52 protein-coding genes and 1 pseudogene (1 of these 53 only partly in view) are annotated in these 57,063 nt (G+C 57.7%); 24 read left to right on the forward strand and 29 right to left on the reverse strand.

Going from position 1 to position 57,063, the window contains the following annotated elements:
* The 5 genes and pseudogenes from VHB22_RS04560 to VHB22_RS04580 form a co-directional block, all read left to right on the forward strand.
* Positions 1-297 (forward strand): annotated as a pseudogene (locus VHB22_RS04560) (squalene synthase HpnC); the annotation flags it as partial.
* Entirely contained in the window at positions 294-1,136 is an 843-nt protein-coding gene (hpnD, locus tag VHB22_RS04565; protein ID WP_325455777.1) for a presqualene diphosphate synthase HpnD, read from the forward strand. The pseudogene VHB22_RS04560 and the gene hpnD, both read left to right, overlap by 4 nt.
* Entirely contained in the window at positions 1,136-2,389 is a 1,254-nt protein-coding gene (gene hpnE / locus VHB22_RS04570) for a hydroxysqualene dehydroxylase HpnE (RefSeq protein ID WP_325455778.1), read from the forward strand. Before hpnD ends, hpnE begins: the two co-directional genes overlap by 1 nt.
* 29 nt (positions 2,390-2,418) lie before the next feature.
* Positions 2,419-4,407 (forward strand): squalene--hopene cyclase, encoded by a 1,989-nt coding sequence (shc, locus tag VHB22_RS04575; protein ID WP_325455779.1) that lies wholly within the window; start codon positions 2,419-2,421, stop codon positions 4,405-4,407.
* A gap of 3 nt (positions 4,408-4,410) precedes the next feature.
* Positions 4,411-5,100 (forward strand): phosphorylase, encoded by a 690-nt coding sequence (locus VHB22_RS04580; RefSeq protein WP_325455780.1) that lies wholly within the window; start codon positions 4,411-4,413, stop codon positions 5,098-5,100.
* Here the strand turns inward: VHB22_RS04580 and hpnH are convergent.
* Positions 5,038-6,192 carry an adenosyl-hopene transferase HpnH gene (gene hpnH, locus VHB22_RS04585; protein WP_325455781.1) on the reverse strand — a complete coding sequence of 385 codons (1,155 nt, stop codon included), beginning with the start codon at positions 6,190-6,192 and terminating at the stop codon, positions 5,038-5,040. The two genes, VHB22_RS04580 and hpnH, sit on opposite strands and share 63 nt — an antisense overlap.
* Before the next feature lie 43 nt (positions 6,193-6,235).
* Entirely contained in the window at positions 6,236-7,165 is a 930-nt protein-coding gene (gene ispH, locus VHB22_RS04590) for a 4-hydroxy-3-methylbut-2-enyl diphosphate reductase (RefSeq protein WP_325455782.1), read from the reverse strand.
* 291 nt (positions 7,166-7,456) lie between these two features.
* On the opposite strand from ispH, the gene VHB22_RS04595 reads away from it, so the two are divergent.
* Entirely contained in the window at positions 7,457-10,081 is a 2,625-nt protein-coding gene (locus tag VHB22_RS04595; RefSeq protein WP_325455783.1) for an MMPL family transporter, read from the forward strand.
* Positions 10,082-10,085: 4 nt separating this feature from the next.
* Here the strand turns inward: VHB22_RS04595 and hpnJ are convergent, their stop codons facing one another.
* Both hpnJ and hpnI (VHB22_RS04605) read right to left on the reverse strand, forming a co-directional pair.
* Positions 10,086-11,504 (reverse strand): hopanoid biosynthesis associated radical SAM protein HpnJ, encoded by a 1,419-nt coding sequence (gene hpnJ / locus VHB22_RS04600; RefSeq protein ID WP_325455784.1) that lies wholly within the window; start codon positions 11,502-11,504, stop codon positions 10,086-10,088.
* Positions 11,505-11,515: 11 nt separating this feature from the next.
* Positions 11,516-12,649 carry a bacteriohopanetetrol glucosamine biosynthesis glycosyltransferase HpnI gene (gene hpnI / locus VHB22_RS04605; protein WP_325455785.1) on the reverse strand — a complete coding sequence of 378 codons (1,134 nt, stop codon included), beginning with the start codon at positions 12,647-12,649 and terminating at the stop codon, positions 11,516-11,518.
* Positions 12,650-12,776: 127 nt separating this feature from the next.
* On the opposite strand from hpnI (VHB22_RS04605), the gene VHB22_RS04610 reads away from it, so the two are divergent.
* Positions 12,777-13,754: a VacJ family lipoprotein gene (locus VHB22_RS04610; protein WP_325455786.1), complete on the forward strand. Its 978-nt coding sequence runs from the start codon at positions 12,777-12,779 to the stop codon at positions 13,752-13,754.
* A gap of 149 nt (positions 13,755-13,903) precedes the next feature.
* On the opposite strand, the gene VHB22_RS04615 is transcribed toward VHB22_RS04610, so the two are convergent.
* Positions 13,904-14,533, reverse strand: a complete 630-nt coding sequence (locus tag VHB22_RS04615) for an ABC transporter substrate-binding protein (RefSeq protein ID WP_325455787.1) — start codon at positions 14,531-14,533, stop codon at positions 13,904-13,906.
* A 240-nt stretch (positions 14,534-14,773) separates the two neighbouring features.
* Here VHB22_RS04615 and dxs point away from each other — a divergent pair, with 240 nt between their 5' ends.
* On the forward strand, positions 14,774-16,714 hold the full coding sequence (gene dxs / locus VHB22_RS04620) for a 1-deoxy-D-xylulose-5-phosphate synthase (protein WP_325455788.1): 1,941 nt from the start codon (positions 14,774-14,776) through the stop codon (positions 16,712-16,714).
* Here dxs and VHB22_RS04625 read toward each other — a convergent pair.
* The 8 genes from VHB22_RS04625 to VHB22_RS04660 all read right to left on the reverse strand — a co-directional run bounded on the left by VHB22_RS04625 (position 16,711) and on the right by VHB22_RS04660 (position 22,834).
* Entirely contained in the window at positions 16,711-17,700 is a 990-nt protein-coding gene (locus tag VHB22_RS04625) for a lysylphosphatidylglycerol synthase domain-containing protein (RefSeq protein WP_325455789.1), read from the reverse strand. The two genes, dxs and VHB22_RS04625, sit on opposite strands and share 4 nt — an antisense overlap.
* A gap of 34 nt (positions 17,701-17,734) precedes the next feature.
* Complete coding sequence (hpnI, locus tag VHB22_RS04630; protein ID WP_325455790.1) at positions 17,735-18,940, reverse strand: bacteriohopanetetrol glucosamine biosynthesis glycosyltransferase HpnI; 1,206 nt, start codon at positions 18,938-18,940, stop codon at positions 17,735-17,737.
* Between the two features lie 80 nt (positions 18,941-19,020).
* Positions 19,021-19,899, reverse strand: coding sequence for a hopanoid biosynthesis-associated protein HpnK (gene hpnK, locus VHB22_RS04635; protein ID WP_325455791.1), 879 nt, complete (start codon positions 19,897-19,899; stop codon positions 19,021-19,023).
* Between the two features lie 89 nt (positions 19,900-19,988).
* Complete coding sequence (locus tag VHB22_RS04640; RefSeq protein ID WP_325455792.1) at positions 19,989-20,267, reverse strand: hypothetical protein; 279 nt, start codon at positions 20,265-20,267, stop codon at positions 19,989-19,991.
* A 165-nt stretch (positions 20,268-20,432) separates the two neighbouring features.
* Positions 20,433-20,792: a hypothetical protein gene (locus VHB22_RS04645; RefSeq protein ID WP_325455793.1), complete on the reverse strand. Its 360-nt coding sequence runs from the start codon at positions 20,790-20,792 to the stop codon at positions 20,433-20,435.
* A 125-nt stretch (positions 20,793-20,917) separates the two neighbouring features.
* Entirely contained in the window at positions 20,918-21,793 is an 876-nt protein-coding gene (locus VHB22_RS04650) for a DUF1289 domain-containing protein (RefSeq protein ID WP_325455794.1), read from the reverse strand.
* 90 nt (positions 21,794-21,883) lie between these two features.
* Positions 21,884-22,600, reverse strand: coding sequence for a CbtA family protein (locus VHB22_RS04655; RefSeq protein ID WP_325455795.1), 717 nt, complete (start codon positions 22,598-22,600; stop codon positions 21,884-21,886).
* A 21-nt stretch (positions 22,601-22,621) separates the two neighbouring features.
* Positions 22,622-22,834, reverse strand: a complete 213-nt coding sequence (locus VHB22_RS04660; protein WP_325455796.1) for a CbtB domain-containing protein — start codon at positions 22,832-22,834, stop codon at positions 22,622-22,624.
* 197 nt (positions 22,835-23,031) lie between these two features.
* Here VHB22_RS04660 and VHB22_RS04665 point away from each other — a divergent pair, with 197 nt between their 5' ends.
* Entirely contained in the window at positions 23,032-23,592 is a 561-nt protein-coding gene (locus VHB22_RS04665; RefSeq protein ID WP_325455797.1) for a histidine phosphatase family protein, read from the forward strand.
* Between the two features lie 18 nt (positions 23,593-23,610).
* Here VHB22_RS04665 and VHB22_RS04670 read toward each other — a convergent pair whose 3' ends face one another.
* The 3 genes from VHB22_RS04670 to VHB22_RS04680 form a co-directional block, all read right to left on the reverse strand.
* Complete coding sequence (locus tag VHB22_RS04670; RefSeq protein ID WP_325455798.1) at positions 23,611-26,775, reverse strand: multidrug efflux RND transporter permease subunit; 3,165 nt, start codon at positions 26,773-26,775, stop codon at positions 23,611-23,613.
* Positions 26,776-27,978: an efflux RND transporter periplasmic adaptor subunit gene (locus VHB22_RS04675; protein ID WP_325455799.1), complete on the reverse strand. Its 1,203-nt coding sequence runs from the start codon at positions 27,976-27,978 to the stop codon at positions 26,776-26,778.
* A gap of 287 nt (positions 27,979-28,265) precedes the next feature.
* On the reverse strand, positions 28,266-30,089 hold the full coding sequence (locus tag VHB22_RS04680; protein ID WP_325455800.1) for a methanol/ethanol family PQQ-dependent dehydrogenase: 1,824 nt from the start codon (positions 30,087-30,089) through the stop codon (positions 28,266-28,268).
* A gap of 295 nt (positions 30,090-30,384) precedes the next feature.
* Here VHB22_RS04680 and VHB22_RS04685 point away from each other — a divergent pair, with 295 nt between their 5' ends.
* On the forward strand, positions 30,385-30,729 hold the full coding sequence (locus VHB22_RS04685) for a cupin domain-containing protein (RefSeq protein ID WP_325455801.1): 345 nt from the start codon (positions 30,385-30,387) through the stop codon (positions 30,727-30,729).
* A 60-nt stretch (positions 30,730-30,789) separates the two neighbouring features.
* Here VHB22_RS04685 and VHB22_RS04690 read toward each other — a convergent pair whose 3' ends face one another.
* From VHB22_RS04690 to VHB22_RS04700, 3 genes are all read right to left on the reverse strand, one after another.
* Positions 30,790-31,203, reverse strand: coding sequence for a VOC family protein (locus tag VHB22_RS04690; RefSeq protein WP_325455802.1), 414 nt, complete (start codon positions 31,201-31,203; stop codon positions 30,790-30,792).
* A 91-nt stretch (positions 31,204-31,294) separates the two neighbouring features.
* Complete coding sequence (locus tag VHB22_RS04695; protein ID WP_325455803.1) at positions 31,295-31,495, reverse strand: hypothetical protein; 201 nt, start codon at positions 31,493-31,495, stop codon at positions 31,295-31,297.
* 14 nt (positions 31,496-31,509) lie between these two features.
* The gene (locus VHB22_RS04700) at positions 31,510-31,716 is read right to left on the reverse strand and encodes a hypothetical protein (protein WP_325455804.1); all 207 of its coding nucleotides are present in this window, start codon (positions 31,714-31,716) and stop codon (positions 31,510-31,512) included.
* 306 nt (positions 31,717-32,022) lie between these two features.
* Between VHB22_RS04700 and VHB22_RS04705 the strand changes: the two genes are divergently transcribed.
* From VHB22_RS04705 to VHB22_RS04730, 6 genes are all read left to right on the forward strand, one after another.
* Complete coding sequence (locus tag VHB22_RS04705; RefSeq protein ID WP_325455805.1) at positions 32,023-32,631, forward strand: ANTAR domain-containing response regulator; 609 nt, start codon at positions 32,023-32,025, stop codon at positions 32,629-32,631.
* Between the two features lie 2 nt (positions 32,632-32,633).
* Positions 32,634-33,857, forward strand: coding sequence for a CmpA/NrtA family ABC transporter substrate-binding protein (locus VHB22_RS04710; protein WP_325455806.1), 1,224 nt, complete (start codon positions 32,634-32,636; stop codon positions 33,855-33,857).
* Between the two features lie 315 nt (positions 33,858-34,172).
* A complete protein-coding gene (locus VHB22_RS04715; RefSeq protein ID WP_325455807.1) occupies positions 34,173-35,471 on the forward strand; it encodes a nitrate/nitrite transporter in 1,299 nt (432 codons plus the stop codon).
* Positions 35,472-35,490: 19 nt separating this feature from the next.
* Positions 35,491-37,941: a nitrite reductase large subunit NirB gene (nirB, locus tag VHB22_RS04720; RefSeq protein ID WP_325455808.1), complete on the forward strand. Its 2,451-nt coding sequence runs from the start codon at positions 35,491-35,493 to the stop codon at positions 37,939-37,941.
* A 5-nt stretch (positions 37,942-37,946) separates the two neighbouring features.
* Positions 37,947-38,276 carry a nitrite reductase small subunit NirD gene (nirD, locus tag VHB22_RS04725; RefSeq protein WP_325455809.1) on the forward strand — a complete coding sequence of 110 codons (330 nt, stop codon included), beginning with the start codon at positions 37,947-37,949 and terminating at the stop codon, positions 38,274-38,276.
* Between the two features lie 5 nt (positions 38,277-38,281).
* Positions 38,282-40,942, forward strand: a complete 2,661-nt coding sequence (locus tag VHB22_RS04730) for a molybdopterin-dependent oxidoreductase (protein WP_325455810.1) — start codon at positions 38,282-38,284, stop codon at positions 40,940-40,942.
* Between the two features lie 58 nt (positions 40,943-41,000).
* Here the strand turns inward: VHB22_RS04730 and VHB22_RS04735 are convergent, their stop codons facing one another.
* On the reverse strand, positions 41,001-41,246 hold the full coding sequence (locus tag VHB22_RS04735; protein WP_325455811.1) for a hypothetical protein: 246 nt from the start codon (positions 41,244-41,246) through the stop codon (positions 41,001-41,003).
* Positions 41,247-41,570: 324 nt separating this feature from the next.
* On the opposite strand from VHB22_RS04735, the gene VHB22_RS04740 reads away from it, so the two are divergent.
* Together VHB22_RS04740 and VHB22_RS04745 are read left to right on the forward strand one after the other, a co-directional pair.
* Positions 41,571-41,750, forward strand: a complete 180-nt coding sequence (locus tag VHB22_RS04740; protein ID WP_325455812.1) for a peptide ABC transporter permease — start codon at positions 41,571-41,573, stop codon at positions 41,748-41,750.
* Between the two features lie 143 nt (positions 41,751-41,893).
* Entirely contained in the window at positions 41,894-43,099 is a 1,206-nt protein-coding gene (locus VHB22_RS04745) for an MFS transporter (protein ID WP_325455813.1), read from the forward strand.
* Between the two features lie 14 nt (positions 43,100-43,113).
* On the opposite strand, the gene VHB22_RS04750 is transcribed toward VHB22_RS04745, so the two are convergent.
* Positions 43,114-44,898 carry an ABC transporter ATP-binding protein gene (locus VHB22_RS04750; RefSeq protein WP_325455814.1) on the reverse strand — a complete coding sequence of 595 codons (1,785 nt, stop codon included), beginning with the start codon at positions 44,896-44,898 and terminating at the stop codon, positions 43,114-43,116.
* A gap of 494 nt (positions 44,899-45,392) precedes the next feature.
* Between VHB22_RS04750 and VHB22_RS04755 the strand changes: the two genes are divergently transcribed.
* The 4 genes from VHB22_RS04755 to VHB22_RS04770 all read left to right on the forward strand — a co-directional run bounded on the left by VHB22_RS04755 (position 45,393) and on the right by VHB22_RS04770 (position 48,508).
* Positions 45,393-47,225 carry an AI-2E family transporter gene (locus VHB22_RS04755; protein WP_325455815.1) on the forward strand — a complete coding sequence of 611 codons (1,833 nt, stop codon included), beginning with the start codon at positions 45,393-45,395 and terminating at the stop codon, positions 47,223-47,225.
* Positions 47,226-47,316: 91 nt separating this feature from the next.
* Positions 47,317-47,607 carry a hypothetical protein gene (locus tag VHB22_RS04760; protein WP_325455816.1) on the forward strand — a complete coding sequence of 97 codons (291 nt, stop codon included), beginning with the start codon at positions 47,317-47,319 and terminating at the stop codon, positions 47,605-47,607.
* A 16-nt stretch (positions 47,608-47,623) separates the two neighbouring features.
* Positions 47,624-48,127 carry a hypothetical protein gene (locus VHB22_RS04765; RefSeq protein ID WP_325455817.1) on the forward strand — a complete coding sequence of 168 codons (504 nt, stop codon included), beginning with the start codon at positions 47,624-47,626 and terminating at the stop codon, positions 48,125-48,127.
* A gap of 9 nt (positions 48,128-48,136) precedes the next feature.
* Complete coding sequence (locus VHB22_RS04770) at positions 48,137-48,508, forward strand: hypothetical protein (protein WP_325455818.1); 372 nt, start codon at positions 48,137-48,139, stop codon at positions 48,506-48,508.
* 8 nt (positions 48,509-48,516) lie between these two features.
* Here the strand turns inward: VHB22_RS04770 and VHB22_RS04775 are convergent, their stop codons facing one another.
* From VHB22_RS04775 to VHB22_RS04785, 3 genes are all read right to left on the reverse strand, one after another.
* Positions 48,517-48,846 carry a cupin domain-containing protein gene (locus VHB22_RS04775; RefSeq protein WP_325455819.1) on the reverse strand — a complete coding sequence of 110 codons (330 nt, stop codon included), beginning with the start codon at positions 48,844-48,846 and terminating at the stop codon, positions 48,517-48,519.
* A 21-nt stretch (positions 48,847-48,867) separates the two neighbouring features.
* Positions 48,868-49,230, reverse strand: a complete 363-nt coding sequence (locus VHB22_RS04780; RefSeq protein WP_325455820.1) for an SPW repeat protein — start codon at positions 49,228-49,230, stop codon at positions 48,868-48,870.
* Positions 49,231-49,300: 70 nt separating this feature from the next.
* On the reverse strand, positions 49,301-49,750 hold the full coding sequence (locus VHB22_RS04785; RefSeq protein ID WP_325455821.1) for a DUF2267 domain-containing protein: 450 nt from the start codon (positions 49,748-49,750) through the stop codon (positions 49,301-49,303).
* 485 nt (positions 49,751-50,235) lie between these two features.
* Between VHB22_RS04785 and VHB22_RS04790 the strand changes: the two genes are divergently transcribed.
* Positions 50,236-51,492 (forward strand): porin, encoded by a 1,257-nt coding sequence (locus VHB22_RS04790; RefSeq protein ID WP_325455822.1) that lies wholly within the window; start codon positions 50,236-50,238, stop codon positions 51,490-51,492.
* Positions 51,493-51,507: 15 nt separating this feature from the next.
* On the opposite strand, the gene VHB22_RS04795 is transcribed toward VHB22_RS04790, so the two are convergent.
* The gene (locus VHB22_RS04795) at positions 51,508-52,281 is read right to left on the reverse strand and encodes a ferredoxin--NADP reductase (RefSeq protein WP_325455823.1); all 774 of its coding nucleotides are present in this window, start codon (positions 52,279-52,281) and stop codon (positions 51,508-51,510) included.
* 215 nt (positions 52,282-52,496) lie between these two features.
* Between VHB22_RS04795 and VHB22_RS04800 the strand changes: the two genes are divergently transcribed.
* Entirely contained in the window at positions 52,497-52,772 is a 276-nt protein-coding gene (locus VHB22_RS04800) for a PepSY domain-containing protein (RefSeq protein WP_325455824.1), read from the forward strand.
* A gap of 7 nt (positions 52,773-52,779) precedes the next feature.
* Here VHB22_RS04800 and VHB22_RS04805 read toward each other — a convergent pair whose 3' ends face one another.
* The 4 genes from VHB22_RS04805 to VHB22_RS04820 form a co-directional block, all read right to left on the reverse strand.
* Entirely contained in the window at positions 52,780-53,697 is a 918-nt protein-coding gene (locus VHB22_RS04805; RefSeq protein ID WP_325455825.1) for a PfkB family carbohydrate kinase, read from the reverse strand.
* Between the two features lie 13 nt (positions 53,698-53,710).
* Positions 53,711-53,908, reverse strand: coding sequence for a hypothetical protein (locus VHB22_RS04810; protein ID WP_325455826.1), 198 nt, complete (start codon positions 53,906-53,908; stop codon positions 53,711-53,713).
* Between the two features lie 162 nt (positions 53,909-54,070).
* Positions 54,071-55,723 carry a carboxylesterase/lipase family protein gene (locus tag VHB22_RS04815; RefSeq protein ID WP_325455827.1) on the reverse strand — a complete coding sequence of 551 codons (1,653 nt, stop codon included), beginning with the start codon at positions 55,721-55,723 and terminating at the stop codon, positions 54,071-54,073.
* 314 nt (positions 55,724-56,037) lie between these two features.
* Positions 56,038-57,063, reverse strand: the 3' portion of a protein-coding gene (locus VHB22_RS04820) for a hypothetical protein (RefSeq protein ID WP_325455828.1). The gene runs 78 nt beyond the window's last position; the window shows 1,026 of its 1,104 coding nt (coding positions 79-1,104); its start codon lies beyond the right edge, outside the window; it ends in the stop codon at positions 56,038-56,040.

Below are 57,063 nucleotides of genomic sequence, written 5' to 3' on the forward strand. Positions count from 1 at the left end.
TCGCTGCTTGCCTGCATCCGGCATTGCGCAAAGCGGACTGAGGAGCTCTTACCGGAAGCGTCGCGGCTGCCGGGATCCGTTTCCGACTTGCGCCTTGGCGTCGAGACGTCAGTCATCGTCGCGCTTGCCCGCGATCTGGTCAGTCTTTTGGATAGGCGCGATCCGTTGTCGGAGCGCGTACACTTCTCTAAGCCGTATGTGGCCCTCGTTGCGGGGCGTGCCGCTGTTTCGGCGCTCCTGGCGCGAGCCGTGGGCAGGCACGGGAGTTATCAAGCCGTCAGGGATGATGCCGCATGACGTCCGTAGCACACACGTCAGTCTCGGAAGAGACACCCGTCGCGTCGCGCAGCTCGTTCTATGCGGCTATGCGCGTGCTGCCGCTGGAGCAGCGCGAGGCGATGTATCACGTCTATGCGTTCTGCCGTGCCGTCGACGATGTCGCTGATAATGGCGGCTCGCGCGAGTCTCGCATGGGGGAACTTGCCCGTTACCGATCAGATATCGAAGATCTTTACGCAACCGGCCGGACAACTTCCCGGACTGCCGATCTCGCATATCCGATCAGCAAACACGGCCTGCGGAAGAGCGACTTCATTGCTGTCATCGACGGCATGGAGATGGACATCGTCCGTGATATTCATGCGCCCGACTGGAAGACGCTCGATCTTTATTGCGATCGAGCTGCGTCGGCCGTGGGGCGTCTGTCGGTCCCAATTTTCGGAATTGAAGGCGATCTCGGTATTGAGCTGGCGCATCACCTTGGCCGGGCGCTGCAGTTGACGAATATCTTGCGTGATATCGACGAAGACGCCGCGATGGGGCGCCTTTATCTGCCGAAGGAAGCGCTTCGCGATGCCGGGATAACGGAGACCGGTATTGACGCCATTCTGGTGCATCCCGCGCTTGACCGAGTTTGTCGCGGGATCGCGCAGAAGACGCGAAACTACTACTATCGGTCGGAAGAGATCATGGCACGCTGTCCGCGCCGCGCCGCCCGATCGCCGCGGATGATGGCAACCGTCTATCGCGGCATTCTCGAAAAACTCATTGCGCGCGGCTGGCGTTTTCCACGGGCCGACGTGCGCCGCTCGAAGCGTTACGTTCTGTGGGCGGTGCTTCGCGACGGCATCTTCTAATGTCTTCCGGGACGACCCACATCGTCGGGGCCGGTCTTGCCGGCCTTTCGGCGGCGGTTCAGCTCGTGCGTCAAGGCCGCAAGGTCGTCGTGTACGAGCTGGCGCGCCATGCAGGCGGCCGATGCCGATCCTATTTCGAGCCGGCGCTGGGGCTGACGATCGATAACGGCAATCACCTGCTGTTATCCGGGAATACAAGCGCTATCGCGTTTCTTGACGCGATTGGAGGGCGGCATCTGCTTTCGAGTCCGGAGCGCGCCGAGTTCACATTTTACGATTTCGCGGCTGACAGGCGATGGGTCCTTCGGCCCAATGACGGCCTGCCTGCGTGGTGGATATTTTCGAAGTCTCGTCGTGTGCCAGGTACACGTGCCAGCGACTACATCAGCTTAGCCAAGCTTTTGGCTGGACCCGAAACCCACACGGTTGCGCAACGGATCGATACCGAAAACAGCGTCTACCGCAATCTCATCTATCCCGTTTTGCTCGCGGCACTAAATTGCGATCCGGCGGAAGGCTCGGCGAAGCTTGCGAGTGCGGTCGTGCGTGAGACGTTAGCGCGCGGAGGACGTGCGTGCCGCCCATTGTTTGCCGCGAACGGGCTCGGGCCTGCGCTCGTCGACCCGGCCGTCAATTTCATTCGAATGAATGGCGGCGATGTCCGGTTCGATACGCCGGTGCGGGGAATAAATTTTGCAAACGGGCGCGTCGCGGTGCTGAGGCTTGCCGATGGCTCAGCCGATATCGTGCGGGAAGACAGCGTGATCGTCGCCGTGCCGGGGTGGGTGGCGCGGACGCTGATTCCCGACCTCACCGTGCCGACCGAATATCGCGCCATCTTTAACGCGCATTTCAAGATCGCGCCGCCTGCGGGCATGGCGAAGATCACAGGCGTCGTCAACGCGACGACGGAGTGGCTGTTCGCCTTCGATGACCGTCTTTCGGTGACGGTGAGTGCGGCGGATCGTTTCAATGATGCGGATCGCGAACCGCTCGCGCGGCAAATCTGGTCGGAAGTTTCGAAAATTGCTGGTTTGAAGGATGACTTGCCGCCGTGGCAGATCGTCAAGGAACGCCGCGCAACGTTTGCCGCGACCCCGCAGCAAAACCGTTTGCGACCGCCCGCTGCGACGGCGTGGCCAAACCTGTTTCTCGCAGGAGACTGGACGGCGACGGGGCTTCCGGCAACGATCGAAGGCGCGATCCGGTCCGGCAACACGGCTGCCAAACTGGCGACGGCCGCGAGTATCTGATACGACGCTAGCTTTCTGGGAGAGCCGCAATGGAATTCGACTCGGCTGCCAAATTTGCCCGCGCTGAAGATGCGGAAATTCCGCGCGCGAAGCTCGATGCTGCAATTTCTTTGGCGCAGCGTTCGCTGCTTGCACTGCAACGCGACGACGGACATTTCGTGTTCGAGCTTGAGGCAGACGCAACGATTCCTGCCGAATACGTCCTAATGCGGCACTATCTGGCCGAGCCCGTCGATGCGGTTCTCGAAGGCAAGATCGCGAATTATCTTCGGCGCATCCAATCTAAGGACGGTGGCTGGCCTCTGTTCCACGACGGCGTCTCAGACATCAGCGCGTCGGTCAAGGCATACTATGCTTTGAAGATGATCGGCGACTCGGCGGAGGCGCCGCATATGAGAAAGGCACGCCTCTGGATTTTGTCGCGCGGCGGTGCTTCGCACAGCAATGTGTTCACACGGAATCTGCTTGCATTATTTGGAGCGATCCCGTGGTCGGGTGTGCCGGTTATTCCGGTCGAGATTATGCTGCTTCCGCGCTGGTTTCCGTTCCATATCGACAAAATTTCCTATTGGGCGCGCACGGTTCTTATTCCGCTTACCGTTCTCAATGCGCTGAAACCCAGGGCGAGAAATCCTAACGGGATAGGTATTCCAGAACTTTTCTCGATGCCGCCGGAGCAGGTCAGGACATGGCCGAAAGGGCCGCATCAAAAGTTTCCGTGGTCGCAGGTTTTTGGCGGGATCGACCGGGTGCTGCGTTTTAGCGAGCCAGCGTTTCCAAAATCACTCCGGAAAAAATCGATCGACAAGGCGGTCGCTTTTGTCACCGAACGTCTTAACGGGGAGGATGGTCTTGGGGCCATCTTTCCGGCGATGGTCAACTCATTGCTCGTTTACGATGCGCTGGGGTACGGCCGCGATCATCCGGACTATGTGACGGCGCGCGGGTCGATAGAAAAATTGCTGATCGTCAAGGATGACGAGGCATATTGTCAGCCATGCCTCTCGCCAGTTTGGGATACGGCGCTCGCGACGCATGCTTTGATGGAGGCGGGAGGAGCGGAGGCCGAGACGGCGGTCGATCAGGCTTTGGCTTGGCTGAAGCCGCTGCAAATTCTTGATGTGGTCGGGGATTGGGCGGAGTCGCGGCCGGGCGTGCGTCCGGGAGGCTGGGCATTTCAATACGCCAACCCGTATTATCCTGACACGGACGATACCGCCGTCGTCGCGATGGCGATGGATCGTGCCAGCGGAAGGTTGCGGGATCACGGACAGTCCTATCGCGAGCCGATCTCGCGTGCGAAAGAGTGGATCGTCGGCATGCAGAGCAAGAACGGCGGTTGGGGCGCCTTCGATGCCGATAACAACTACGAATATTTGAATCAGATTCCATTTTCCGATCATGGTGCGCTTCTTGATCCGCCGACGGCCGATGTGTCGGCGCGATGTGTTTCCATGTTGGCGCAGCTCGGCGAACGGCGTGGCCAGAGCGCGGTGCTCGATCGAGCAATCACTTATCTGGAAAAAAATCAGGAGAAAGACGGTAGCTGGTACGGCCGCTGGGGAATGAACTACATCTACGGTACGTGGTCGGTACTATGCGCTTTGAACGCGGTTGGCGTTCAGCCGTCATCGGCGACGGTGCGAAAGGCCGTAGCCTGGTTGCTGTCCATTCAAAACGAGGACGGTGGATGGGGCGAGGATGGCGAAAGCTACCGTCTCGACTATAAAGGATATGAACCGGCGCCGAGCACGGCGTCGCAAACGGCGTGGGCTTTAATGGGGCTGATGGCTGCAGGTGAGGTCGATCATCCTGCGGTCAAAAAGGGTGTCGAATATCTCGCGTCTCACCAAGGAAAAGACGGTTTCTGGGGCGAAGAACGGTTTACAGCCACCGGCTTTCCACGTGTCTTCTATCTTCGCTACCACGGCTATTCGAAGTTCTTTCCGCTATGGGCTTTAGCGCGCTATCGAAATCTCAAAGCGGCCAATACTAAAACCGTTCTTGCCGGGATGTGATGGGTGCGGCCTAGTCAGTGCGTGGTAGCTGCGACCGGTCTTAAAGCAGAGGCCTCGATCGCGGAGCGCTCCGAGGGCGTCATCGCCGTTGCAGGCGGCGGGAACGAAGCCCGGCTTGGATCATTGCTGGACGCGGAAATCTCCGAGGGGGTCGAAGGTCTTGTCAGCTTCGGCATTGCCGGGGCATTGCGGCCGGGGCTTGTTCCGGGATCATGCGTCGTCGGCGTAGCCGTGATCGGCGAAGGACGATGGTATCCTGCCAACGAGGCGTGGTCCGATCGCTTAATTAACTCAATCCCGGGAGCTGCGCGCGGTGCCGTGGTTGGTATCTCAAAGCCTGTCAGCAGCGTTCAAGACAAAGCGGCGATGTATGATACCTGGGGAGCAGTGGCCGTCGATATGGAAAGCCATATCGTTGCGCGTCTGGCGCAGAACCATTCGTTGCCTTTCGCCGTACTGCGCGTGATTGCCGATACGGCGAGCCAGCGATTACCGCCGGCGGCGGTCAATGGTTTGAAGGCGGATGGTACTCCGGATCTTGCTGCAGTACTCAAGTCTCTTGCGTCGCAGCCAACTCAACTCCCGGATCTGATCCGCACGGCTTTGGCTACCCGGCGGGCGATGAGCGGATTACTCCGCTGCCACCGGCTTCTTGGAGCGGGCCTCGGCTTCGGCTTTGTCGATCTCCGCTAATTTCGTTTCGACGTGCCGCGAGAAAACAAACTCGGCCGGGCGTTGGTTATGGAGCGGAATGTCCGGCGCCATTGGTCCGTCGGTTTTCACACCTTTTAATGTCACCGCAGCAATCTTCCATGGCCGCTTGACCGCGTCGACGACGGCGGTCGCTTCGAAGCCCGAATGGACCATGCAGTCGGCGCACTTTTCGTAATTGCCGGTGCCGTACTTGTCCCAATCCGTGCCTTCCATCAGCTCCTTGAAGGTTTTGGCGTAGCCTTCACCAAGTAGATAGCAGGGGCGCTGCCAGCCGAACACCGTGCGCGTCGGGTTGCCCCACGGCGTGCACTGATAGGTCTGGTTGCCCGCAAGGAAGTCGAGGAACAGCGCAGACTGGAAGAACGGCCACGCTCGTCCGCCGCGACCGCGCTTCAAGATATCCCGGAAGATCTGCTTCGTTTTTGTCCGGTTGAGGAAGTGCTGCTGGTCGGGTGCGCGCTCATAGGCGTAGCCCGGCGATATGGTGATGCCGCCGATGCCGAGGGTCTTCACATCGTCGAGGAATTTGGCGACGCGCTCGGGTTCAGCGTCGCTGAAGAGCGTGCAGTTGATGTTGACACGAAAACCCTTCGCCTTTGCGACCTTGATGGCTTCAACGGCGCGATCATAGACGCCCTGCTTGCACACCGATTTGTCGTGCATCTCCTTATCGCCATCGAGATGGATCGACCAGTTGAAGCGGCTGTGCGGTTTGTAAAGATCGATCTTCTTTTCGAGTAATAGGGCGTTGGTGCAGACCGTAACGAACTTGCCTTTCGCAAGCGCGCCGTTGACAATTTCGGGCAGTTCCTTGTGCAGTAAAGGCTCGCCGCCCGCCATGACGACGACGGGGGCCCCGCACTCGTCCATCGCATGGAGCGCGTCAGCGACTGAAATGCGCTGGTTCAGGATCTTGTCGGGATAGTCGATCTTGCCGCAACCGGCGCAGGCAAGATTGCAGCGGAACAGCGGTTCCAGCATCAGGACGAGGGGATAGCGCTTCCGGCCCATAAGATGCTGCTTCAGCACGTAGGCGCCGATCGACAATGCTTGATTTATCGGAATTCCCACCCCTTGGGGCTCCTTCTTGCAATATATGGACTTCGGTTTGCGCTTACGAAGCCTCTAGCAGTTCGCGTGGTAGGCGGAACGTTATCTTTTCTTCGACGCCTTGCAGCGCCTGAATCTCAACCGGACCCAGTTTAGCTAGCGCGCCGACTACGTCATCGACAAGGACATCCGGGGCCGAAGCCCCTGCAGTTATGCCGATCGTTTCCTTTCCGACAAGCCATGCCGGATCTACTTGGCGGCCATCTGCGACGAGATAGCTCGGGATGCCGAGTTCCTCGCCGATTTCCCGGAGACGATTGGAATTTGAACTGTTGGCGGAACCGACGACGAGGAGCACGTCGATATGGCGGCAGAGGTTGCGCACGGCAGTCTGGCGGTTCTGCGTGGCATAGCAGATGTCGCGCGTTTCGGGGCCAATGACGTCGCTAAAGCGCTTTTGGATGGCCTCGATCGTCTGGCGGGTATCATCGACGCTCAGTGTGGTCTGGGTGATGTAGGCAACGGGCGTGTCGTCGGGAATTGGCAGGCCGAGCACGTCTTCGCGGGATTCGACCAGGTGAACGGTGCCCGTGATTCGCCCAAGCGTGCCTTCGACCTCGGGATGCCCGGCGTGTCCGATGAAAAGCACGGTGCGCCCTAAAGAGGCGTAACGCTGGCCCTGATTATGGACCTTGGTGACGAGCGGACAGGTTGCGTCGATGACGCGAAGTTTGCGGTCAGCAGCCTCGGATTCGACCGCTCGCGAAACGCCGTGGGCACTGAAGATCGCGACAGCGTCGCCCGGAATCTCGTCAAGTTCTTCGACGAAACGGGCGCCCCGCGCCTTTAATCCGTCAACGACATGGCGATTGTGGACGATCTCATGGCGCACGTAGACCGGCGCGTCGCACGTTGCCAGTGCGCGCTCGACAATATCAATTGCTCGGACGACACCCGCGCAGAATCCGCGCGGCTGCGCCAGGATAACTTTCATGCAGAACCCCCCTTCTGTGAGGTGTCAGCACGCGCCGCTCCCGAAGCGCTCCGACGTTCTCAAGATCAACTTTACGCGCTAAACGTGCTGATATGGACTCAAGGCACGGTCGCGTCCGGATGGGCCGGTGTAGTCGTGTCTCAAAAGCAACACAGTCGACGACTGGGGTGCGAACGCAGGGCGCATCTGGTAAGCAGCGCCCTCATCCACTGAAATAGTCGAAATTCGGCACGCCATGCGTTCTCCCGACATTGATTTGCCGCCCAAATTCCAGCGTGGGCCAAGACCAGCATGATCGAGCGCGCCGTTGCTTCGATTGTGCGAGCTGCTTTGCGTTTCCCGTGGCTGAGCATTGTGCTCGCGGCGGCTCTTACGGCGGGCGCAGTCCATTACATCATTTCGCATTTCGCCATCACCACCGATACCGGCCAACTCATTTCGGCCGATCTCGACTGGCGTCAGCGTGAGCGAGAATTTGACGCCGCGTTTCCTCAGCACTCAGACACAATAGAAATTGTCATCGATGGCGCTACGCCGGAACTGGCGGAGAACGCGGCTCGGAAGCTGTTTACGGCGTTGTCGGCTCAGATGCCGAATCCGTTCGAGGCGGTTCGGCGTCGGGAAGGCGGACCGTTCTTCGAGAAGAACGGTTTGCTGTACCTCTCACTGGACGAGGTCAAGCAGACAACGGAAAGCCTGATCAAGGCTCAGCCGGTGCTGGCGACACTGGCTGCAGACCCGACGCTCAACGGCTTGGCGAAAGCGCTTTCACTTTTGCCGAAAGGTGTCGCGGAAGGCCGTGCGCAATGGCCGGACTACGAGAAGCCGCTCGGCGTACTGGCAAAGTCGGTCGAGCACATTCTAGCGGGAAAGCCATCGACATTCTCATGGGACCAGCTTCTCGCGAACGAAAAGCCGGCGACTTCGGATTTGCGGCGCTTTCTGGAAGTGAAGCCTGTCCTCGATTTCGGGGAACTGCAACCGGGCGCCGAAGCCTCCGAGGACATCCGGCAAACGGCGCGTGAGCTGCATTTGACACCTGATGACGGCGTGCGCGTCCGCTTAACGGGCTCGGTGCCGATGGCGGACGAGGAATTCGGGACGGTCGCCGAGGGTGCGGTGCTCAATACAAGTCTGACAATTGCCGCCGTTCTGATTATTCTGTGGCTCGCATTACGATCGGCTAAAATCATCATCGCGGTTGTCGTTTCGCTTTTTGTCGGGTTGGCGCTGACAGCGGCTGCCGGATTGGCGATGGTCGGTGCGCTCAATCTGATCTCCGTGGCGTTTGCCGTGCTGTTCGTCGGGATCGGCGTGGATTTCGGCATTCAGTATTCGGTGCGTTACAGGCAGGAGCGCCACGAACAGCATGGCCTGCGCGAAGCTTTAATCTCGGCGGGCCGCAAAGCAGGAAAGCCGTTAGCCTTGGCGGCGGCGGCGACGACCGCAGGCTTCTACGCTTTTTTGCCGACGGCATATCGCGGCGTTTCCGAGCTTGGCTTGATCGCGGGCAGCGGGATGCTGATAGCGTTCCTGACGAGCATCACTTTGCTTCCCGCGCTATTGAGCTTGCTTAATCCTCCGGGCGAGCCGCGTGAAGTCGGCTATCGCGCGCTCGCACCTGTCGATCGCTTCATGGCGCGCCACCGCGTTGCCATTCTGACGCTTACGGCTCTTTGCGTCGCCGCAGGATTGCCGCTGCTGCAACGACTGACATTCGACTTCAATCCGATCAACTTGCGTAGCGACAAGGTCGAATCGGTCGCGACGTTCAACGATCTCATGAAGGACCCGGCAACGGCTCCCAACACGATCGATATTCTCACGCCCTCCTTAAACGAGGCAAAAGCGCTGGGCGCTAAGCTCGAAGATCTTCCCGAGGTTGCGCGGGTCGTGACGCTCGCAAGTTTCGTCCCGGACCAGCAGAAGGAAAAGCTTGCTGTCATCCAGGACGCGGCGAGCCTCTTGGGGCCGTCGCTTGATGCGCCCGAGACCCCGGCGCAGCCTACGGATGCCGAGACGGTGGCGAGTCTCAAGGAGACGGCTTCGGCGTTTATCGATGCGGAGAAGAAGACCGGCGCTGCGATCGCAAAGCGCATGGGCGATGTGCTCAGCCGACTGGCGAACGCGACGCAGCGACAGCGGACGACAGTTGAACGCGCGCTGATGCAGGGTTTCAAACTGCGGCTTTCTCAAATCCGGGCCGCGCTGGGTGCAGAAGAAATTACTTTTGCGAACTTGCCAAAAGACGTCGTTTCCGATTGGACAACCCGTGACGGTCGTGCGCGTATCCAGGTTGCGCCAAGCGGCAACGGTAACGATAATGCGAATTTGCGGCGTTTTGCGGCGGCGGTGCTGGCGGTTGCTCCGGACGCCACGGGCGTTCCGATCCTCATTCAACAGTCGGCAAAAACTGTCGTCCGGGCCTTTATCGAAGCCGGGGCGTTGGCGCTGGTATCGATCACGCTTATTCTTTTCGTGGCGCTGCGTCGCGTCAGCGACGTTCTGCTGACGCTTGTACCCCTGCTGTTGGCCGGGATCGTGACGCTTGAGCTTTGCGTGCTGATCGGACTACCGCTCAATTTCGCGAACATCATTGCCTTGCCGGTGCTGCTCGGGGTCGGCGTTGCCTTTAAAATCTACTACGTACTGGCTTGGCGCGCGGGTGAGACGAGCTTGCTGGCATCGTCGCTGACGCGGGCAGTCGTCTTCAGCGCGATGACGACGGCGATTGCGTTCGGCAGTTTGTTCTTTTCAAGTCATCCGGGAACGTCGAGCATGGGCGAACTTCTGGCGCTGTCGCTTTGCACGACGCTTGCTGCGGCCGTGCTCTTTCAGCCGATCCTGATGGGGCCGCCAAGACAAGAAGAAAAGCCGGACGAAGATGGCCCGGCTTTGTTGGATCCCTCTGGCTGAAGCCTCAGGCTTCTTCGCGGTTGCGCAGGAACTGGAAAAATTCGACGCCCTCGCGCAGGCGCCGCTTCATCATCTCGGGCGACGTAATCATTTCGCCGACGATCGAGGCGATCTTGGATGGGCGGAAATAGAACTTCTTGTAGAAGTCTTCCACCGAGTCGAAGATCTCTGTGTGCCCGAGATGGGGATAGTTGAGCGGTGCGATCTGCGTTCCGTCTTCGGTCAGAAGATCGGTATCTTCGGCGAACCAGCCGTTTTCCTTTGCCTGCTTATAAAGGAAGGTCCCGGGATAGGGCGCAGCTAAGGAAACCTGGATCGTATGCGGGTTTACTTCCTTCGCGAACTCCAACGTTTCCTGGATCGTTTCGCGTGTCTCGCCAGGCAGTCCCAGAATGAAGGTGCCGTGGATGACGATGCCGAGCTCACGGCAGTCCTTCGAGAAACGCTTCGCAACATCGACGAGCAGGCCCTTTTTGATGTTGTGAAGAATCTTCTGGTTGCCGGATTCGTAACCGACGAGCAAAAGCCGCAGGCCGTTGTCCTTCAGGACTTCAAGCGTTTTGCGGGGGACATTTGCCTTGGCATTGCAGGACCAGACGACGCCAAGTTTACCGAGTTCTTTTGCCAGCGCTTCTACGCGTGGAAGGTTGTCGGTCAGCGTGTCGTCATCGAAGAAGATTTCCTTGACCTGCGGAAGTTCCTTCTGGACGTACTTTACTTCCTCGATGACGTGCTCAATCGAGCGGACACGATAGTTGTGTCCGCCGACTGTCTGCGGCCAAAGGCAGAATGTGCAGCGCGATTTGCAGCCACGTCCGGTATAGAACGAAATATATGGATGTTTGAGATAGCCGCCAAAATACTTCGTGATATCGAGATCGCGTTTGTAGATTGGCGAGACGAAAGGCAGAAGGTCCATGTTGTGCAGGACCTCGCGATCGTCATTCGTGACGACCACGCCTTCTTTGTTGCGGTAGGTGATGCCTTTCACATTGGCCCAGTCGCGGCCGTCGGCAATCTCCTTGACCGTAAAGTCGAACTCGTTGCGCGCCACGAAATCGATGGCTGATGTTTCGGTGAAAGCTTTTTCCGGCTCGACCGCAACCTTGGCGCCGATGAACCCGATCTTGGCTGTCGGGTTGACGTCCTTGATCATCTCGGCGGTGCGTACGTCCGATTTGAACGAGGGGGTCGATGTGTGAAGGATGATGAGGTCCTTGCCGCGAATATCGGCCTCAATGTCCTTGAACGAAAGGTCGTGCGGCGGCGCGTCGATCAGCTTGGAGCCTTCGACGAGGGCTGCCGGTTGCGCAAGCCAAGTCGGATACCAAAACGAGCGCACCTCGCGCTTCATCTGGTAGCGCGCGCCGGCACCTCCATCATAACCGTCGAAGGAGGGGGCCTGCAGAAAAAGTGTTCGCATAGTGGCGCCTTTCAGGTCGGCGTGACGGAGCCATCGGTATCGACGCGGTAGCCGCGACCCCGCCAATCGACTGTGCCGGGTACGTAGCTTGCGACGAACACTGCGAAACTTATGAGGTCTCGCAAAGGGCTGAGCCAGAGCGAGCTTTTCCCCCCGCCCGGCAGCCGCTCAACTTGTATCGGAACGAAAAGGCGCGACGCAAGCGTTCCCGCGAGGATGACCACGCCTATTGCGCTGAAGCCACTCAATGCCAGAGCGGCGAGCGCAAACGGAAGGGGATGCGTGATAACGGAACCGGCATAGCCTATTGGATCGACGAGACGAATCGTTCGCGCCCAGCGAAGCTCGTGACGGAGTAGTTCCGAAAAAGACTTATCGGATGACGTGTGGCCGATTGTGAATGGCGGTATTGCAACCTTGAGCCCCAAGCGGCGAACCGCGTCGCCCATGGCATAATCGTCGGCGAGAGTATTGGAGAATGCTTCGAAGCCGCCAATGCGTCCGAGTGTTTCTTTGTTAAGCGCAATGGTTGAGCCGAAACAGGGATGAGCGAGGCCGAGTTTTAGGCCGACGAGCACGTTTGGGAGGAAATGCTGGTCGACGGCGGCTGCCGCCATTCGCGACCAAAACCCGCCGATGGATCGTCCACGATAGAGGCAGGTAACGAGACCAACCCCGGGTTGCTGCAAAGCAGCCACTACGTCTCGGACGTAGTGGCGGTCAACATGCATATCGCTATCGCTCAGGATCAGCACATTGTTCTGGGCAAGCGGAAGCATGTTGACGATGTTTGCAATTTTCGGATTGCGTGCAGCCGCCTGCCTGCCTCGTGCGAGTTCGATATTGCGGTTCGGAAATTTCGCACGGAGATCTTGAACAAAGAGGGCTGCCGGATCGTCGGGATCTGCAACGCCACAAACGAGCTGAATTTCGCTCTCATAATCTTGTGTGCAAAATGATTCGAGATTCGCTGCTAATCCGGGCTCTGCGCCGTATAACGGTTTCAGAAGCGTGACGTCTTCTTTCTGGCGCAAAGCCGGCCTCGATTGAGCACGAAGCTGTGCGACGAGTGTGGCTGCAAACAAGGCGTAACCACTACCGATAACGGCAAAGAAGATGCAAACGAGCCACAGACAGGACGTCATTCCGACGCTACTTTCTGGTTTGTTGAGGTAGCTCCGTAGGATAGTTCGCATTAGGCTGGCGTCCAATGCTGAGCTGCGATAGATGTAACGGCGCCTTTATGGCGGGGGACGACGAGGGGAATTCCGAGTGCGGTTTAGCGCCATCCTAAATTGGGTCGGCTGCATTTTCGTTGGCGTGGGCTTATCTGCCTGTGCCAGCACATCCGCCTCTGTCTCTCCGCCCGAATACCTCGCGTCTGCCGATAAAGAAGCGTCGGACGAACCGAAAGCGATTGCTGACCCCAACGAGCAGTTCAATCGGTCTGTCTTCGATAGCAATCAGAAATTCAATCACTCGGTCCTTTATCCCGCTGCCAAGACCTACAACGAGAATGTTCCCGAGCCGGTTCGCGATCGTATCGACGCGTTTACGACCAATCTCAACGAGCCGATGGTCTTTGCAAACGATGTTTTGCAACTTCGGCCAGCCGCGGCGGCAACGACTCTCGCCCGATTTGCGCTGAATTCTACTCTTGGCCTCGGCGGTCTTTTCGACGTTGCAGCTACGGAAGGCATGGCTAAGCAATCCGGTGACTTCGGCCAGACGATGTATGTTTGGGGTTATCGCGAGAGCAGCTATCTGGTGCTTCCGGTCTTAGGGCCGACAAACGTGCGGGATGCGCTCGGAACGGGTATCGAATTCGCCGCCGGCATTCCGGCTGCAACGCTCATTCCTGCGAAGGCCGCAACGCTCGCGAGCAACGTGAATCTCGCGGGTACAGTTACCAGTCCGCTGGCGAGCCTCAGCAAAGCCGAGGATATGGAAACTCTTGAAGACAGTTCGCTCGATTTCTATTCGATGCTGCGAAGCGTGACCGATCAGAAGCGTCAGGCCGAACTGCAGGAAGCGTTGAACACGAGTGCGTTGACAAGTACGCCGCCGCCGCCGGATCCGAATGCTATCGAGCCGGTGATGGAATTGGTGTCGTCGCCGACGATGTTAAAGAGTCGACAGTATACCGACGTGCCGAAGCTGCCGTCGGCGCGTCCGCGGTCCGTGGTGATCGTGGGGCCGCCCGCTGCCGACACGCCCGCCGCCAACGATGCGGACACCTCAGCGCAGTAAGAGCGGCAACGCTCTCATCTATTGAATTTGGATTGTCGTGAAGGGCGGTGCCTGCCGCTTGATCGTCATTGTGCCTGACCGTCCGTCCGGCGCCTTCGAAAGAGAGACGTCATGGCCGGCGCTACCAACTGCGGCCATGACGTCCAAGCTCAACCGCCGGACAAGAGCCGATCGCCTTGCTTGCGAAGCGACGCGATCAGCGCATTTGGACCACCAGATTTCAAAATCGACGTGAATTCGGCCCGGCGGCTTGCAAGCTCGCTAATGGTGCCGTCGAGATAGACGTCGACAACTCGCCATTCCGGCCCCGATTTCCTCATCAAGTAATTGATGGGCACGGGTTTCCCGTTGCTTTGAATAATCTGGGTCTTGACCATCTTGTCGGCTGCCCGGTCGGTGATTTCCGTAATCCGGAAAGTTTCACCCGAGAAGCCGTCGAAACGCTTTGCGTAAGTCGCTATCATCATACGCGAAAAGGCATCCGTCAACGCGGCTTTCTGCTGCGGCTGTAAAGTGTTCCACGTGGGGCCGACGGCCATGCGCGTCATGGTCGCGATATCGTACGTTTTTGATAGCGTCGGCGCGAGGGCCTGGTAGCGCCCTTGAACGCCAAGCGACTGCGCCTGCTTCATCGTCATAAGCAACTTCGCATTAAGTCCGTCGATGGCCTTCGCGGGCGCGCCTACCGCTTGAGCCTGGGCGATACCGGGGAGGCTTACCGCCAGCAACAATCCCCGCATGACCACGCCGACTGCAAACGATTTCCTGTTCGGGATCATTACCCCCCTCCTCGTCCTACTTTTCCAACAGCAAAGCTCGATCTTTGGAGCTGCGGACCGTGTAACCATGCAGAATGGCCTTATTTTGCCCATCTTGAGCCTGTGTCTGGTATTTGTGAGGCTTAGGGGCAACACGTTCCCGCAGAGTCCGAAGCCAGCGGTATCATCCATTTTTCGGGCTGCGCCAAGGGTTCATAATTCGGGGGCGAAAACTCGGACGTCGTTGGGGGATATCGGCTTATGGATGCAGTCTCCGCTCGGTCATCCAAGACGCCGCTTTTGGATCAAGTCGATACTCCGGAGGATTTGCGGAGGTTATCGGAGTCCGATCTTCCGCAGCTTGCCAACGAACTGCGTACTGAGACGATCGATGCCGTTTCCGTCACCGGAGGTCATTTGGGTGCGGGGCTTGGAGTCGTCGAACTGACCGTCGCGCTCCATTATGTCTTCGATACACCACGTGACCGTCTGATCTGGGACGTCAGCCATCAGACGTATCCGCACAAAATTCTCACGGGACGGCGAAGTCGCATCCGCACGCTGCGACAGCCGAATGGGCTTTCGGGATTCACGAAACGCACCGAAAGTGACTACGATCCCTTCGGTGCGGCGCATTCGTCAACGTCGATTTCGGCCGGTCTTGGCATGGCCGTCGCGCGGGATATGAGCGGCGGAACGAACAATGTCGTCTGCGTTATCGGCGATGGCGCGATGAGCGCGGGCATGGCGTATGAAGCGCTCAACAATGCCGGTGCACGCAATGAGCGGTTGATCGTCGTTCTCAACGATAACGATATGTCGATCGCGCCGCCGACCGGTGCCTTATCGTCCTATCTTGCGCGCACGACATCGAGTGCGTCGTACTTCTACGTTCGCGACATTGCGAAACAGCTTGCGAAGCGCTTGCCGAAGAGCTGGGAGCGCCGGGCCGCACGGGTCGAGGAGTATGCCCGTAACCTATGGCAGGGCGGTGCTTGGTTTGAAGAGCTCGGTTTCTATTACGTCGGTCCCATTGATGGACACGATCTCAATCAGCTTCTCCCCGTGCTGAAGAACGTGCGCGACGCCAAGCATGGCCCGATCCTCGTTCATGCCATGACGAAAAAGGGTAAAGGGTATGCGCCGGCGGAAGCCTCGCCGGATAAATATCATGGTGTCGCGAAGTTCAACGTTGTCACGGGCGTCCAATCGAAGCCCAAGGCAATAGCGCCGTCTTATACGCGCGTGTTCGCCGACAGCCTCGTTCAGGAAGCAAGAAAAGATCCTAAGATCGTTGCGATTACAGCGGCGATGCCCGACGGCACGGGCCTCGATGTTTTCGGCAAGGAATTTCCGGATCGTACCTTCGATGTCGGGATAGCCGAACAGCACGCGGTGACGTTCGCGGCCGGTCTTGCCACCGAAGGGATGAAACCCTTCGCTGCCATCTATTCCACGTTCCTGCAGCGCGGCTACGATCAGGTCGTGCATGATGTCGCGATTCAGAATCTACCGGTTCGCTTCGCGATCGACCGCGCCGGATTCGTGGGCGCGGACGGAGCCACGCATGCAGGGTCGTTCGATCTTGCTTATCTCGGATGCTTGCCGAATTTCGTCATCATGGCTGCGGCCGACGAAGCCGAGTTGAAGCACATGGTTGCAACGGCCGTTTCGATCGACGATCGGCCGTCTGCCTTTCGCTACCCACGCGGAGACGGCACTGGTGTTGCATTGCCGGAGGTCGGGGAAGTTCTGCCCATCGGCAAGGGGCGTGTTTTGCGGGAGGGGTCGACAGTCGCAATCTTATCGCTCGGTACGCGTCTCGGTGAAGCGCTGAAGGCTGCAGAGCAGCTTGCTGGCCTCGGGCTTTCGACGACGGTTGCCGACGCGCGATTTATGAAGCCGCTCGATACCGATCTGATCCGACAGCTCGCCCAGAACCATGAAGTCCTGATCACGATAGAAGAAGGTTCGATCGGTGGATTTGGTAGTCACGTTTTACAGTATCTCAGCGACAGCGGCCTACTGGAGCACGGATTGAAGGTGCGTGCGAAAGTGATGCCGGATTGTTTCGTCGATCAGGATAAGCCGGAAGCGATGTATCAGAAGGCTGGCCTCTCAGCGTCGGGAATCGTCGATGCGGTCCGCGATGCTTTGCAGATGAACAAAGTGCCGACGACGCGCGAGCGCATCTGCAGCTAACGGCTCTGAGCGTCGTGTGGCGTCTGCAGTAGACGCCGGGCTTCGAGCGCCTGCCAGATAAGCAGCGTCGGGACTCCCGTGAGTAGCTCACGGGCACGTTTCAAGAGCGATAGGCCAAGTGCAACGTCGGGCGTGAGACCGAACAGTGCTCCGACCGCGACGTAGCCGCCCTCCTGAATGCCTGCGGCCCACGGCACGACGAACGCGATCGTTCGCAACGCGAAGATGAGGCTTTCAATTGCGAGCACGTCGCCGAAGTCCAAGGGGTGACCCATGAACGAAAGAGCGATCCATGCTTCGCCCGCACCGACGATCCAGGCGATGAGATGTAGAGCAGCGCATGCAATTGGGCGCCGCGGAGCGCGATAGATATCTTCAATACCAGCGTGGATGCTGTGAGATCCGTCTTCCGTATTCCACGGTGCGGTCAGTCCAAGGCGGTCGGGTAGCGATTGCAGAAAGCGAAAGAGCCCGCTGCGCTGAGCGACGATAAATGCGGCCATGGCCGCTGCGCCGATCACCAGTCCGGCCAGTGCCCACCAAGCCAGAGGCGTGTTCGGCTGCTCTTTCACAAGAATGGCAAGTCCAAGCAACGTGAAGAACAGTTGACTGACGATTTCCATTGTCACGTCGACGACAGTAGTAGCGATGGCGGCGCCGAAGCTCATGCCGAAGACCGTTAACTCGCGCGCTGCGACGGCTTCTCCGGCTCCCGGCACTATCGCAAGAATGTTGGCGGCGCTGTCTCGCAGTAGACGCACCCAGTTGAAGAGCGCGATGCCGTCCGGCTGGGGAACCACTGCGAGAGCGCGCCAGGAAAACGCACAGAGTACGACAGATGTCAGATATACGGCTGTCATCGCTGCCAGACCGCGCCATCCCGCTGCGAGAAAGGCATCGCCGACGGCAGCCGACCCGATGTAGACGACGAGTGCAGTTCCGGCGGCCACGCCCACGAGAGCGATAAGCGCTACGCCCGTTTTCATACGTCCTGAGGGAAGAATGCGTCGCCTCGCGGGATCACTGGACACTGCTGGATGCTTTCGATGATTGAGGCGCAGAGGATCCCTTTGCGAGGATATTCTCTGCCGCCATCAATTTGCGGTATGCGGAAATGCTGAACGTTTCCTGTCCCCACTTGATACGGTTTCCGAACAGGCCAACGGCCCAGGCAAAAAAACAGACGCATTCACGTAAGGGCACGATCCAGGGCTCTGCCGGCGTCGCGATGCAAAAGCTTCGGCGGACCAGGAAATGCAAAGCAATTCGCAGGATAATATGTGCGGTCAGAATAAAAATACCGATCACGCTTGGCTGCGGTAGGAGCAAGAGCAGTAATAACGGCAACGGCCACGTCACGACGGACATAAACTGGTCGAGCGGGCGGCATGCGCGCTCGGATCGCTGCCAACGGACTTCGTGCCGGAACATGTCGGCGAAGGTCTTCTCTGCCACGACCGTATCGCAGGCATACGGCGAAAGGACAACGCGCCAGCCGCGACGAGCCACGAAACGACCCATCGAGAAATCTTCCGCGAGGCATCCGGCGAGCATTTCGAAGCCGCCGATCGCGTCGAGCGCTTCGCGTCGTACAGCACTCATGGCGCCGAAGACGAAGTCGATGCCGCGCAAATCCACGTCGACGACAACGGAAGGCACGAACCAATCGTTCAAATAAAGTGCGCCGAAACGTGATGGAGCATCATTCGTTGGCCAGCCTTTGTAGATCGAAGCCACCGCGCCAACGGCCGGATCGTCGAATGGGGCGGCCATTGATGCGATGCAGTTCTGGTCCACGCGGACATCGCTGTCGGAAAGCACGATAAGATCGTATTTCGCAACCTTTGCAATGTTTGCGAGATTTGCGGCCTTGCGGTTCGGACCCGCCAACGTGCCGTCCACCACGAGGCGCAGATCGCAATCCGGAAATTCGGAAATCAGCCGTTCGACGACAGCGACGGCTGGGTCGTCGGGAGTGTGGGCGCCAAATATCACCTCATAGGTCGGGTAATTCTGAAGGCAGAACGAGCGCAGGCTCTCGTAAAGATCAGGGCCGTCGCCATAAACGGGCTTCAGAACCGAAACGCCTTGTCTTGGTTCCGCGCCGATGACGGCACGCTCGCGAAAATGCCATGTCGAGCGAATTGCGAGAAGGAGATAGGCAAGCCCGGCGAGGCCAAGCAAAACTCCTGCGCACTGCCAAATTGAGAAGACGAAAATCGGCATAACCGGAAGTCCGAAGGTTGTGCCGCGGCATCTGCCCGGCGCGTGCGGCATAGCATGCCAATCCGGCTATTTCGAGCGCCTCATACGGTGGTTCGACGGGCGGGGCTAACGGCTTCACGGAATGGTGCAAGCGTCAATTCTAATGCCTGAACCTTCGCTTTGACGTTGAGGCTCATCAGCGCTGCAAATTCGTCGACCGGACGATAATGATCCGGGAGATTGTCGACGCCGGGCCAGCGTTCCGTCGCCGGATGGAAATAGATTTCGCTGGTGCCGCGAGGCAGATGGTCAAGAAGCCGCAACACGCGCGTTTCAAGCATTGCGCCGCTATCGTTCAAGCCAAAGACGTAATCGTTGACGGACAATCCCGCTTTACGCGCCCGGCGGCGAAGCAATCGCGTCTGGGCGAGAAAGAAAAGCCATGAGGATAAACGTTCACGAAAGCGATCGGACGTGGCGCGGTATGATGGCAGAAGCGGTTCGACCGGGATGCGCACCGGCGGGTGGCCGAACTCGGGCGCCAATCGCGCGATGATTTTCGATATCGCGGGATGCATGTGAAAATGCTGGTGGCCGTTGATATGGTCCATCGCGAGGCCGGTCTTGCGAAATGCGTCGAACTGGGCGGTAATTTCAGCTTCCGCCTGCCGTCGCATCTCTTTAGAAAAAAAGAGAGCCGTTCCGAACTTCACGGGATCAGTTGAGAAGCGTCCGTCCTTGCCGACGAGATCTGGGACCTGCGTTGGCGGAAGTACCGGACATCCGTCGACGAGCGTCAGATGTATTCCAACGCCCAGCCGACCTAGTTTGCGGGCGCGTTCGACGGCATCATCTCGTGCAGGCGCTCCGGTCATCAAGCTCGCGGCGGTCAAAATGCCGTGCTGGTGTGCGCGTTCGACGGCTTCGTTTACGGGCAGCGAGAGGCCGAAGTCGTCGGCAGTTACGATGAGTTTCTTCACGGCCGCGCGGGTTCCGTCGTTCCATTGCCAGTAAAGGCGAGTTGGCGATGTTCTAGGCTGGCGCGGCCTGCGATGCCAGCTGTCATATGCTACCGCTTGCGGCGTTTTTTTGCCGTCGGCTGCGGGGCGATGACTTTCCGGCAAGCGGGGCTCAACTGATCGCGCTTGCGGTTGAGGCACGCGACAATACGGTCCTCATTCGGGATATCGAACAGGCAGAGGCTCAGGACGTCAGGTGTGCAGGCTGCCTGTTCCTCAGCAGTGCCGCTGTGGGCGAAGCTGTCCTGAGGGAAGCTTGCAGTAATGACCGCTGTCGCGACGGCGGCTGCAGCGACGGCGGCACGGTTCGCTCGGTTCGAGATTCTCACGGGATATCCCCTGCCTGGTCATTCGGCGGCGTCTACATCGAAAGCAGCTTAGATCAGCCGAGCCCAGCGGTGGAACTGTGGCACAAACTATTCCCTAACCGTTCATCATGTTCTCAACCGAGTAGGCGGCCAACGCGCCCCTCGCCGCTGGTCTCGTGGACTTGTCTAAGGCGTTGTTCCCGGAGGGGGAGGATTGGCAGCGGGCGCCGATCCTTCGCGGACCTCACACAACGTCGGCGTATCGAGGGAGGTCCGGTTCATGAATGCCCAATTTGCGAATGCGATATAACAGACGGCAACGGACTGCTTGTTCTGCAATGTGACCACGACCGTATCCGTCTTCACGGACTCGGTGGCGCGCTTTGCAACTTCCAGCGGCACCAGCGTAACGGCTTTCACCTCGTAGTCTTTTGCGAGGAGTGCGGTAAACGACGATTGCTGCGGTTGCTGATCTTGTGCTGAGGCGGTGGCGGCTATCAAACCCAGGGCTGCGAAGGACAGGATTCCGAGACCAGCGCTGCGCATTCGATCCTCTCTTTTGTTCAGGATGAGGCCCGCTCACGTGCCTACTACGGCTACAAGATAGCCTCAAGAATGAACGTGGTGGAATTTGTGGGAACTGGGGACAAGATGGGATCAATTCCGGCGAATCAGGCCGAGCCGGCTTTCGGATAAAATATTGCGACGGGAAGCGCGAATTCCGGCAATGTCAGGCTCGCCGGGATTTCTTCGCCTGATTTCAGATATTCGGGAAGAAAGTGCGTATGTGCGCCGGACGGCGATTGGGTGCCCGGCAAAGGAATTGGGGTAAAAACTTCTATGCGCGCGGCGGCCGATTCAACAACGCGATTGGGCCCCATCGATAAGAGTTGAACTCCGATTTCCGGCATAACCTGGGACCAATGCTTGCCGGTTTGTGCGGCTACGCTTTTGCTGAGTGCTTCGTTGTCGGTTCGTATGCAAAATCGGCTACTTTTCCGCCCGATTCCGAAATCAAAAAGCTGGTCTTCTCTGTGTTCATCGTCGATTGCATCAGCGTCAGGGCCGAGCGATTCAACGACGGTGTTCGAAGTTACACTGGCCCGCGCCTTCGGAAGGCCAAGAACGATCGGACCATCTTCGCCGAACGCAAATGCGCGAACCTTATCGCTAACGCGCAGGCGAAACGATGCATCGAAAGCTCTGGCAATGATGGTTTCGCGAGAGGTTTCCGTCTCAATCTTACGATCAGATGTGCATGGAAATTCCGCTACGGCGCCCGGCGAGCCAGTGACCCACGTACCCAGCCTGTCGGCTATCGTTCTCTTTGTCCATTCGACGAGCTCGGCCTGCGTCAACGGTAACAGCCGGACATTGATCGAAAGATCGGCCAAGCGTTTCGGCAGTTTCGCCCAGACTTCGTCGCGCTGACTTTCTGTCATCGAAATCCAATCGCCGATTTCGCTGCGGCTGCGGCCACAGCCGATGCAAAAACCTGTGGCTTCATCGACTTGGCAGATGCCGACGCAGGGCGAGTGGCGTGTCACTTATGACAGACCCTTTTCGATGCGGATTTGTTGGATGATCGCAGCATATCGGGCCGCCAAAACCAGCGGCCCGAGTGTGATGAAAGCAGTTCAGGCCGTCTGTGCCGACTGGCTTCTCTCCGTCAACGCGCCAAAGGCAAGGCCGATGGTCGTCCATAGGATGGCCTGAATTCCGAGTGAGGCAACGCGGAAATTCCACAACAGATCCGCAGGGAATGTTGCCGGAACTTCGTTGATCGGCGGCAGCATGAACGCCGCAATTCCGACCAAGACGAGATAGGCCAGAGCGCCTGCTATGGTCGCGTTCCAGGCACCAAGTTTTACTGCCAGTTGACGTCCGAAGGCGATTGCGATCGCCAGTGCAGCCGCCGAAAACACGATCATTGTGAAATAGAGCTGCGTTCGGTATCCGATCGTATCCGGAGCCCCGACAGCAGGCGGGTTCGCCGGATATTTGAGGTTCGGTACGACATAGAAGACGAGGAAGCCCAGTCCCGCGATGACGATGGCCGTCGTCCGCGGCGAAAGCTGCAGCAACCGGCCATTGATGAAGGCGAATGCAAGAGCGAATAGGCCGCCGAGCGCCGTCCCGTAAACGGCAATGCCGGTCGCCAAACCGATGCCTGCCTGAACGGGTCGGCTCACAAGCTCAGGTTCTTCGGCCTCGCCGGGTTCGGCGTGGTGGTGGCTTTCTTCGAAACCGATGGCACGGTCAACCTGCGGTTCGCCTGCGATCTTTGCAAAGCCGAACGCCAACACTGCAGCAAGAAGCCCGGCAAGCATGCCGCGCAAAAGCAATTGTCCCATTTTATCACTTTCTCCGAGGCGTCAGTGGCAAGGGAAGCCGAGCAGGTGACGGCCGTCATGGACGAATTCGTGCACGTACATTCCGTTGAAGATTGCCATAGCGCCCTCTTCGACGCCGATGAAATACATCGCGAGAAGGAACAGCAGCCCTGCGAAGATCGCCCAGGGAAGAATTTCGCGTACTGGAATGGGGGTTGCCACGGTGCCGTGGCCGATTGCAGAGTAAGACGTCATTTGGAGCCTCCTTGGGATTTCGCGTCCCGTTCAAGCTGTGCGGCGATCACAAGAGGGTCTGACTTTCGGCAGTTGCCAGGGCAAATGGCCGATCACAGTGGCGCGACCGTCCCGGAGTTTCACCGGTTTCCTGCCCGTGATGTGCGCCCGCCACCATAGGTTGGCGGGGATATTTGTCAATGTGAAGCAATAGACCCATGTCATCACGCCTCACTCTGATCTCACACGCGTCGACCGCCGCCGTCCGCGCTTCGGCTTTCCCTCTCGATGAAGGTATCGAGGAACCCGGCCGAAGTGCTGCGGCCGCTCTTGCCGGGAGGTTTTCATCGCTCGGGTTGGTCTGGAGCAGCCCGGCAAAGCGGGCGCTCGAAACCTCGGCTGCTCTTAACCTCGATGTCAAGATAGATTCCCTGCTTCGGGATATGGATCTGGGGCGCTGGGCGGGCAGAACCTTCAATGATGTCGAAGCAACAGAACCCAACGAAATGCTGCAATGGATTTCCGATCCTGCGTCGACCCCACATGGCGGAGAATCCGTCGAGATGCTTTTGGCGCGCGTGCGGAGCTGGCTGGAGGCGCCCGAACGGCTTCGAGGCAGAAACGCCGCTGTTACGCATCCGGCGGTGATACGTGCTGCGATTGTCGTCGCAATCGAGGGTAATCCGGCCTCGTTTTGGCGAATCGACATCGCGCCGCTCAGCATTGTCGAACTGAGCTCGAACGGGAGACGCTGGACGTTGAAGACGATCACAACCTGATGGCCTTCCGGTCTAAAATTATCGTCGCCGAACCGTTTTTTCGCTGACGGCCTTGCTCGACAGGGAGCGGGACGGTTCTCCGTGGTCGGGCTCGTGGCTGAAGCTTGCGGTCCAGTTCGCCAAACGATCGAGGTAGAGGTAGACGACCGGGGTCGTGAAGAGTGTCAGCAATTGACTGACCGCGAGGCCTCCAACCATCGCATAGCCAAGCGGCTGTCGGATTTCGGCGCCAGTCCCCGTGCCGAGCATCAACGGCACGCCGCCGAGCAGAGCTGCGAGCGTGGTCATCAGGATCGGTCGGAATCGCAACAGCGAAGCTTTCCGGATCGACTCCTCCGGCGTCAGATGCTCGGTGCGCTCGGCCTGAATCGCGAAATCGACGAGCATGATACCGTTTTTCTTGACGATGCCGATTAGCAAAATCACGCCGATCATCGCGACAAGGCTAAAATCGTAGCCGAATAGCATTAAGGCCGCGAGTGCGCCGGCGCCTGCCGACGGCAGCGTCGAAAGGATCGTCAGGGGATGAATGTAGCTCTCATACAAAATGCCAAGGACCAAATAGACGACGAACAATGCAGCTCCAATCAGCAGCGGTATCGTCGTGAGCGATTGTTGAAAAGCTTGTGCGTTTCCTTGGAACGCCGTTTGCAGCGATGCGGGCATACGCAGTTCTCGTTCGGCGGCATTGATCGCGTTGGTTGCCGTCCCGAGCGAAACACCCGGCGCCAGATTGAAGCTGATCGTTACCGCCGGGAACTGCCCCTGGTGGCTGATCGAGAGTGGCTCGGTTTCGCGCGTCGACCAGCTTGCAAACGTTGCAAGGGGGACAAGACCGCCGGTCGTCGGCGAGCGGATATAAATTTTGTTGAGGCTATCCGGGTCGCTTTGAACCGACGGCGTCGCCTCCATAATGACGTGATAGCTGTTTTGCTGCGTGAAATATTGCGCGATCTGCCGTTGGCCGAAGGCGTCATACAACGTGTCGTCGATCGCTTGCGGGGTGAGGCCGTAACGCGATGCCTGATCGCGGTTGATGTCGACCGTCAGCGTTGTTCCCGCAGCCTGCTGATCGCTTGCAACATCGCGCAGCTCGGGCAACGTCTTTAGTTTGTCGAGGAGTCTCGGCGCCCAGGTGTTCAATTCGCGCGAGTCGGCATCTTGCAACGTGTATTGGAATTGCGTTCGACTCGTGTGGCCGCCGACTCGGATGTCTTGTGCGGCTTGTAAGAAGAGTTTGGCGCCTTCGACCTTTGCAAGCTTGGGCTGGAGTCTTCGAATGACCTGAAATGCGGAGACGTCGCGTTCTGATCTCGGTTTCAGGGTTATGTACATGCGGCCGTTGTTGAGCGCCGCAGTCGCGCCTCCGGCTCCGATCGCCATGGCGATGGTTGCGACCGCTGGGTCGGATGCAACGATTTTGCCGAGTTCCTCCTGCTTCTCCATCATCGCGGGAAAGGAAATATCCTGCGCTGCTTCGGAAATGCCGGTGATCAGGCCGGTGTCCTGTTGCGGGAAAAATCCTTTAGGGATGGTGATGAACAAATACGCCGTTGCTGCAACGGTTGCGAAGAAGACCATCAGCGTCGCAAACTGGTGGCGGATCACGAAATCCAAACCCCGGCTGTAACGATTGATGAGCGCTTCGAACATACGCTCGCTCCAAAGATAGAGCCTGTTGTGCTGGACCTCCTTTTCGCTTTTCAAAAAGCGTGACGCCATCATGGGCGTCAACGTCAGTGCTACGAATGCGGATACTGCAATCGTCATTGTGACGGTGACCGCGAATTCGCGGAACAAACGGCCGATGATGCCGCTCATGAGCAGCAACGGGATGAAGACGGCGATGAGCGAAATGCTTATCGAAATGACGGTGAAGCCAATTTCGCCTGCGCCCTTCAGTGCTGCGATATACGGTTTTTCGCCGTTCTCTACATGACGGACTATGTTCTCAAGCACGACGATGGCGTCGTCGACGACGAATCCGACAGATATCGTCAGGGCCATTAGAGATATATTGTCGAGGCTATACCCCATTATGTACATCAGTGTGCAAGCGCTGAAGAGGGCTAGAGGCACAGTAACGCTTGGAATGATCGTCGCCCAAAGGCTTCGCAGAAAGACGAAGATAACTGTTACGACGAGCGCCACAGAAATGAGAAGCGTCGTTTCGACATCTTCGATAGATGCGCGGATTGTTTGCGTCCGATCGCTCAAGAGCTCGACTTTGAGCGCTTTCGGCATGGCCGCTCTGAGGCGCGGCAGCTCGGCCTTGATCCGATCGACTGTCTCAATGACATTGGCGCCCGGCTGCTTGAAGACGACCAGAAAGATGCCGCGTTTGCCGTTTGCCCATGCGGCTTTCTTCGTATCCTCGGGGCCAGGAACAGCTTTGCCTATATCGCGGACGCGGATTGGTGATCCATTTCGATAGGCGACGATAATGTCATCCCACGATTTTGCATCAGTCAGCTGATCGTTAGCATAAATCGTGTACCCGCGATTTTTGCTGTCAATCGAACCCTTCGGACTGTTGACCGTCGTTATGGAAAGGGGCGTGCGGACGTCTTCTAGTGTCAAATCGCGTGCGTAGAGTTTGGCGGGATCGAGTTGAATTCGGATTGCGGGTTTCTGCTCGCCGCCAATCGACACCTGACCGACACCGCTGATCTGGCTGATCTGCTGTGCAAGCTTGGTGTCGGCGTTGTCGTCGACCTCGGTCAAGGGCATCGCATCGGACGTCGCCGAAAGAATCATGATCGGGCTGTCGGCTGGATTGACCTTTCGATAGGTGGGGGGTTGCGGCAGATTTTTAGGGAGCTGGCCGCCGGCGGCGTTGATTGCTGCCTGGATGTCGTTCGCCGCGCCGTCAATGTCACGATCGAGGTCGAATTGGACGACGACCGTCGTGACGCCCAATCCGCTTGTTGATGTGGTTTCAGTGACGCCGGGAATTTGTGCGAATTGGCGCTCAAGCGGCTGAGCCACGTTGGAGGCCATCGTCTCCGGGCTTGCGCCGGGGAGGCTAGCCGAAACGCGAATGGTGGGAAAGTCAATCTGCGGCAGCGGTGCAACCGGCAGGTTCATGAACGAAGCGATGCCGACGAACAAAATGCCGACCATGATCAGCGATGTCGCGATCGGATAGCGGATAAACGGACCTGAAATGCCGCCGGTCGGCATCTACTCTACCTCCGGCAGATGCGATTTTCCGTCCAACGCTGTTGTTGGTCCGTGTTTTTTCGGCTGTTCCTTTTCGGCCCCTTTCGGCAAATCCACGATAGAACCTGGTGCGAGGCGATAATAGCCGGACGTCACGACACGTTCGCCGGGTTTGACGCCACTCTCTATGACTGCCTGGCCGCCCTGAATTTGAGCGACCTTAAGATCGCGCTGTTCTATCTTGTCTCCAGCGTCAACGACATAGGCGAAGAGCTTGCCTGGGCCACGCTGGACAGCGGCGTCGGGAATGACGACCACATTCTTCAGGGTCGTGATTAAAAGACGGGTCGAGACCGAAAGACCCGGCCAAAGTATTTTATCTTCATTGGCGAACTTGGCCTTCAATTTAATGGAGCCGGTGGTCATGTCGACGTGGTTGTTGACCAGGGATAGCTCGCCCTTGCCAAGAATGCGTTTGCCGTCGGAGGTTGATGCCGTGACCTGCAAAGGACCACCTTTCAATTCGTCGAGAATCCTCGGTAGTTCCTCCTCCGGCTCGGTAAAGATCACGGCGATCGGTTGAATCTCCGCGATCGTCGCGACGCCGCCCGTATCTCCGGCGTGAATGATGTTACCTTGATCGACGAGGCGAAAGCCGATCCGTCCCGATAGGGGTGCACGTATCGTCGTGTAGCCAAGTTGAACGCGGGCGTTATCGATAACGCCTGCATCTGCTCTAGTGAGTGCCTCCTGTTGTGCTACGAGTGATCGTTGAGTGTCGATCTGTTGCTGTGTCGTCGCGAGCGTGCCGGCTTTCTCGAAACGCTGCAAATCCCGTTTCATGTTGGCGAGATTGGCTTCGTCTTGCGCTTTTTTGGCCGTTGCCTGATCGAGGGCCGCCTGGAACGGTCGTGGGTCGATCTGGATCAGCAAATCGCCTTGCTTCACGAATTGACCCTCGTCGAAAGCAATTTTAATGATCTCTCCGTCTACGCGTGACCGAACCGTGACCGTATTCCACGCCTGTACATCACCAAGGCTCTCTAGATAGATCGGAAAATCTTTCCTCTCTGCGACGGCAACGGTTGCGGGTATTTTGTTCTCATGCCTGGCCGTGGACTTTTCTTGGCCGCTCTCGTACGTTCGATAAGCCAAGATCCCTCCGCCAGCGACAGCGGCCAGAAATGCAAACCATACGAATTTCTTGATGCGGGATTTCGGCACGATTTCACTATCGATCGAAGCGCTAACGGTCGAAAGCCGTCGAAGAAAAGACTGTAAACGTCGTTGAGAAGTTGCATCCGTCGAAATGACAGGGGCGCCCGTTCCAGCGGACTATTTACCAATCGGACTTTGCCACGATTTTCTAAATGAATTCAGAGCGTATTCGTCGAAGGGAAGATTGCGTTAAACCGTCGAAATGACGCTAGGATGCGAGTGAGCCAGCAGTGCGCAAGAAAAGGCGCGGGATGAACCCGCGCCGAAGGTGGAATGCTTTTCTTAGGGCGTCTTTAGGGCAACGACCATACGGTGAGGGAACCGCCAAGGTTTGTGTAATTTGCCAGCGAAGCATAACCGCCCACTGCGCCGAGGCCGTCCGTTGGATTCGTTAGCCCCGCCGCTAGGCCGATCCCAGCCCAGCCGCCAACGCCAGAATACACGCCGATGTATTGTTTGCCTTTGTGCTCATAGGTGAACACGTTTCCGATTACGCCGGACGGTGTTTTGTACTTGTAGAGTTCCTTTCCGTCTTTCTGATCGACGCATTTGAAATAGCCTTCGAGCGTGCCGTAACAGGCGATGCCGCCAGCGGTGGTCAAAGCGCCGGACCATACCGAGAATTCCTCGGGCTTTGACCAAACGATCTTACCCTTGCTTGCGTCCCAGGCGATGAAGTTGCCCATGTGCCCTTCCTGACCTTTCGGAGGGTACATCGACAGCGTTGCTCCGACGTACGGCTGACCTGCTGTATAGGAGACCTTGAAGGGCTCGTAGTCCATGCAGACGTGGTTCGTCGGTACATAGAAGAGCCCTGTTTGCGGCGAATACGAAGCAGGCTGCTGATCTTTCGATCCAAGCGCGGCGGGACAGACGTCTTTGGTGTTGTTGTCCTGGCCATTCTTGAACGTCGACTTGGCGGCAACGCGCACGGGGCGGCCATAGTTTTCGCTCTTTGGATCGAGATCGATGGATGTGGCCCAATTGACGACCGGATCGAATTTGTCCGCAACGAGCGGAATGCCGGTCTTTCTGTCTAGCGTGTAGCCGAAGCCATTCCGGTCAAAGTGAACGAGGACGTTATGCTTCTGGCCTTTGATGGTCATGTTGTCGGCGAGGATCATTTCGTTGATGCCGTCGTAGTCCCACTCGTCGAACGGCGTCATCTGATAAGCCCACGCTGCCATGCCCGTATCGGGATTGCGGGCGAAGATCGTCATCGTCCATTTCTGATCGATCGGTTTCCCGTCGGGACCCGCACGCTGCACTGGGTTCCAGGTTCCAGGATTCGCGGTGCCATAGTAGATCAGGTTCAGATCGGGATCGTAAGAGTACCAGCCCCACGTCGATCCGCCGCCGGTCTTCCATTGATCGCCGTTCCACGTCTTGAGCGAGCTGTCCTTGCCAATCGGCTTTCCCAGAGACATCGTTTTTTCGGGATCGATCAACAGATCCTTGTCCGGTCCGGTTGACCAGGCTCGCCAAGCCAGCTTGCCGTCTGAAATATTGTACGCTGTCAGACGTCCACGAATGCCGTACTCGGCGCCCGAGATCCCGACGATGACTTTATCTTTGACAACCAGAGGAGCGCTGGTTCCCGTTTCACCTTTCTTGGGGTCCCCGTTGACGACTTTCCATTTCTCTTTGCCGGTTTTGGCGTCGAGCGCGACGAGTGTCGTGTCCGCCTGATAAAGGAAGATGGTTCCGTCGGCATATTGCACACCGCGATTGACGGTGTCACAGCACATCACTGGGACGACGGACGGATCCTGTTTCGGCGTATATTTCCAGACGATCTTCTGGTCGTGGTCGAGGTCGAGGGCATAGACGATGTTTGGAAAAGGCGTGTGGATGTACATCATATTGCCGATGACGAGGGGCGAACCTTCGTGGCCTCGGAGCACGCCGGTCGAAAAACTCCATGCCGTTCGTAGTGAGCCGACGTTCTTTGTGTTGATTTGATCGAGTTTAGAGTAGCGGTGATTGCTGTAGTCTCCCTGCTGCATTGCCCAATTGCTGGGATTTTTCGTCGCTTCGAAGACGCTTTCGTTGGCGAATGCCGGGCCTGCCAATAGGGTGCCAAGTCCGATGCCGTATATTGCTACGCTTATTCGCATTTTGGGTGCTCCTTGAGCGTGCCACGTCTGCCTGCGCCCGGCCTACGCTTGTGGAGGATGAAATCCCAATTATTTTTGTGAATGTTCCGCATCAGTAATAATCATGGAACTCCGTTTCATTTTGATGGTTGTTGTCAGATTGCATTGGAATTGCATTCGAAGGTTTTGGATCAACGTGTATTCGCTCGATTGTTCCGTCCATTGCGGATTTGATTTCCGCCAAGCTTCGCTTTCGGCTTGATCGCACTGTCAAGGTGCGTTTGGAACGTGCGTGCACGGGCTTGGAGTTAGGTTCGTGAAGCGCATCGACGTCAGTTATCGGAAAGGCTTTCACGTTATTGTGCAGAACGGCCGATCACAGGCCGCCTCGATGGTCCTCGACGGCGGCGCGCAGACGGGTGGTCCGGAAAACCGCCACAGGGGCGCGGATCAGTGGCTCTATGTCGTGAGCGGGCAGGGTCAAGCAATCGTCAACGGTCATAGCTACGAGCTTGAAACGGACTCTCTCCTGTTGATCGAGAAAGGCGACACACACGAGATTCGCAATACGGGGTCAAAACCGATGAAGACCCTGAATTTCTATGTGCCGCCTGCGTACGACGCAGAAGGAGATGAATTGCCCGCCGGACAGAAAGATTGATAGCTGGTAATTTCTTTCGGGCGCATTTGCCTGCAATTTTTTGTGTCGCGCCGTTCTCAGCTACTGCGTTTTTGTGTGCTTCTCGCCGTATTTCATTCCCTCAAGTTTCAACCCGTCCGGGTCCAGGAAAAACACAGCGTAGTAGTCGTCGTAATACTCGTCTGCCGGGTCTACAATCGTGATCTTTTTCCCTTTGAGATAGTCTTGCAGTGCATCGACGTCCTTCCGGCTGCGCAATTCGAATGCGTAGTGATGCAGGCCAACGTCGCCTATGCGGTGTTTATGTTTGCGACCGTTCTCGTCGGCTTGTCCAATCCAGTAGCGTGTCTTGCCGTTGGTCCAGCCGATTGAGTCGGAATACTCGTCGAGAACCTCAAAGCCAAGAAATTCAAAAAGGCCGCTATAAAACGTCTTCGATTTTTCGAAATCGCTGACGCGGATAGAGATGTGGTCGATGCCTACGACTCTGGACATGACAAGTTCCGATACATGAATTCCATTCGCTTTTCGATGGCAAACTTGCTCGGGCCTTTCCTGTTCCAGCGCGAAGGCATCGCAGAGGCATTCAATCGCCCCGTTTATCCGCTTGCTCGACAAGTCCGTTCAGGTACTCGCGCAGCGAAAAATATTCCTGATCGATTGCACTCAGTGCGGCGCGCACGTCGCGATCCTGCCGATCGATACTTGCGGTGTGGAGCCTTGCTGCGGCGCCTCGCATGGAGACAAGCCCCTTCATGACGCGGGACGCGATTTTGTCCGTATCCATCACATCCTCCCGTATCACGATGACCGCTTATGGGCTGCGTTATGCAGCTCCGTCAGGAAGTAGTTCATGCGCTGCATCTCGGTGCCGATGGTATCGATTGCCAATCGGACATCGGCGGGTGCGGCTTCTTCGGCGTTGATCAGGTGTAGCCGGCGAAACTCGATGGCGATGGTCGTTAAGCCGCTTTCCAAGCGGCGGATGATGTTTTGATCGATCTGCATGATGTGCCCCGCATATGGTCTCGTGAAAGGCGAGCCTTCTCGTGCCGGAATTTGGCGAGAGGGCGGCTGGGATCAATCACGTTCGGTTTCGATTTATGGCCGGCGGCATTCATACGCGGTTCATAACGTGAGAGCGTCGGAATCCGTTGCTGCTCGTTTGGTGTGCAACGGCCGCGGGGCGAAGCGCCACGCAATACGCTGGTCAAAATACGTGCAGATGTAGTACGCGTCTCCGCTGCACACGATTCCCAGGACATATTTTGTGCTGCTGAATGATCGACATCAAATCAGCCCATGAGATTTCGGATGCCCGGAGCGCCGGCGGCCCTTTCCATCCTGATCATTGACGAAAACCGTATCCGCGCTTCGGTTATCGAGGCGGGTTTGCGAGACGCGGGCTATGCCGATCTTACGATCGTTCATGATGTGATTGGCATTGCCAGGAAGATTGAGAACATCGATCCCGACGTCATCGTTATCGATCTCGAAAATCCCAACCGCGACATGCTCGAAAATATGTTTCAGCTCTCGCGTGCCGTGAAGCGGCCCATAGCGATGTTCGTTGATAGGTCGGATCAGGCTGCTATCGAGGCTGCCGTCGATGCTGGCGTCTCCGCCTACGTGGTGGATGGCTTGAAGCAGGAGCGGGTTAAACCGATCCTCGATATGGCGATCAGCCGTTTCAATGCGTTTTCGCGTATGACGCGCGAATTGGAAGAGGCGCGCTCGGAACTCGAAAATCGTAAGCTCGTGGATCGGGCAAAGGGCATTCTTATGACGACGCGGGGTCTTTCGGAAGCGGACGCTTATGCCTTGATGCGCAAGGCCGCCATGAACCAGAACCGTAAGATTTCAGAAATTGCCCAAAGTCTGATTACGGCTGCTGGGCTGCTTGCGCCACCGGAGGGTGACTGATCATGGCAAGCGAATATCAGATCACCGCCGGGTTTATGCCGCTTCTGGATAGCGCGGTGCTCGTTACTGCCAAAGAGAAGGGCTTTGCCGAAGCGGAAGGCGTAGCGCTGACGCTTGTCCGCGAGACGTCGTGGGCGAATATTCGCGACCGGCTGGCTGTTTCGCATTTTCAAGTCGCGCACATGCTGGCGCCAATGCCGGTTGCCTGCAATCTCGGACTGACGCCGCTGACCGTCCCGACAATCGCGCCGATGGCACTTGGGCTTGGTGGCAATGCCGTTACGGTTTCGAATGCTTTGTGGGCGCTGATGGCGGATTACGGTGCAATGCCGGATTTCGATCCGATGACGTCGGGGTCGGCTCTCAAGAAGATCGCTATTGATCGCGGCGCGAAATCTGAGAGGCCGCTGCGGTTCGCGGTCGTGCATCCTTATTCCGGGCATAACTATGAACTGCGGTATTGGCTCGCCGCCTGCGGGCTGGACTTCGCACGAGATGTCGAGATCGTCATTGTTCCGCCGCCGTTGATGGTCGATGCACTGGCGAGTGGCACGATCGACGGGTATTGCGTCGGCGAACCATGGAACACGGCCGCTGTCCTTAAGGGATACGGGCGAATTGCAACGCTTAAAGCTGCAATCTGGCGGTCGAGTCCGGAGAAAGTTTTGGGAGTGGGTGCGCTGTGGGCGGAAGAAAATCCGGATGCGCTGGCCGCGTTATTGAGGTCACTCTGTCGATCGGCGCAATGGTGTCAGGGGCCCGAAAATCGTAGTGAACTTGCTCAACTTCTGTCGAAGCCGGGATACGTGGGCCAGTCTGCCGATTGGATGCTGCCGGCGCTTGACGGCCGATTGCCCAGTGGTGCAGGCGAGACGCGCGCGGTCGCCGATTTCTTTGTTCCATTCGCCAAGGCCGCGACATTCCCGTGGAAGAGCCATGCGCTGTGGTTCTATTCGCAGATGGTGCGTTGGGGTCAGGTGGCGCATACGTCCGAGCATGCCACGATCGCGCGAGAGACGTACCGTCCCGATCTTTATCGCGCGGCGCTGAAGCCTCTTGGCGTGGCATTGCCGGTCGCCAATGCGAAAGTCGAAGGGGCGCTGAAGTTCGCGACCCCAGTGGGATCGGCAGGTGCAAGCCTAACGCTTGGCCCTGATGGTTTCTTCGACGGCGGCTTGTTCGATCCTGATCGTCTCGACGCGTATATCGATCGGCAAAAAGATTAGCCGCCTCCGTACCCTGCTAAGAAGTTGCAGTGCACAATTTTTGCGCGGATGTTTTCGGAAATTGCCGAATGTTTGGACTTCCGAGCGGTCGGACCGATTCGCCACTTGCTACGTAACCGTATGAAATATCGGAGAAATATATAGCTCCGCAAGGTGGCATAGTTCCTGCTCTATAGAAATCGATAGCGCCCAACGGTGGGTGCGAAGGCAAAGCTGCCGATCAAGTCATCGTGCCTGCGGGCGCGACGGCTTGGCCGGCAGCTTTTTTGTTTTGCTCGATCGCGATGCCGTTCGAGCGCTGCACGGGAGCACTTGATGCGGAGAGACGAAACAACCGGCCTTGTGAAATCGGATGCGCAGCGGCGTGCGCTTTGGATGTCCACTATCGCGTTCACTGTCTGCTTTGCGGTTTGGACGATCTTCGCGATCATTGGCATCCGGATCAAAGATCAGCTTGGTCTCGGCGAAGCGGAATTCGGTCTGCTCGCCGGCACGCCTATCCTTACCGGCTCATTGTCGCGAATTTTCCTTGGCATTTGGACGGATCGGTACGGTGGCCGCTTGGTTTTCACGCTCAACATGCTCGCTGCAAGCGTAGCGACGGTCCTCCTTGTCTTCGCGCACACCTATTCGGAGATGCTGCTTGCGGCGCTCGGAGTTGGCTTGGCGGGCGGATCGTTCGCGGTTGGGATTGCCTACGTCTCGCGCTTTTTTTCGATAGATCGTCAGGGCACTGCGCTCGGAATCTTTGGCGCAGGCAACGTCGGCGCTGCGGTGACGAAGTTTGTTGCGCCGTTCGTCCTCGTTGCGTGGGGTTGGCATGCCGTGGCTCTTACCTGGGCGGCCGCTCTGGCCGTTATGGCGGTCGTCTTCTGGTTCACAACGACCGATGACCCGGCGCTTGTCGCGCGTCGTGCAACGGGCGCCGCGCCGAAAGCCGTTTGGCTCGAATTGTCGCCGCTCAAGGATGCACGGGTCTGGCGCTTCGCATTCTATTACTTCTTTGCGTTCGGGGCATTCGTGGCACTGGCGCTGTGGCTGCCGCGATATCTGATCGGCGTCTACGGATTCAATATCGAGACGGCGGGAATGATGGGCGCCGCATATTCGATCCCAGCAAGTGTTTTCCGTGCTTACGGTGGCGTGCTTTCGGATCGCGTCGGTCCTCGCGCCGTCATGTACTGGTGCTTTGCCGTGTCGGCGGTCGCGACGCTTATCCTATCAATTCCGCCGACGGATTATGTGATGCATGGAATGCACGGCGGGATCGCATTTCATTTTGAAATCCGGCCGGTGGTGTTCGTCGGCATCATCTTCGTGCTCGGCTTTTTCATGAGTCTCGGCAAGGCCGCCATCTACAAGCACATTGCCTCCTACTATCCAGAGAACGTTGGCTCCGTCGGCGGGCTCGTCGGCATGATCGGCGGGCTCGGCGGCTTCGTGCTGCCTATCGCATTCGGCCTGCTCAACGATCTTACCGGACTCTGGTCGAGCTGCTTCATGCTGCTTTTCGTAATCGTAATGGCATTGTTTGCGTGGATGCATTTTGCAATCCGGCGCATGGAGCGGCGACGTCCGCAGCCTTCGATGTCTTTCAGCTATGCGGCGGAATAAAACGAAAATGGGCCAACTTATGAAGCAAAGACTTGTGATCGTCGGAAACGGAATGGCGCCCGGCCGAATGCTTGAGCATCTGCTCGATGCCGCACCCGGACGCTATGATGTGACGATTTTCAATGCCGAACCGCGGGTCAACTATGACCGCATCATGCTCTCGCCGGTTCTGACGGGCGAAAAAGAGTTCGAGCAGATCATCATCCACGGCGACGGATGGTACATCAAGAACGGCATTACCCTTTACAAAGGGCACAAGATCACGGCGATCGATCGCGTCGCGAAAACGGTGACATCCGATCACGGAGTGGTGGAGCCTTACGATAAGCTCGTTATCGCGACAGGTTCGGTGCCGCTCATTCTGCCGGTGCCCGGCAATAATCTCGCAGGCGTATTGTCATTTCGCGACCTCGACGACGTCAACGCCATGATGCTGGCGGCGCAATCACGCTCGAAGGCGGTCGTGATCGGTGGGGGATTGCTGGGCCTTGAGGCGGCTGCGGGACTTAAGATGCAGGAGATGGACGTTACCGTCCTGCATTTGATGCCGACGCTAATGGAGCGGCAACTCGACCCCGCTGCGGGATATCTGCTGCAGAAGTCCATAGAAGACCGAGGGATCAAGGTCATTACCAAGGCGGTGACGAAGGCGATCCTCGGCGAGCGCAAGGTCGAGGGCGTCGAACTGGCGGACGGTCGTATCATACCGGCGACGCTGGTCGTCATGGCGGCGGGTATCCGGCCGAATATCGGTCTGGCGAAAGACGCCGGGCTTGATGTCAACCGGGGCATTCTGGCCGGTAAGGGTATGCAGACATCGGACCCGGATATCCTCGCCGTCGGGGAGTGTGCGGAAGTCGCGGGGCAAGTTTACGGTCTCGTTGCGCCGCTTTACGAGATGGCGCGCGTCGCGGCGGCGAAGCTTGCAGGCGATGACAACGCCGAGTTCGTGCATAGCGATACGCCGACGAAGCTTAAGGTCACCGGCATCGACCTCTTTTCGCTCGGTGATTTCGCGGACGGCGACGATCGCCAGGAGATCGTGCTGCGCGATGCTTCTGCGGGCGTCTACAAGCGGCTCGTCCTTAAAGACGATCGCATCATCGGAACGGTCCTCTTCGGCGACACAGCCGATGGCGCGTGGTTCAACGATCTGAAAAAGAAGCAAACCGACATTTCGGAGATGCGTGAGACGCTGATTTTCGGCCAGGCCTACCAAGGAGGAACCCCCTTGGACCCTACGGCGGCCGTTGCAGCCTTGCCAGATGACGCGGAAATCTGCGGCTGCAACGGCGTCTGCAAAGGCAAGATCGTCGGAGAGATACGAGCGAAGGGGCTGACCTCGCTCGACGATGTGCGCGCCCATACGAAGGCGTCGGCATCTTGCGGTTCGTGCACGGGCCTCGTCGAGCAGCTTATGACGCTGACGCTTGGCGATGCATACAACCCGGCGGCAGTGCAGCCGATGTGCGGATGCACGTCGCTTGGCCACGACGATGTTCGCCGTCTCATCAAGGCGAAGTCCTTGAAGTCGATCAACGCCGTCATGCAGGAGCTTGAGTGGAAGACATCGTGCGGCTGTGCAAAATGCCGTCCCGCGCTCAACTATTACCTCGTTTGTGACTGGCCCGGCGAATACGCGGATGATTATCAGTCGCGGTTCATCAACGAGCGAGCGCATGCCAACATTCAGAAAGACGGGACCTATTCGGTCGTGCCGCGCATGTGGGGCGGTGTGACGAGCGCGAAGGAACTTCGAGCAATCGCCGACGTCGTCGACAAGTTCAACATTCCGACGGTGAAGGTGACAGGCGGCCAGCGGATCGACATGCTCGGCATCAAGAAAGAGGATTTGCCTGCGGTCTGGGCCGATCTCGGCAAAGCGGGCTTCGTTTCTGGGCACGCCTACGCCAAAGGGCTGCGCACCGTGAAGACGTGCGTCGGCACAGACTGGTGCCGGTTCGGAACGCAGGACTCGACGGGACTTGGCATTCGCATCGAAAAGTTCATGTGGGGATCATGGACTCCGGCCAAGGTCAAGATGGCCGTATCGGGCTGTCCGCGGAACTGTGCGGAAGCGACGTGCAAGGATGTCGGCGTGATCTGCGTCGATTCAGGTTTTGAGATTCATTTTGCCGGTGCGGCTGGGCTCGACATTAAGGGAACGGAGGTGCTCGGTCTCGTCAAGACGGAGGATGAAGCGCTCGAAGTGATTGTCGCGCTCGTGCAAATGTATCGTGAGCAGGCGCGCTATCTCGAACGCATCTACAAGTGGACGAAGCGCATCGGCATTCCTGAAATTCGCCGGCAAGTCCTCGACGACGCCGAAAAGCGCAAAGGCTACTTCGACCGCTTCGTCTATTCTCAGAAATTCGCGCAAGTCGATCCATGGTCAGAGCGCGTCTCCGGTCTCCATAAGCACGAGTTCCGGCCGCTGGCGACGGTCGGCATGGCGGAAGCGGCGGAGTGAGCGTCATGAAATGGGTCGAGATAGGCAGCGCTTCGGACATTCCCCAACGCGGCGCCAGATGCATCGAAACACCGGAGGGCAAGATCGCGGTGTTTCGTACCGCCGACAATCGCATCTTCGCGATCGAGGACCATTGTCCGCATCGCGGCGGGCCGTTGAGTCAGGGCATTGTGCATGGCGCTGCCGTAACGTGTCCGCTTCACAACTGGGTCATCTCGCTCGAAACGGGAAAAGCTCTGGGCGCGGACGAAGGCGCGGTTCGCACGCTCGAAGTGAAAGCGGAGGGGGATAAGCTTTTCCTCGCCATTAAAGCTGCGGCGAGCCGGGCGGCTTGAAACGCATGGGTGAGCCGCCGGAAATCAAGACGACCTGCCCATATTGCGGCGTCGGCTGCGGCGTGCTCGCCAAGGTCGGTGAGAACGGAGATGTGTCGGTTCGCGGCGACCCGGAGCATCCAGCGAACTTCGGGCGGCTGTGCTCCAAAGGTTCGGCGCTTGCCGAAACGGTGGGGCTGGAGGACCGGCTGCTTTATCCCGAAATCTATGGGCAACGTGCGCGCTGGGACGACGCGCTGGATCTCGTCGCTTCCCGGTTTTCAGAGACGATCGCCGAGCATGGCCCCGATTCCGTCGCGTTCTATGTGTCGGGCCAGATGCTGACCGAGGATTATTACGTCGCCAACAAGCTGATGAAGGGGTTCATCGGCTCAGCCAACATCGACACCAACTCTCGGCTGTGCATGGCCTCGTCCGTTGCGGGTCATAAGCGAGCGTTTGGTTCGGACACCGTGCCCGGATGTTACGAGGATCTTGAACTCGCTGATCTCATCGTGCTCGTGGGCTCGAATCTCGCTTGGTGCCATCCTGTGCTTTATCAACGGATCGTCGCGGCCAAAGAGAAACGGCCGGAAATGAAGATCGTGCTGATCGATCCGCGGCGCACGATAACGGCCGATATTGCGGACATCCATCTTCCGATCAAACCTGACGGCGATGTGGCGCTATTTTTAGGTGTGTTTAGATATATCGTTCAGACTGGTGCTGCGGACGATGATTACGTTGCCCGGTACACTGTAGGTTTCGACGCGGCTGTTCGGGCGGTACGGGATCTCGATGATTTCGCGCTCGTGCAGCAGACCGGTCTTGATACGCCTACGCTCGCGGCTTTTTTTTCGCTGTTCGCTCGTACCGAAAGGGTGGTGACCGTTTACAGTCAAGGCGTGAACCAGTCTGCAAGCGGTACGGATAAGGTCAATGCGATCATCAATTGTCATCTCGCTACAGGGCGGATCGGCAGGCCGGGAACGGGGCCGTTTTCGGTCACGGGGCAGCCCAATGCGATGGGCGGCCGGGAAGTCGGAGGTCTAGCAAACACGCTCGCGGCGCATATGGAGCTTAGCGATGCGGGACATCGGCGGCGCGTCCAGAATTTTTGGCGGTCGCCCAGAATTGCTGAAAAGCCTGGGCTCAAAGCGGTCGATCTCTTTCGCGCGGTCGGAGACGGGAAGGTCAAGGCGCTGTGGATCATGGCGACGAACCCTGTCGTTTCGATGCCGGAGGCGGGCGGGGTCGAGGAAGCTATTCGAAATTGTCCGTTTGTCGTCGTCTCCGACGTCGTAGCGGAAACGGATACGTTGCGACACGCCCATGTAAAGCTTCCCGCGACCGGTTGGGGCGAAAAGGACGGTACCGTCACAAATTCGGAGCGGCGCATCTCCCGGCAGCGGCCATTTCTGCCCCCTCCCGGCGAGGCGCGGGCCGATTGGTGGGCACTGGCGGAAGTCGGCAAGCGGATGGGTTTTGCCGAGGCTTTCGCGTATCGCGGGCCGCCGGACATTTTTGCCGAACATGCGGCGCTTTCAGCGTTCGAAAACGACGGCGCGCGCGATTTCGACATCGGCCGCTACCTCGCGATCTCAGCACGGGAATTCGACCGGCTCGCACCATTTCAATGGCCGCATTCTTCAAGTGCAGGGTCGAAAAGGCGATTATTCGCCGATGGGAAATTTTTCACGAAGGATGGAAAAGCCCGCATTGTTCCGGTGCATTTGAATGCAGGCACGCGATCTTCGGCCGATTTTCCGCTGACGCTGAATACCGGACGCATCCGGGACCATTGGCACACGATGACGCGTTCCGGCAGGAGCCAGCGTCTCTCACAGCATCTCGCCGAGCCCTACGTCGAAATTCATCCCGAGGACGCGGCGCGCTACACCATCAGAGACGCCGATCTTGTGCGTGTTTCAACGGGATTGGGTGCCGTTCTTGTCCGTGCACTTCCGTCCGTTCGGCAGCGCCCAGGCTCTATCTTCGTACCGATGCATTGGTCCGATCAGTTCGCATCAAAGGCGCGGGTCGATGCTTTGGTGCCGGCCGTAACGGATGCCGTATCGGGACAACCAGCTTCGAAAAACGTGGCAGCGCGGGTTGAGCGCTTCGTTGCGGCTCGGTATGGCTTCGCTGTTCTAAAGAGGAAGCCGGCCCGTATCGACGCCGAGTATTGGGCACTTGCGAAATGCAATGGCGGCTGGCGCATGGAGCTTGCGTTCGCAGCCGATCGCAGCGATTGGTCTGAAACCGCCAGGGCCTTGTTCCAAGTTTCGGAATCGGCGGAGATGATCGCCTATTGCGACGAGTGCGCCAACCTTCACCGTTTTGCCTGTTATGAGTCGGATAGGCTCGCCGGAGCGTTATTCCTCGGCCCGGGGCCGGTGGCTGTTTCGCGCGATTGGGCTGTTCAACAGCTTACTGCGACGCACGCCGATCGCCGAGCGCGGTTCGCGATCATAGCGGGACGGCCGGGCAATGGCGTTGCCGACAAAGGTGCCATCGTCTGTTCGTGCTTCGCAGTCGGGAGCAATGAAATTGCAGCCGCTATCGCCCGCGGTTGCAGCTCGGTTGCGGCCGTCGGCGAGGCTATTCAGGCGGGCACCAACTGCGGGTCCTGTCGAGCGGAAATTCGTAACATTCTCGATATGCAGAGTAGACAGGCGGCGGAATGATTGACATAGGCGCGGAGCGCGGGAGCGTTTGCGCTCTACGCCTGGTCGCAGAAAAACCCTAGGCTCCGCTTGCGTCTTTGACGCATTTCTTCGTGAAGCTTGTCGCAGCGGCGCCGTGAAGTTTCTTAGCAGTCGCTTCGGCGGTGCACTTCGCCTTTGCGTCCTTCTCGCACTTTGTCATGAAGCTGTTCAGCGCAGCGCCATGAAGTTTTTTGTCCTTGGCTGTGGCGTCGCATGTGGCGTCTGCTGCGAATGCGGCAGTCGACATGAAGAGGCTTACGATCAGGGCAGTCGCGATCCTCATTGTTTTCTCCATCGATGGGCAACCTTGCGATTATATCGGCTCGCTCGGGCAGCGTCTCACGGAAGTTCGTTTAATCAGGATTAACCAACGACTGCTGCTCGACATCGGGAACTGCCGAGCATTGGACGCGTTCCAACGACAACCGGCGAACGGTGCTCCATTGTGCGGAGGCGGAAGCGGTGGAGAAAACTTCTCCCAGACGGCGGGAACATTAACGAAGAGCGAGCTTTATCGGCGGGCAAAAAAGCGGGGGAAAGAGGGACGCTCCAAGATGACGAAACGGCAGCTGAAGAATGCTCTACATTGACAGAGTGAGATCGTGACATGAAGCAAGGCCGTCCGTCGTCCAGGGAAGAACGCCCGAAGGTCTATTCCGACCAGCGGGCGCGTCAGGGAGACATCATTCTTCGCAAGCCGTGGCAGCGTGTCGTTTTTCTGATCGGTTTAATTGCGCCGTTCGTGCTTCTTCTCGTTTGGCTCGTTGTCAAGCACGGTTCGTCATAAGGACCGTTCGTTTCGTCGGCCCTGCTCGCATAGCTCCTATCGAATTTTCAAATATGGGTGTGCCGTGCGACGCATTCCCGCGTTGCGCGCGGAGGGCGACACCTCCACTCGTCTGGTTCCCAGTAGCAAATGTGGAAGAAGCGATGGACGGAGGGATTGCGCCCGCAACGGAACGAAACGTCGCGCGCTTAAGTTTTGGTTTGATCGTCGCGATGGCCATCGCATGCGGCGTCGCGGTCGCCAACATCTATTACAATCAGCCAATGCTCGGCGCTATCAAACGCGACTTTCCCAACTCGGTGTGGGCGGGCTTCGTGCCGACGGCAACCCAGATCGGCTACGGTTTAGGCTTGTTTCTATTGGTGCCGCTGGGCGACTTGATGGATCGACGGCGTCTGATCGTCGGCCAGTTCTTGCTTTTGGGAGCTGCATCGCTGTGCGCCTCGTTTGCTCCCTCTGTCGTAGCGCTTGTCTTGACGTCGCTGGTTGTCGGGATCTGCGCGACGGTTGCGCAGCAAATCATTCCGTTCGCTGCCTCTCTTGCGACGCCCGAGCGAAGGGGAGGCGTGATCGGAACGGTCATGGCAGGACTGCTTTGCGGTATTTTGCTCAGCCGGCTGCTCGCGGGGTTCGTTGCCACTTATGCAGGATGGCGCGAGATGTTTCGTCTGGGTTTGCCGATGGCAATCGCGGGCGCGGCGGCGATGGCGATCGTATTGCCCCGGAACTATCCACATACGGGCATGAGCTACATCGCTGCGCTCAAGTCGCTCATCCATCTGTGGGCTAGTGAACCTGTGCTAAGGCGGGCGAGCCTGATGCAGGCAGCTGTGTTCGGATCCTTTTCGGTTTTTTGGACCATTCTGGCGCTTCACCTTGAAGAGCCGGAATTTCATTTAGGTGCCGATGCTGCCGGGTTATTCGGCGCCCTAGGCGCGATCGGCGTGTTAGCTGCGCCGCTTGCTGGACGTCTGGCCGACCGGCGCGGCTCAGAGCTTGTGCTATGCCTCGGGGCAGCGCTGATGGTCGCTTCGTGGTTGTTATTCGGTTTTTGGGATTCGTTGTCTGGTTTGATCATCGGCGTGATCGTGCTGGACCTCGGTACGCAGAGCACCGTGGTTTCAAACCAGCATCTCATCTATGCGCTGCGTCCTGAAGCGCGGAACCGGCTCAACACGGTCTTTATGACCGTGATGTTTACCGGTGGCGCGTTCGGGTCGATTGGAGCCACTCTTGCTTGGGAAACGGGCGGGTGGCTGCCGGTGTGCGCCTTCGGCGCGCTTCTCGCCTTGGCCGCGCTGATCATTCAGATGGCTGGGCGCTCCCTCGTCGTGGCTGGTACGACTTGACGTCCGTCCTGCGCTTATATCGCCTGGGCGAGTTCGGCCTTCGGCTGTTCGGCATACTTTGAGAATTGGAGCTTGAAGAGCTGGCTATAAGCTCCGTTCTGCGCGAGCAGCGAGTCATGGGTGCCGCTCTCGATGACTTGGCCGGCTTCGACCACGTGAATGAGATCGGCGTGGAGAATTGTCGACAGCCTGTGCGCGATAACAATCGTCGTTTTGCCCTTCGTCAACTGCTTCAGTTCGCGCTGAATGATTTCCTCGGTACGACTGTCGAGAGCCGAAGTCGGCTCATCGAGAAGAATGATCGGGGCATTTTTCAAGAACGCACGCGCGAGCGATATGCGTTGACGCTGTCCGCCTGAAACTTGGGCGCCAAGTTCGCCCACTTGCGTTTTATAGCCGTGTGGCAGCTTTTCGATAAATTCGTCCGCATTGGCGGATTTGGCTGCTTCGATGCACATCTCGTCGGTCGCGTCTTCAAGGCCCGTGCGAATGTTATCCATGATCGTTCCTTCGAACAGGAACACGTCCTGGCCGACGGTCGTGATGTTGCGGCGCACCGATACTAACGAGACATCTTTGATTTTTTGACCATCGATCGAAATGTAGCCTTTCGACGGTTCGCGGAACCGTTGCAGAAGCGCGAAGATCGTCGATTTTCCGCCGCCTGAAAGACCGACGAGGGCTGTCGTCTTTCCTGCGGGAGCGACTAAGTTCAGGCCATTGATGACCGGCTTTTTCGCGACGTAGGCAAAGGAAACGTCGTGGAATTCGATCTTGCCTGCCTTGACCTGAAGCTCCGGCTTTCCGGGCGGTTCAATCTCCTTCGCGGGCGTATCGAGAAGCTCGTACATCATGCGTACACCTATAGACGCCTGAGTGAGCTGAAGATGGACGCGCGAGAGGCGCCGCGCCGGATCGGCACACAGAAGCAGGGCGGTGATAAACGCGAAAAACTGACCCGGCGTGTCGCCATAATACAGGTTCCGCCAGCCGGCATAGAAAACCACGCTTGCCACTGCGAAACCGCCGGCCGTCTCCATCAAAGGGTTTACGGTCGCGCGGATGCGCAGCATCTTGTTGGTCAATCTCTGGACAGCGTCGATGGCGTTCATCGCGCGCGTCCGCATCTTGCTTTCGAGTTGGAACGATTTGACGACCTGCGCGCCCTGGCTCAGTTCGCGGGTTGCCCGGATGACACCGGAAACGGAATCGACTTCGCTTCTTGCAGCTTTCTGCACGCGCTCCCGCAGCTTCCGAGATGTCAAGGCAATCAGCGGGCCGCCGACCAACGAGAGCAAAGTCATGATCGGATCGAGTACGATCATGGTGATTAATAATCCGGCGATCGTGAACAGGTCGCGGCCGAAGCTCATTGAGACCATGTTCAATACGTCGCGCGTCGATGTCGCGTTATTGGAAATGCGCGTGACGAGGTCGCTCGACGAGTGCTTGTGAAAGAAAGCGATATCGACCTTCAAGAGATGATCGTACATCCGCTTCTGGGTCTCAGCGACAATGCGATTGCCGATCGTTCCGACCAAAACTTCCGAGATATACGCAGCGATGCCTTTCACCACGAAGATCGCCACAATTCCGAGCGTAATCCCCATCAATGCCGCGCGGTTCTGGTGTACGAAGATCGTGTCGATCACGTGCTTCATAATGTAAGCGCTGAGAGAGGTCGTGCCGGCGACGATCATCATCGCAACGATGGCTACGGCGTATTGCGGGGCGTACTCGCGGCCATAGTCGCGCGCGAGGCGTTTTAAAAGTTCCGTGGTCGGCGTTTGCGTTTGCATGCATCTCTCGCTCAGACGGCGATCTTGGTCGATGTCCTGCCTAATAGGGCCGCGGTTGCGTTCAAACTGACGAGGGATTCGCCCTTACAATCATGATGAGCACTTTTTGTGGCATCCCCGCAGATTTTTGTTCCCCGCACCGCCTCAATCGCGGCCGCTTAAGCCTCGGCGGTCTCAAAATCGCAAATCAAGGCTTCCCTACCGGCACGTGCAGCCAGCGACAGTCAAATGTCAATATGGCGAGCGTGTTACAGCTCGCGCACCCTCGAATTGTCGGGTCGATTTTGTGGGGAAGCGCTCGAATTAGGCGCTTTCCCGGGTGCAAATCGCGAACGTCGCCAGGAGGTGAGTCGGTACCCGCTGATGGCTTCTTATGCTTTGGAGGCCTACGAAATTTTGCCGGAAGTGGACACGGTCTTTGTCGGGGCATTCGGCTCCATACGGAACAATGATCGGGGTCGGCGGGTTCAGGGCTGCAGGCTCTGAGGACCACAATGCCGCTTCTCGCGAACTCACTCCGTACCATTTCTGCAGCCCTTATCGTTGCTGCTGCCTTGGTCGCTACTCTCGTCCTCGGGCAAGCTGTTCTTGTCCCGTTAGCGCTCTCGGTAATTTCCTGTTTTGTGTTGGTGCCGGTCGTTCGCTGGCTTGAGAAGCATTCGTTGCCAGATTGGCTAGCGGTCTCTTCCGTCGTCGTCGTTGTGACGGGATTGTTGGTTGGAGCTTCGGTGGCGCTGAGTTCACAGCTTTTATCGCTGGCAGCTGATCTTCCGGATTACCGCAGTAACGTATTGAAAAAAGTTCACACCGTCGTGGGTGGATCGGTACCGAGCGGCGTCGTAAGCCGCGCGATCGATGCCGTTGAATCCTATCAGCAGATGCTCGATCAGGAGTTCAAGCTCAGCGTCAATACGGCTGCCGCTCCGACCTCTCCGCCCGACTCTCAAAAGCAGCAGAACGTCGTCGTCACGCAGGACGGCGAGTCAGGCGCGTGGCGGGGGATCGAGATGCTTGCCGAGCCGGTCGCTCAAACGGCGCTGACGTTCCTTTTCACGCTTTTCCTATTGATGCAATACAAGGATCTGCGCGATCGCGTCGTTCGGGTGTTCGGTACGGACAACATGACCGAGACGACGGCGGCTATGTCGGATGCGGGTGACCGTCTATCCGCTCTTTTTACGGGCCAAGCCATTCTCAATGCATCGTTCGGTTTTTTCGTCGGCTGCGTCTTGCTGATCGTGGGCGTTCCCAATGCGCCGCTTTGGGGATGCGTCGCGTTCGTGATGCGCTTCGTTCCGTTTATCGGCGCTTACATCGCGGCTATCCCGCCTGTTCTGCTTGCTGCTGCCGTCGATCCGGGCTGGACAATGACGCTTTCTACGCTTGCCGTTTTCCTGATCGGAGAACCGATCATGGGGCAGGTGATTGAGCCGTTTTTTCTTGGCAAACGCGCAGGGCTCTCTCCTTTTGCGATGGTGCTTGCGACGAGCTTCTGGACGTTGCTGTGGGGTCCGATTGGTCTTCTGCTTGCGACGCCGATCACGCTCGTTCTGGTCGTGCTTGGGCGATATATCCCCAATCTTGAATTTGTTTCGGTTCTGCTTGGGGATGAGCCGCCGCTTTCGGAGCAGCACGACTTCTATCATCGTCTGTTGTCGGGGGACGCCTATGCGGCTGTCGACCAGATTGAAGAAGCCAAGGAATCCGCCTCGTCGGAAGCTGTACTCGATAATCTGGTGTTTCCCGCATTGGGGCTCGCGGTGACGGATCGCCGGCGCGGGCGTCTCGATGCGGAAACGATCAAGGAATTAGAGGAAACCCTCGATGAGGTTGCGTCAACGGCGCTGCCTTCAGAAGCCAGCGAAGATGCGCGGGTTTTGCTTGTTCCCGTGCGTGGTGCGTTTGATTGTATCGCGTCTCGATTTTCGGCCGGTGCAATCAATGCAAGGTCTTCCGCGACAGCAAACACTATCGTTGGATCGTCGGGACTGACGGCCTTGTCCAGTATCGACGGCGAAGCTGCGGGGTCGCTGCAAAAGGTGGTGTTTGTCACGATCGTCGGAATTGGCGAAAAAGCGTTCTCGTTTCTGGCAACCAAGGCCGCGCAGAAATTTCCAAATGCACATATTTTGAAGCTGGATTTGACCAGGCCGGCGGGCAGCATTTCCGAAGAGTCGCGATCCGGCGAGGAACCGCAATCCTTTAGTCGGTTAACGGACCTTATGTCGGCGTTGAAGCCCTCATCCCAGGTGACAGATTCACCGATACAGTCCCATTCGGTGGCCGTTAGTGCCAGCTATACGCCCGAACTGTCGGGAAGCCATTAGGGCACTTCGTGTTGCTCGGGGACCGGAACAAACAGCCGTGCCCCGAGTTGAAGATCAGCTCAATTCTGAATTCCGTTCCATGAGGTAGACAATGGTACGTCAGGACCCGCCGTCGCAAGCCCGCGCTGCTGCTAACGATTTTGTCGATCGGGTCGCGGATGCGGGAATGCGTGCTGCAGACCAAGTTGGCCGTATGGCTGCTCATGTAGAGGATACGCGCGACGAGCTTCTGGCTCAGGGCGCGCAAATCAGCGCGAACGTTCAAAAGGTCGGAAAGAATTTTTCGAAAGCGCTCGATAAGTCGATTTCGGACCAACCTATGACGACGCTCGGTCTTGCAGTTGTGACTGGCTTCGTTCTTGGCGCCCTCTGGAAGGCCTAGGAATCAGGACACCTCCATGTTTGCGGCCTTGTTCAAGCGCGCCGAGCAGAGCGTCGATTCTGCTCTCGGCGATCTCGGAAATCGGATCCTGATCGCGATCCCTTTTCTGATTGCAGTCGGCTTCGGCGCGGCGAGCCTCACGATGTATCTCGACAGGCTGTACGGGGCAGAGCTTGGGACGCTTATGGTCGCCGGCGTCTTTTGTTTGCTCGGCCTCTGTGCCGCAATCGTCGTTCGCTTACGCAAGCACGCCAGCGTTTCGAATTCAGCTGCCACCGGCGAAGCCGAGCCGGCCGATAAAAAAGCCGAGAATTCCAGTCCGCAATCGATTTTCGACGATGACACTGTCATGGCAGTCATGTCTTCCGCCGCACCGATCGTTATTCCAGCCATGGTGCGAACAGGCTTGAAGAACTGGCCAATTCTTCTTGCGGCCGCCGCGGGCTTGTACGTGGCGAGCAGGTCGGAACATGCGGGCGCAGCAGCATCGCCAGATACACCTTCACCTCCATCGTCCTAAGGAACGCTCATGGACCATAGCACCACCTCATCAGACTATTCATCCGGCCGCACTTCTGGGCAAGACGTTGCGACCCTTGGCGAGAAAGTTCAGGAGACTGCGCGCGAAGGCGTGGACATCCTGAGGGAAAATCCGGTGTTCACACTGGTTGCCGTCGGCGTTCTCGGGTTTGCCATAGGGACACTTGCCGGTCGGTCGTCGGTTAGAAATCGCAACACGCTCGATGCAAATCTCGCCTCATTGCAGCGCGCAATAACTGCTGCACGGTCAGGAGCATCGGACACGGTCGGAAACTGGCGACAGATGCTGAAAAACGAAGGTCTGATGCCAGATCAAATTCCGGGCCGCCTCAAAGAGCAAATTCGCCGTCTGCTCTCGTAGTCTAACGATCAGCGCGGGAATATTATTGTTAGGAGGAGCGAGGCGTCTTCGACACCTCTCAAAGAGTGGCTTTCGCCGCCGTTGAGATAGATCCATTGTCCGGCGCTCAATTCGAGCGTCGTGGTCTGGAGGCCAATCACCACGCGGCCTTCCAGACAGTGCAGCGTGATCGGGCCTGATACGCTGTGAGAGGGGATGTCTTTACCAGCCGGGACCACGAGGCGAACGGCTTCGAAGGCGTCTGATTTTACAAGCGCCGTCGTTTTCGCATTTTGCAGGTTTTCTCCGAGAGGCCCCAGATCGACAACCTCTCCGGATTTTGCGTGATTGATCGCCATGAGCTTCCTTTGTGAAACGGCTTATTGATTACCTTCCGAAACAGGCTGGCGCAATTCGTACAAGCTAAGAGCTGCCACAGCCAGGCCTGCAATAATATGCCAGAGGCGCAGCGAACCATTGGCGGCGTAGTCGAACACGAAGGGAGAGACCGCTATCCAAAGTCCACCGGCCAGCTGACAGATTTCGATCCATCGCCGGAAATTCACGAGATCAGCTTCGGCGAGGATCATGATGAGGAACCCCACAATCGCCGCGTTGACGATGGCTGGAGAGTTGGAGGTTTCTTCAACGATCCAGGGCGCCAGCGCAATCGCGATCCCTAGTATGATACCGAGCCAGTCGTCCCACTCGCGCCGTGAACTTCTCAAGTTCCAATTAGCCATTTCAGCGTCTCTGCCTGTTTAGTCTTCTCAATCTATATCCGCCTCGGCGCAGCAAAAATGCATTGTGAGGTTAGGCGGTCCGCTCCCTAAATGTCTGGGCTGTTTTGGGCCATAATTCCTTCAACTCTGCGGGTAACTGGCCGATAACGTCGGAGATTTCGCCCGGATCGCAGTGATGCGCCAGCAAAGCGAAGACGTCGCGGATTGCTCGCTCGGACGGGACAGCATTCGGAAAGTCTTTTTCGGCGACCTCGTGAACGAATTTCTGCCGCGAGCGGATGCGATGCGCCGGTCTGCGAGGCTGCCAGCCTTCGTAATAGATACCGCGGATCAACGTCGGAAGCTGAGCGCCGAGATCTACGGCTTCTTCCAATGTGAGCCGATCGCGCAGGTGATGAAGTACGGCGCGAAGAACACCGTAAGCTTCCTGAGGATCGGCGAGATCGCCATTGTCGCTCAGCTCTTTGAGCCACTCCTGTGTCTTCTGTACCGTTCGCGCGACCGATGGCGGAAAGGTCATAGCCAAGCCCTCGTTATTTGCTGCGGGCGCCCGCGGGACGCGAGATGCTTCGCCGCTGGATTTCAAAATAGGATAACTCCCCGTCTTCGGTAAGCCTGTGCGGTTGGATTCAGATCCCCTACTGCCGGATTTTGCACGAATTTGCGCCAATGCGGGCGACGATTGCTCGGTGTTTGAACGCTAATTTGAAGCGTTATGACTGCACTTTTGTGCGCGCCCGGGTTTTCCTGGGTTTGTCGTTGCGTTCCGACTGGCACGATTTCTGCTGAGAAGAGACGGACAACGCCCAACGGTGGGCGTGGGGCGAAGCTGCCGCTCGGGCATTGCGCATCACAGCGCGTGTCCGCGGCAGCTTTTTTGTTTTTCCGGTTGGAAACGCGATCCGGCCGAGGAAGGGGGACGCTTTGAACGGACGTCATTTCCCAACAGGTGGGTACGAAATTACGAAATTGGGGGTCGTGCTCTGCCTGCCGATATTCACGGCTATGTTTTTTGCCGCACCGGGTGCGCTGGCCGCCGATCGTGATTCTTGTTGCAGCGATCTCGAAGAGCGCATTGCCGACCTTGAGGTGACAACGGCTCGGAAGGGAAACCGGAAGGTATCGCTATCGATCTCCGGTTATGTCGCACAGGAGCTGACGTGGTGGGACGACGGGGCCGAACAGAATGTTTATGCACATGGGCTCGGTCCAACGCAGGCGACACATGTCAAATTCGTCGGGCAGGCTCAAATCGCCCCCGGCTGGACCGCGGGATACACGCTGCGGATTCAAAATCTCGACGACAATCCGTTTGGGCGTAACGCCACGACAGGTCAGGCCATCAACCAGCTCTTCGATTATTTCTCTCAGGGACTTAATGTGCAGATGTCCTTTTGGTATCTGCGAAACGATCGGTTGGGCGAAATCAGTGTCGGACGGCAAGCGAATGCGTCGAAGAGCGCTGCCATGTTCACCGATCAATCGGGAACGCAGATCATCGACAACTACACATTCTTAGCGGGATTTCCGCAGTTTATTATTCGGAGCGGCGGCGATCTTTTGCCTGCTTCCATGACGTGGGGGCAGCTTGCGTTTTGCTATTCGCAAAACCTGCCGATTGGGGGCGATTGCGATGGGCTGGTAATGAATGCTGTGCGGTATGACTCGCCGGCCTTTGCAGGATTTTCGGTATCGGCAAGCTGGGGCGAGGATGACGATTGGGAAGTTGCTGCGCGGTATGCCGGAGAAATGAACGGCTTTAAAGTCCGGTTGGGTGTTGGGTATTCGGAGAACCTGGATAAAAACGCGAGCGCTCCCGCCGTATTACAACACAAGCACTCCGATTATTTCCAAGTTGGCGGTTACGTCGAACATCTGGCGACGGGACTTTTTGCGCACGCGGCTTATGGAAAAGAAGGCAACAACGATGAACCTTTGACCAGCGGATATACCGCGCCGGACAGCCGCCATTGGTACACGAAATTCGGCGTCCGGCGGAAATGGACGAGACTTGGTACGACGATCGTCTACGGTGATTATGCAGAGTACGATGATCAACTCGGACCCGCCGCACTCGCACTTGGGGCAACGTCGGGCAAACTCACGCGCTACGGTGCCGGGATCGCACAAGAAATTGACGCTGCCGCAATGACCGTCTACGTCAAGGCGCAGCACTACGATGCCGACGTCGCGGGCGCGCCAGAGCTGGCCGATCTCAAAGGTTTGGATTTGATCAGCGTCGGAGGGTTGATAAATTTCTGAAGCTCGAAGGCCGCGCTATTTTTCGACGAAGGCCTTTTCGATCACGAAGTCTCCGGGCTCTCCGGAATTGCCTTCGGTGAAACCCCGCGCGATGCAAAAAGCCTTGAGCTGGTTCAGCATTTCTGGGCTTCCGCAAAGCATCACGCGATCGCGATCATGGGAAAGTTCGGGAAGGCTCAGCTCGCTGAAGAAGTCCGCAGAGCTCATCAGCTCGGTGATGCGGCCGCGATTTTTGAAGGGCTCGCGTGTGACCGTCGGAAAGTAGACGAGCTTTTCGCGAATGGCTTCCCCGATATATTCATCGGTCGGAAGCTCGCGCATGATCCTGTCGCCATAAGCGAGTTCCGAGACTATCCGGCAGCCGTGGACAAGCACGATCTTTTCGAACCGTTCATAGGTTTCCGGGTCGCGAATAATGCTCATGAAAGGCGCGAGCCCTGTGCCGGTTCCCAAAAGATAAAGGTTCCGGCCCGGCCGCAGGTTCGCGACCACGAGTGTGCCCGTCGGCTTTCTTCCGACCAAGATCGGATCGCCCGTCTTAATGTGTTGAAGTCGCGAGGTCAGTGCGCCGTCGGGCACCTTGATGCTGAGGAATTCCAGATAGTCGTCGTAACTCGCGCTGACGACGCTATATGCGCGCGTCAACGGACGCCCGTCGATCTCCAGTCCCATCATGATGAATTGGCCGCTGTCGAAGCGAAGACTTTGGCTTCTCGTCGCTGTGAAGCTGAAGAGCGTGTCGGTCCAGTGTCTGACCGACAAAACGGATTCAGTCGTGAATGCTGACATTCCCCCGGTCCACTTCGTTAACCTAGCAATCTCAATCCAGCGGCCGGTAAACTCTCCGATTTGAGCCCAGAACTAAAGGGCAAACAGGCTTTATTATCTGGAGCAAAACCGCGCGGCGGTGATGCCGTTGCGAAATCGGCACGGCTAGATGCCGGGAACCGGCATCTAAATGAAGCGTTCTGGAACTATTCAAAATCTAGCAATGGAGATCGTTTATGCGTAGTCGCACTGTTTCTGCTCTTGCCGTCGCTGTGCTTCTTGGCACGGGTGCGGCAGCCTTTGCCGATAGCGATGATGTTCCCGGCAGCGACTGGATGCCGAAGGATCAGGTTATGCAGAAGTTGGAAGCGGCAGGATACAGTAACGTGACGGGCCTGCACGCCGACGACGGACACTGGGAAGGCAAAGGTGTGAAGGCTGGCAAGATCACTGAATTTCACGTTGACCCGCACACTGGCGCTTTGACCAAAGAAGAAGTCGACAACGATTGAGTGTGCGTCAGCTTTCTTGAAATTGGGTTCGTATAAATTCTTCGAGTTCAGATTTTGCCGGCAGGCCGGCGCGCGCGCCGAGCCTCCGGCAACTTAGCGCCGCCGCTGCCGCAGCGATGCGGGCGCATTCGGTTTCGTCATAGCTTTTGGCTAAGGCCCAAGTGAAAGCCCCGTGAAAGGCGTCCCCGGCGCCGGTGCTGTCGACGGCCTCGATGCCAAAAGCTGCTTGCTCGCCCGTCTTCCCTTCGTGATTCATCCAGGCGTAGCCCTTTGCGCCGAGTGTTACCCCCGCATGCTGGACGCCTGATTCAATAAGATGCGTCAGGCGCGCGTGATCATCATGGCCGTGGACGAATTGCCGGAACGCGGGTGCGGAAAAGATCGCATAATCGGTCAAACCGATGATTTTCGAAAGCAGCATTCCACTTCCCAGGTCGATGTCCAGAACGGTCGGAATGCCAAGTTTGTGTGCGGTGCCGAAAACGAGCCGCGTGCCTTCTAGCCATGTAAGGTCGCTGAAGACCACGCTTGCAGCTTCTATGTCCTGTGCGGGGAGCCAGTCGGCGCTTAATGGTAAGTTATGATCATCTTCGCTGACGATCAGGCGCTCGCCGCGTGAATCTACGATCACAGCGGCGGTTGGCGAGCGTGACGTATTGAATGCTCGGACATTTTTGGTATCTACGCCGATCCGACGAAGTTGCTGAACGACGATTGCGCCGGCGTCGTCGTTTCCGATCCGGCTCCATAGGGAGACTTTGCCGCCAAGCTTCGCGATGGTTGCCGCCGCGTTCGCGGCCATGCCGCCGCCGCTCGCGATGTGTTCGATGGCGCGGAGCTTCGTCGGCGCATGCGGAAATTTATCTATCTTATAGACGTAGTCGAGTGCGGCGTGTCCGACGGCGATGATACGCTTTTCGGTCATGAGGCCAGGACTGCTATTTCCGGCAAACGCGGCGGCCTTTTATCCACCAGCAATGGTGGTGGCCCCAGTCGACGAGAACGATCCGGGATGGCTGAGCTATCGTCGTCGCTCCGTGGCTGCCGAGGACGGCGGTTCCGGCTTGTGCAGATGTCGTAACGATGCCGAGCGCTATTGAAGCTGCGGCGACTGTCGCGGCAAATCCAGTCTTCATCTTTGCTCTCTTCTGCTTGCCTGTCTTGATTCGATTTCGAATCTTAACACGCGACATGCTTTTTCGGAGAGCTGCGTTATGGCAAATCGACGGCGCTTGGTATGAACGGACTCAGGGGCCATGCCGCGCTGAACATGGCCCCTGAGAGTTCAAGCTATCCGTTTACATAGTCGGATAGGTGATCTGGGTATCCCAGAAATCACACTTGTAAGCAGCTCGGTAGTCGGCTTCCGATTCCGTCGCGAGCGGCGTATTCTGATTAAGGAAAGTGACGGAAGATCCAGCCACCTTCGGCCATGGCGAATTGCCGGAGCCGTTGGGATTGCCGGTCGCAGCAAAGTTCGTCCAGGCGGCTACGAGCTGATCCGACAGGGTAACTTCCGCACCTTGAAGATCACGCGGAAGGCCCGTGGTCTGGTCGAGGTTTACGCCCAAGTTGCCGCCGTGCCAGTTCTGGAAGAGGAACTGGATATCGGAGGTGTGGTAGGCGAGCGGCTGGAAGCCCGGCATTTTGGGGAAATAATAGGGCGCGTTTTGATAGGTGAAGTCGTACGCATACGTCTTCATCTGCGGGCCCCACAATTTCAGGACATGTAGACCGGCACATTTGCCGCGATCCGTGGTGACGCGGTCGTACGCCAACTGCGTATTGCCGCCATAGTTGCTCAACGGATATTGGGTCGCGAGATCGCCGGTGACCTTCGCATTGTACTGGTCCACTGTCATCGGCACTTGCGGTGGGCCGGAGAAGTACTCCGTGATGCTTATACCGAAATTGCCTTCATCTTTCGTGGCTCCGCCCATGGTCGGCATTTTGTTGAAGCGGCCGGTCGTCCAGGCGGCCTCGGGCTGAATTGGAATGATCGTACCGTCGACAAATGGGCCGTTGATGTACGGACCATTGGCGTTGGGCGTCCCCTGGAGCTGGAGGATACGCGCCGCCGACAAGTTACGGAGGCATTTGGCAACGTTGCCGCCTGTGCATCCCGCCGCCGTAGCGAAATCATTGCCTTTCTGAAGAGCCGTGGCGGCAGTTGAAAGCGAAGACAGCGGGGAGCTTTCGTAGATTGCGCGATTGAAGAGGCCGGCGGCCAAGGGTGACAGCATGTTTGCGCCGGTGTCTTGCGCACCTGCCGACTGACCACCAAGTGCAACTTTCGTCGGATCTCCGCCGAATTTAGCAGCATTTCGCTGGACCCAGCGAAGGACCGCCTGAATGTCGAGAATGCCGTAGTTGCCCCAGAGGTGGCCTTCGTTGTTTAGCGCTGTCTGCGATAAATAGCCGAAGAGGCCGAGGCGATAGTTGAGGACGACAACGACGGTATCCTTGCCGTTGGGGCCGCCCGTGGCGAGCTTGCTGGCGTCGTAATCGTTAGACTCACCATCGACGTTGCCGCCGCCGTGAATCCATACGAGCACGGGTTTTTTGTGTCCCTTGTTCGAGGTCGTGAAGACGCTGAGATACAGGCAGTCTTCGTTTATGCTCGATGGGCCTGCGAACGCGCCAAGCTCGGTAACCTGCGGGCAGGAACTCTTATAGTGCGTGGCATCAAGAACACCTTTCCACTTCTTGACGGGCTGAGGCGGCTGCCAGCGCAGCTTGCCGACGGGCGGGGCCGCGTAGGGGATGCCCAAGAAGATGTTGACTCCATCCTTCGTGTATCCCCGAACTTTTCCCTCGATGGTATTCACCGTGGGACCGTCATCTGCCATGGCGGGCACCGAAATCATCGCTGCGGCAGCCAGCAAAGAGGACGCAAGTATTCCTTGGCGCCACGACCTACGTCGTGGGCCTACGCCGATCACGCTTTGCATTTAGAGTCTCCTTGAGAATAAACTTGTTCTTATTTGCAGACCGTTTTCCCCACTCCGAAATGTCGAGAACAGTTGGTTTGCGGAATGAGGTTGTTTGGCTCGCTTAGTGAACGACATTCCTGTGAGCCGGCGCTTTCTTCTGCCTGATCGCAAATATTTTCTACGGTGTGAGAGAACCAAACTCGTCGCCGCGTGCAATGTCGGGCGGCGTACCGGAGCGGCTTTGCGGGATATTCGCGAGATTTTGTAAGAGATTGCGTTCCGTCGGAACGGCTTCGAAACGAAAAACACGAACACGTGAATTTTGCGTGCCGCTATCGGAGCGTCTCAAAGAGAGAAGCCATGTTCTCTGCACCCTGCAACTCGGCTTCCGATTGCATTTTGGCGTTGGTCGCAGCGAGCAATTTGGAGACGGTATTATTCATGCCGGCGACGGGATTGCGTTCGTAACCGCCGCGCTGAAAGAAGTTTGAGGTCGGGACCTGGGCGCGCATATCTTTCGGCATCAGAACCATATCGAAGCCGTTGCCATCGCCAGTCAAATTCATCATTTCGAGCTCCGCGGCCGACAGCGGCGACGCGTATCCATGCGCCTTTGCGAATTTGATAGACGTCAATAATTTTCTGACTTGCAATAACGGCCCGATATCGATGTCCAGGTTCAAGGCATGAATGCCCAGTCCTTTCGGTGTGTCAGCGAGGCGAGCGTGCAGATTCCAGCGGTCCGGAACACTGCGGCTGAATGCAATCATTTTCTTCAGTGCGGAGATTTTGTGCAGCAGCGTCAGCTTGCGGATTCCGTGAGCGGCGGCCACTTTGCGATTTAGCGCTGCGAGAAATTCGCCGCCTGCTTCGGCCAACAGTTCGACGCTGTTGGTCCCAAGAAGCTGATTGTATCCTAAGGCCGTCGTGATGGCGCGCGCGCCCGGTGTATTATATTCCAAGCCCGCCTGAACATCATAGGTTCCGTTGCCGCCGGATTCAAAAGCATAAACGTGGACGCACTGCTCCCTCGTGAGACCGACTGCCAACGCCGCCTCGATGTAAGCGCGCTGATAATCGGCTTCCGTTGCGGGCCTTTCGGGGACGAAACCGAATTGCTCTTTTGCATTCTTCAAGAAGTCGGCGACGACCGGCACCGGCTTGATGCGGGGCGACGATATGTTTGGGTTCTCCGGTTCCGGCGGGCCGGTATAAATGGGCGGCTGTTTCAAAACGTAATCGGCGAGCGACGTCGGTGTTCCGCGTAGCAGTTTCTTGATGCGTTTCGAGCGCTTCTCTTTGACCAAATTCCAGTATGCTGCCGCCCGTTTTTCATAAGGTTGGCGTGCTTGACGATA

The sequence above is a fragment of the Hyphomicrobium sp. genome (assembly GCF_035548195.1).
GTDB lineage: Bacteria > Pseudomonadota > Alphaproteobacteria > Rhizobiales > Hyphomicrobiaceae > Hyphomicrobium_B.

What these genes read in the sequence shown, in the direction of transcription:
- VHB22_RS04735 (WP_325455811.1), bottom strand. Translation starts at nt 41,246, where the DNA reads ATGAGGATCGCGACTGCCCTGATCGTAAGCCTCTTCATGTCGACTGCC.
- VHB22_RS04780 (WP_325455820.1), bottom strand. Translation starts at nt 49,230, where the DNA reads ATGGCTAATTGGAACTTGAGAAGTTCACGGCGCGAGTGGGACGACTGG.
- VHB22_RS04740 (WP_325455812.1), top strand. Translation starts at nt 41,571, where the DNA reads ATGAAGCAAGGCCGTCCGTCGTCCAGGGAAGAACGCCCGAAGGTCTAT.
- VHB22_RS04805 (WP_325455825.1), bottom strand. Translation starts at nt 53,697, where the DNA reads ATGACCGAAAAGCGTATCATCGCCGTCGGACACGCCGCACTCGACTAC.
- VHB22_RS04595 (WP_325455783.1), top strand. Translation starts at nt 7,457, where the DNA reads ATGATCGAGCGCGCCGTTGCTTCGATTGTGCGAGCTGCTTTGCGTTTC.
- VHB22_RS04775 (WP_325455819.1), bottom strand. Translation starts at nt 48,846, where the DNA reads ATGGCGATCAATCACGCAAAATCCGGAGAGGTTGTCGATCTGGGGCCT.
- VHB22_RS04680 (WP_325455800.1), bottom strand. Translation starts at nt 30,089, where the DNA reads ATGCGAATAAGCGTAGCAATATACGGCATCGGACTTGGCACCCTATTG.
- VHB22_RS04765 (WP_325455817.1), top strand. Translation starts at nt 47,624, where the DNA reads ATGTTTGCGGCCTTGTTCAAGCGCGCCGAGCAGAGCGTCGATTCTGCT.
- VHB22_RS04670 (WP_325455798.1), bottom strand. Translation starts at nt 26,775, where the DNA reads ATGCCGACCGGCGGCATTTCAGGTCCGTTTATCCGCTATCCGATCGCG.
- dxs (WP_325455788.1), top strand. Translation starts at nt 14,774, where the DNA reads ATGGATGCAGTCTCCGCTCGGTCATCCAAGACGCCGCTTTTGGATCAA.
- hpnJ (WP_325455784.1), bottom strand. Translation starts at nt 11,504, where the DNA reads ATGCGAACACTTTTTCTGCAGGCCCCCTCCTTCGACGGTTATGATGGA.
- nirB (WP_325455808.1), top strand. Translation starts at nt 35,491, where the DNA reads ATGAAGCAAAGACTTGTGATCGTCGGAAACGGAATGGCGCCCGGCCGA.
- VHB22_RS04745 (WP_325455813.1), top strand. Translation starts at nt 41,894, where the DNA reads ATGGACGGAGGGATTGCGCCCGCAACGGAACGAAACGTCGCGCGCTTA.
- VHB22_RS04715 (WP_325455807.1), top strand. Translation starts at nt 34,173, where the DNA reads ATGCGGAGAGACGAAACAACCGGCCTTGTGAAATCGGATGCGCAGCGG.
- VHB22_RS04655 (WP_325455795.1), bottom strand. Translation starts at nt 22,600, where the DNA reads ATGGGACAATTGCTTTTGCGCGGCATGCTTGCCGGGCTTCTTGCTGCA.
- VHB22_RS04785 (WP_325455821.1), bottom strand. Translation starts at nt 49,750, where the DNA reads ATGACCTTTCCGCCATCGGTCGCGCGAACGGTACAGAAGACACAGGAG.
- VHB22_RS04795 (WP_325455823.1), bottom strand. Translation starts at nt 52,281, where the DNA reads ATGTCAGCATTCACGACTGAATCCGTTTTGTCGGTCAGACACTGGACC.
- VHB22_RS04810 (WP_325455826.1), bottom strand. Translation starts at nt 53,908, where the DNA reads ATGAAGACTGGATTTGCCGCGACAGTCGCCGCAGCTTCAATAGCGCTC.
- VHB22_RS04660 (WP_325455796.1), bottom strand. Translation starts at nt 22,834, where the DNA reads ATGACGTCTTACTCTGCAATCGGCCACGGCACCGTGGCAACCCCCATT.
- ispH (WP_325455782.1), bottom strand. Translation starts at nt 7,165, where the DNA reads ATGAAAGTTATCCTGGCGCAGCCGCGCGGATTCTGCGCGGGTGTCGTC.
- VHB22_RS04700 (WP_325455804.1), bottom strand. Translation starts at nt 31,716, where the DNA reads ATGCAGATCGATCAAAACATCATCCGCCGCTTGGAAAGCGGCTTAACG.
- hpnD (WP_325455777.1), top strand. Translation starts at nt 294, where the DNA reads ATGACGTCCGTAGCACACACGTCAGTCTCGGAAGAGACACCCGTCGCG.
- VHB22_RS04615 (WP_325455787.1), bottom strand. Translation starts at nt 14,533, where the DNA reads ATGATCCCGAACAGGAAATCGTTTGCAGTCGGCGTGGTCATGCGGGGA.
- VHB22_RS04690 (WP_325455802.1), bottom strand. Translation starts at nt 31,203, where the DNA reads ATGTCCAGAGTCGTAGGCATCGACCACATCTCTATCCGCGTCAGCGAT.
- VHB22_RS04625 (WP_325455789.1), bottom strand. Translation starts at nt 17,700, where the DNA reads ATGAAAACGGGCGTAGCGCTTATCGCTCTCGTGGGCGTGGCCGCCGGA.
- VHB22_RS04645 (WP_325455793.1), bottom strand. Translation starts at nt 20,792, where the DNA reads ATGCGCAGCGCTGGTCTCGGAATCCTGTCCTTCGCAGCCCTGGGTTTG.
- VHB22_RS04800 (WP_325455824.1), top strand. Translation starts at nt 52,497, where the DNA reads ATGCGTAGTCGCACTGTTTCTGCTCTTGCCGTCGCTGTGCTTCTTGGC.
- hpnI (WP_325455790.1), bottom strand. Translation starts at nt 18,940, where the DNA reads ATGCCGATTTTCGTCTTCTCAATTTGGCAGTGCGCAGGAGTTTTGCTT.
- hpnE (WP_325455778.1), top strand. Translation starts at nt 1,136, where the DNA reads ATGTCTTCCGGGACGACCCACATCGTCGGGGCCGGTCTTGCCGGCCTT.
- VHB22_RS04755 (WP_325455815.1), top strand. Translation starts at nt 45,393, where the DNA reads ATGCCGCTTCTCGCGAACTCACTCCGTACCATTTCTGCAGCCCTTATC.
- VHB22_RS04770 (WP_325455818.1), top strand. Translation starts at nt 48,137, where the DNA reads ATGGACCATAGCACCACCTCATCAGACTATTCATCCGGCCGCACTTCT.
- VHB22_RS04710 (WP_325455806.1), top strand. Translation starts at nt 32,634, where the DNA reads ATGGCAAGCGAATATCAGATCACCGCCGGGTTTATGCCGCTTCTGGAT.
- shc (WP_325455779.1), top strand. Translation starts at nt 2,419, where the DNA reads ATGGAATTCGACTCGGCTGCCAAATTTGCCCGCGCTGAAGATGCGGAA.
- VHB22_RS04750 (WP_325455814.1), bottom strand. Translation starts at nt 44,898, where the DNA reads ATGCAAACGCAAACGCCGACCACGGAACTTTTAAAACGCCTCGCGCGC.
- VHB22_RS04695 (WP_325455803.1), bottom strand. Translation starts at nt 31,495, where the DNA reads ATGGATACGGACAAAATCGCGTCCCGCGTCATGAAGGGGCTTGTCTCC.
- VHB22_RS04705 (WP_325455805.1), top strand. Translation starts at nt 32,023, where the DNA reads ATGCCCGGAGCGCCGGCGGCCCTTTCCATCCTGATCATTGACGAAAAC.
- nirD (WP_325455809.1), top strand. Translation starts at nt 37,947, where the DNA reads ATGAAATGGGTCGAGATAGGCAGCGCTTCGGACATTCCCCAACGCGGC.
- VHB22_RS04815 (WP_325455827.1), bottom strand. Translation starts at nt 55,723, where the DNA reads ATGCAAAGCGTGATCGGCGTAGGCCCACGACGTAGGTCGTGGCGCCAA.
- hpnI (WP_325455785.1), bottom strand. Translation starts at nt 12,649, where the DNA reads ATGACGTCCTGTCTGTGGCTCGTTTGCATCTTCTTTGCCGTTATCGGT.
- VHB22_RS04730 (WP_325455810.1), top strand. Translation starts at nt 38,282, where the DNA reads ATGGGTGAGCCGCCGGAAATCAAGACGACCTGCCCATATTGCGGCGTC.
- VHB22_RS04665 (WP_325455797.1), top strand. Translation starts at nt 23,032, where the DNA reads ATGTCATCACGCCTCACTCTGATCTCACACGCGTCGACCGCCGCCGTC.
- VHB22_RS04760 (WP_325455816.1), top strand. Translation starts at nt 47,317, where the DNA reads ATGGTACGTCAGGACCCGCCGTCGCAAGCCCGCGCTGCTGCTAACGAT.
- VHB22_RS04790 (WP_325455822.1), top strand. Translation starts at nt 50,236, where the DNA reads ATGTTTTTTGCCGCACCGGGTGCGCTGGCCGCCGATCGTGATTCTTGT.